This window comes from Vibrio sp. R15-SG3-ISO1B (genome assembly GCF_059833835.1).
In genome coordinates this window covers 288,002-345,672 of sequence record NZ_JCBDGG010000029.1, presented here as the reverse complement: position 1 = coordinate 345,672, position 57,671 = coordinate 288,002, and the positions used below count along the sequence as shown (strand labels likewise).

General features: G+C 50.0%; 50 protein-coding genes (2 of these 50 running past the window's edge). 19 read left to right on the top strand and 31 right to left on the bottom strand.

Translation table 11 applies throughout. From position 1 onward, the window contains the following. Positions 1–967, top strand: the 3' portion of a protein-coding gene (locus AC6R0S_RS08525) for an MBL fold metallo-hydrolase (RefSeq protein ID WP_500637706.1). 32 nt of this gene lie to the left of the window's left edge; the window shows 967 of its 999 coding nt (coding positions 33–999); its start codon lies off the left edge, out of view; it ends in the stop codon at positions 965–967. Positions 968–1,035: 68 nt separating this feature from the next. Here the strand turns inward: AC6R0S_RS08525 and AC6R0S_RS08520 are convergent, their stop codons facing one another. Together AC6R0S_RS08520 and AC6R0S_RS08515 are read right to left on the bottom strand one after the other, a co-directional pair. Next, entirely contained in the window at positions 1,036–3,510 is a 2,475-nt protein-coding gene (locus tag AC6R0S_RS08520) for a bifunctional diguanylate cyclase/phosphodiesterase (RefSeq protein WP_500637705.1), read from the bottom strand. A 297-nt stretch (positions 3,511–3,807) separates the two neighbouring features. Next, complete coding sequence (locus tag AC6R0S_RS08515) at positions 3,808–4,008, bottom strand: hypothetical protein (protein WP_334551694.1); 201 nt, start codon at positions 4,006–4,008, stop codon at positions 3,808–3,810. 357 nt (positions 4,009–4,365) lie between these two features. Here AC6R0S_RS08515 and AC6R0S_RS08510 point away from each other — a divergent pair, with 357 nt between their 5' ends. Together AC6R0S_RS08510 and AC6R0S_RS08505 are read left to right on the top strand one after the other, a co-directional pair. Next, complete coding sequence (locus tag AC6R0S_RS08510) at positions 4,366–5,364, top strand: ABC transporter substrate-binding protein (RefSeq protein ID WP_500637704.1); 999 nt, start codon at positions 4,366–4,368, stop codon at positions 5,362–5,364. A gap of 2 nt (positions 5,365–5,366) precedes the next feature. Next, positions 5,367–6,698: a diguanylate cyclase domain-containing protein gene (locus AC6R0S_RS08505; RefSeq protein ID WP_500637703.1), complete on the top strand. Its 1,332-nt coding sequence runs from the start codon at positions 5,367–5,369 to the stop codon at positions 6,696–6,698. Positions 6,699–6,748: 50 nt separating this feature from the next. On the opposite strand, the gene AC6R0S_RS08500 is transcribed toward AC6R0S_RS08505, so the two are convergent. After that, positions 6,749–7,456 carry an SDR family oxidoreductase gene (locus AC6R0S_RS08500; RefSeq protein WP_500637702.1) on the bottom strand — a complete coding sequence of 236 codons (708 nt, stop codon included), beginning with the start codon at positions 7,454–7,456 and terminating at the stop codon, positions 6,749–6,751. 288 nt (positions 7,457–7,744) lie between these two features. On the opposite strand from AC6R0S_RS08500, the gene AC6R0S_RS08495 reads away from it, so the two are divergent. After that, on the top strand, positions 7,745–8,353 hold the full coding sequence (locus AC6R0S_RS08495; protein WP_500637701.1) for a DUF6198 family protein: 609 nt from the start codon (positions 7,745–7,747) through the stop codon (positions 8,351–8,353). A 98-nt stretch (positions 8,354–8,451) separates the two neighbouring features. Here AC6R0S_RS08495 and AC6R0S_RS08490 read toward each other — a convergent pair whose 3' ends face one another. Continuing rightward, a complete protein-coding gene (locus AC6R0S_RS08490; protein WP_500637700.1) occupies positions 8,452–8,928 on the bottom strand; it encodes an HAD family hydrolase in 477 nt (158 codons plus the stop codon). 227 nt (positions 8,929–9,155) lie between these two features. Between AC6R0S_RS08490 and AC6R0S_RS08485 the strand changes: the two genes are divergently transcribed. Next, positions 9,156–9,326 (top strand): hypothetical protein, encoded by a 171-nt coding sequence (locus tag AC6R0S_RS08485; RefSeq protein ID WP_334551700.1) that lies wholly within the window; start codon positions 9,156–9,158, stop codon positions 9,324–9,326. A gap of 60 nt (positions 9,327–9,386) precedes the next feature. Here AC6R0S_RS08485 and AC6R0S_RS08480 read toward each other — a convergent pair whose 3' ends face one another. The 3 genes from AC6R0S_RS08480 to AC6R0S_RS08470 are packed head-to-tail and all read right to left on the bottom strand — an operon-like array spanning position 9,387 to position 14,444. Continuing rightward, the gene (locus AC6R0S_RS08480; protein ID WP_500637699.1) at positions 9,387–12,488 is read right to left on the bottom strand and encodes an efflux RND transporter permease subunit; all 3,102 of its coding nucleotides are present in this window, start codon (positions 12,486–12,488) and stop codon (positions 9,387–9,389) included. After that, the gene (locus tag AC6R0S_RS08475) at positions 12,485–13,798 is read right to left on the bottom strand and encodes an efflux RND transporter periplasmic adaptor subunit (protein ID WP_500637698.1); all 1,314 of its coding nucleotides are present in this window, start codon (positions 13,796–13,798) and stop codon (positions 12,485–12,487) included. Before AC6R0S_RS08475 ends, AC6R0S_RS08480 begins: the two co-directional genes overlap by 4 nt. Beyond that, positions 13,788–14,444: a TetR/AcrR family transcriptional regulator gene (locus tag AC6R0S_RS08470; protein ID WP_500631998.1), complete on the bottom strand. Its 657-nt coding sequence runs from the start codon at positions 14,442–14,444 to the stop codon at positions 13,788–13,790. Before AC6R0S_RS08470 ends, AC6R0S_RS08475 begins: the two co-directional genes overlap by 11 nt. Positions 14,445–15,110: 666 nt before the next feature. Here AC6R0S_RS08470 and fdhF point away from each other — a divergent pair. Beyond that, positions 15,111–19,286, top strand: coding sequence for a formate dehydrogenase subunit alpha (gene fdhF, locus AC6R0S_RS08465; RefSeq protein WP_500637697.1), 4,176 nt, complete (start codon positions 15,111–15,113; stop codon positions 19,284–19,286). Between the two features lie 159 nt (positions 19,287–19,445). Further along, a complete protein-coding gene (locus tag AC6R0S_RS08460; RefSeq protein ID WP_500637696.1) occupies positions 19,446–20,378 on the top strand; it encodes an endonuclease/exonuclease/phosphatase family protein in 933 nt (310 codons plus the stop codon). Positions 20,379–20,453: 75 nt separating this feature from the next. On the opposite strand, the gene yghU is transcribed toward AC6R0S_RS08460, so the two are convergent. Beyond that, complete coding sequence (gene yghU / locus AC6R0S_RS08455; RefSeq protein ID WP_500628378.1) at positions 20,454–21,311, bottom strand: glutathione-dependent disulfide-bond oxidoreductase; 858 nt, start codon at positions 21,309–21,311, stop codon at positions 20,454–20,456. Between the two features lie 392 nt (positions 21,312–21,703). Here yghU and AC6R0S_RS08450 point away from each other — a divergent pair, with 392 nt between their 5' ends. Further along, positions 21,704–21,871 carry a hypothetical protein gene (locus tag AC6R0S_RS08450; protein ID WP_500637695.1) on the top strand — a complete coding sequence of 56 codons (168 nt, stop codon included), beginning with the start codon at positions 21,704–21,706 and terminating at the stop codon, positions 21,869–21,871. 10 nt (positions 21,872–21,881) lie between these two features. On the opposite strand, the gene AC6R0S_RS08445 is transcribed toward AC6R0S_RS08450, so the two are convergent. Then, positions 21,882–22,541 carry an HAD family hydrolase gene (locus AC6R0S_RS08445; protein ID WP_487901560.1) on the bottom strand — a complete coding sequence of 220 codons (660 nt, stop codon included), beginning with the start codon at positions 22,539–22,541 and terminating at the stop codon, positions 21,882–21,884. 203 nt (positions 22,542–22,744) lie between these two features. On the opposite strand from AC6R0S_RS08445, the gene AC6R0S_RS08440 reads away from it, so the two are divergent. Next, the gene (locus tag AC6R0S_RS08440) at positions 22,745–22,879 is read left to right on the top strand and encodes an entericidin EcnAB (protein WP_500637694.1); all 135 of its coding nucleotides are present in this window, start codon (positions 22,745–22,747) and stop codon (positions 22,877–22,879) included. A 74-nt stretch (positions 22,880–22,953) separates the two neighbouring features. Here AC6R0S_RS08440 and AC6R0S_RS08435 read toward each other — a convergent pair whose 3' ends face one another. From AC6R0S_RS08435 to AC6R0S_RS08425, 3 genes are all read right to left on the bottom strand, one after another. Beyond that, the gene (locus AC6R0S_RS08435; RefSeq protein WP_500637693.1) at positions 22,954–23,568 is read right to left on the bottom strand and encodes a glutathione S-transferase family protein; all 615 of its coding nucleotides are present in this window, start codon (positions 23,566–23,568) and stop codon (positions 22,954–22,956) included. Positions 23,569–23,577: 9 nt separating this feature from the next. Then, positions 23,578–24,609 carry an NADPH-dependent curcumin/dihydrocurcumin reductase gene (gene curA, locus AC6R0S_RS08430; RefSeq protein WP_500637692.1) on the bottom strand — a complete coding sequence of 344 codons (1,032 nt, stop codon included), beginning with the start codon at positions 24,607–24,609 and terminating at the stop codon, positions 23,578–23,580. 133 nt (positions 24,610–24,742) lie between these two features. Further along, positions 24,743–25,339, bottom strand: a complete 597-nt coding sequence (locus AC6R0S_RS08425; RefSeq protein WP_500628375.1) for a TetR/AcrR family transcriptional regulator — start codon at positions 25,337–25,339, stop codon at positions 24,743–24,745. Between the two features lie 82 nt (positions 25,340–25,421). On the opposite strand from AC6R0S_RS08425, the gene AC6R0S_RS08420 reads away from it, so the two are divergent. Both AC6R0S_RS08420 and AC6R0S_RS08415 read left to right on the top strand, forming a co-directional pair. Beyond that, on the top strand, positions 25,422–26,126 hold the full coding sequence (locus tag AC6R0S_RS08420) for a helix-turn-helix domain-containing protein (RefSeq protein ID WP_500637691.1): 705 nt from the start codon (positions 25,422–25,424) through the stop codon (positions 26,124–26,126). 105 nt (positions 26,127–26,231) lie between these two features. Further along, complete coding sequence (locus AC6R0S_RS08415; RefSeq protein ID WP_500637690.1) at positions 26,232–27,170, top strand: DMT family transporter; 939 nt, start codon at positions 26,232–26,234, stop codon at positions 27,168–27,170. Here AC6R0S_RS08415 and yqfB read toward each other — a convergent pair. From yqfB to AC6R0S_RS08400, 3 genes are all read right to left on the bottom strand, one after another. After that, positions 27,142–27,474: a N(4)-acetylcytidine aminohydrolase gene (gene yqfB / locus AC6R0S_RS08410; RefSeq protein ID WP_487901553.1), complete on the bottom strand. Its 333-nt coding sequence runs from the start codon at positions 27,472–27,474 to the stop codon at positions 27,142–27,144. The genes AC6R0S_RS08415 and yqfB overlap by 29 nt on opposite strands. Then, positions 27,471–28,670, bottom strand: a complete 1,200-nt coding sequence (locus AC6R0S_RS08405) for a DEAD/DEAH box helicase (RefSeq protein ID WP_500637689.1) — start codon at positions 28,668–28,670, stop codon at positions 27,471–27,473. Before AC6R0S_RS08405 ends, yqfB begins: the two co-directional genes overlap by 4 nt. A gap of 89 nt (positions 28,671–28,759) precedes the next feature. Next, positions 28,760–29,233 (bottom strand): OsmC family protein, encoded by a 474-nt coding sequence (locus AC6R0S_RS08400; RefSeq protein WP_500637688.1) that lies wholly within the window; start codon positions 29,231–29,233, stop codon positions 28,760–28,762. A gap of 160 nt (positions 29,234–29,393) precedes the next feature. Between AC6R0S_RS08400 and AC6R0S_RS08395 the strand changes: the two genes are divergently transcribed. Then, positions 29,394–29,957 carry a sugar O-acetyltransferase gene (locus AC6R0S_RS08395; RefSeq protein WP_500628371.1) on the top strand — a complete coding sequence of 188 codons (564 nt, stop codon included), beginning with the start codon at positions 29,394–29,396 and terminating at the stop codon, positions 29,955–29,957. On the opposite strand, the gene AC6R0S_RS08390 is transcribed toward AC6R0S_RS08395, so the two are convergent. The 7 genes from AC6R0S_RS08390 to AC6R0S_RS08360 all read right to left on the bottom strand — a co-directional run bounded on the left by AC6R0S_RS08390 (position 29,958) and on the right by AC6R0S_RS08360 (position 39,741). Then, positions 29,958–32,174 (bottom strand): putative bifunctional diguanylate cyclase/phosphodiesterase, encoded by a 2,217-nt coding sequence (locus tag AC6R0S_RS08390; protein ID WP_500637687.1) that lies wholly within the window; start codon positions 32,172–32,174, stop codon positions 29,958–29,960. It abuts the gene before it with no gap. Positions 32,175–32,199: 25 nt separating this feature from the next. Further along, positions 32,200–33,159: a phosphate/phosphite/phosphonate ABC transporter substrate-binding protein gene (locus AC6R0S_RS08385; RefSeq protein WP_500637686.1), complete on the bottom strand. Its 960-nt coding sequence runs from the start codon at positions 33,157–33,159 to the stop codon at positions 32,200–32,202. Positions 33,160–33,404: 245 nt separating this feature from the next. Beyond that, positions 33,405–34,880 carry a sucrose phosphorylase gene (gene gtfA / locus AC6R0S_RS08380; protein ID WP_500637685.1) on the bottom strand — a complete coding sequence of 492 codons (1,476 nt, stop codon included), beginning with the start codon at positions 34,878–34,880 and terminating at the stop codon, positions 33,405–33,407. Between the two features lie 67 nt (positions 34,881–34,947). Beyond that, positions 34,948–36,039, bottom strand: a complete 1,092-nt coding sequence (locus tag AC6R0S_RS08375) for an ABC transporter ATP-binding protein (RefSeq protein WP_500637684.1) — start codon at positions 36,037–36,039, stop codon at positions 34,948–34,950. A gap of 27 nt (positions 36,040–36,066) precedes the next feature. After that, positions 36,067–37,257: a carbohydrate ABC transporter permease gene (locus AC6R0S_RS08370; RefSeq protein ID WP_500625372.1), complete on the bottom strand. Its 1,191-nt coding sequence runs from the start codon at positions 37,255–37,257 to the stop codon at positions 36,067–36,069. Then, complete coding sequence (locus AC6R0S_RS08365) at positions 37,257–38,267, bottom strand: carbohydrate ABC transporter permease (protein ID WP_487903479.1); 1,011 nt, start codon at positions 38,265–38,267, stop codon at positions 37,257–37,259. Before AC6R0S_RS08365 ends, AC6R0S_RS08370 begins: the two co-directional genes overlap by 1 nt. Before the next feature lie 121 nt (positions 38,268–38,388). Then, entirely contained in the window at positions 38,389–39,741 is a 1,353-nt protein-coding gene (locus AC6R0S_RS08360) for an ABC transporter substrate-binding protein (protein WP_500637683.1), read from the bottom strand. Between the two features lie 402 nt (positions 39,742–40,143). Between AC6R0S_RS08360 and AC6R0S_RS08355 the strand changes: the two genes are divergently transcribed. Together AC6R0S_RS08355 and AC6R0S_RS08350 are read left to right on the top strand one after the other, a co-directional pair. Beyond that, on the top strand, positions 40,144–41,181 hold the full coding sequence (locus tag AC6R0S_RS08355) for a LacI family DNA-binding transcriptional regulator (RefSeq protein ID WP_500637682.1): 1,038 nt from the start codon (positions 40,144–40,146) through the stop codon (positions 41,179–41,181). 18 nt (positions 41,182–41,199) lie between these two features. Continuing rightward, positions 41,200–42,900 carry a glycoside hydrolase family 13 protein gene (locus AC6R0S_RS08350; RefSeq protein WP_500637681.1) on the top strand — a complete coding sequence of 567 codons (1,701 nt, stop codon included), beginning with the start codon at positions 41,200–41,202 and terminating at the stop codon, positions 42,898–42,900. Positions 42,901–42,981: 81 nt separating this feature from the next. Here AC6R0S_RS08350 and AC6R0S_RS08345 read toward each other — a convergent pair whose 3' ends face one another. From AC6R0S_RS08345 to AC6R0S_RS08335, 3 genes are all read right to left on the bottom strand, one after another. After that, positions 42,982–44,691 (bottom strand): RluA family pseudouridine synthase, encoded by a 1,710-nt coding sequence (locus AC6R0S_RS08345; RefSeq protein ID WP_500637680.1) that lies wholly within the window; start codon positions 44,689–44,691, stop codon positions 42,982–42,984. A gap of 73 nt (positions 44,692–44,764) precedes the next feature. Further along, positions 44,765–45,613, bottom strand: coding sequence for an S-formylglutathione hydrolase (gene fghA, locus AC6R0S_RS08340; protein ID WP_334551735.1), 849 nt, complete (start codon positions 45,611–45,613; stop codon positions 44,765–44,767). A gap of 66 nt (positions 45,614–45,679) precedes the next feature. Further along, positions 45,680–46,828: an S-(hydroxymethyl)glutathione dehydrogenase/class III alcohol dehydrogenase gene (locus AC6R0S_RS08335; protein WP_500625378.1), complete on the bottom strand. Its 1,149-nt coding sequence runs from the start codon at positions 46,826–46,828 to the stop codon at positions 45,680–45,682. Between the two features lie 179 nt (positions 46,829–47,007). Here AC6R0S_RS08335 and AC6R0S_RS08330 point away from each other — a divergent pair, with 179 nt between their 5' ends. Next, entirely contained in the window at positions 47,008–47,898 is an 891-nt protein-coding gene (locus tag AC6R0S_RS08330) for a LysR family transcriptional regulator (protein WP_500628360.1), read from the top strand. On the opposite strand, the gene AC6R0S_RS08325 is transcribed toward AC6R0S_RS08330, so the two are convergent. After that, entirely contained in the window at positions 47,899–48,669 is a 771-nt protein-coding gene (locus tag AC6R0S_RS08325; protein ID WP_500637679.1) for a siderophore-interacting protein, read from the bottom strand. A gap of 172 nt (positions 48,670–48,841) precedes the next feature. After that, the gene (locus tag AC6R0S_RS08320; RefSeq protein ID WP_500633557.1) at positions 48,842–49,426 is read right to left on the bottom strand and encodes a LysE family translocator; all 585 of its coding nucleotides are present in this window, start codon (positions 49,424–49,426) and stop codon (positions 48,842–48,844) included. 106 nt (positions 49,427–49,532) lie between these two features. On the opposite strand from AC6R0S_RS08320, the gene AC6R0S_RS08315 reads away from it, so the two are divergent. The 4 genes from AC6R0S_RS08315 (at position 49,533) to AC6R0S_RS08300 (ending at position 54,173) form a co-directional block, all read left to right on the top strand. Further along, positions 49,533–49,973 carry an Lrp/AsnC family transcriptional regulator gene (locus AC6R0S_RS08315; RefSeq protein ID WP_487903489.1) on the top strand — a complete coding sequence of 147 codons (441 nt, stop codon included), beginning with the start codon at positions 49,533–49,535 and terminating at the stop codon, positions 49,971–49,973. A gap of 206 nt (positions 49,974–50,179) precedes the next feature. Then, the gene (locus tag AC6R0S_RS08310; RefSeq protein WP_500637678.1) at positions 50,180–51,115 is read left to right on the top strand and encodes a porin; all 936 of its coding nucleotides are present in this window, start codon (positions 50,180–50,182) and stop codon (positions 51,113–51,115) included. Positions 51,116–51,570: 455 nt separating this feature from the next. After that, positions 51,571–52,614, top strand: a complete 1,044-nt coding sequence (locus AC6R0S_RS08305; protein ID WP_334551741.1) for a GMP reductase — start codon at positions 51,571–51,573, stop codon at positions 52,612–52,614. 371 nt (positions 52,615–52,985) lie between these two features. Next, the gene (locus AC6R0S_RS08300) at positions 52,986–54,173 is read left to right on the top strand and encodes an MFS transporter (RefSeq protein WP_500637677.1); all 1,188 of its coding nucleotides are present in this window, start codon (positions 52,986–52,988) and stop codon (positions 54,171–54,173) included. Here the strand turns inward: AC6R0S_RS08300 and AC6R0S_RS08295 are convergent. From AC6R0S_RS08295 to ylqF, 4 genes are all read right to left on the bottom strand, one after another. Further along, positions 54,170–55,234 carry an SO_0444 family Cu/Zn efflux transporter gene (locus tag AC6R0S_RS08295; RefSeq protein ID WP_500637676.1) on the bottom strand — a complete coding sequence of 355 codons (1,065 nt, stop codon included), beginning with the start codon at positions 55,232–55,234 and terminating at the stop codon, positions 54,170–54,172. The genes AC6R0S_RS08300 and AC6R0S_RS08295 overlap by 4 nt on opposite strands. Before the next feature lies 1 nt (position 55,235). Continuing rightward, positions 55,236–55,655: a Zn(2+)-responsive transcriptional regulator gene (zntR, locus tag AC6R0S_RS08290; RefSeq protein ID WP_500637675.1), complete on the bottom strand. Its 420-nt coding sequence runs from the start codon at positions 55,653–55,655 to the stop codon at positions 55,236–55,238. 131 nt (positions 55,656–55,786) lie between these two features. Continuing rightward, positions 55,787–56,770 carry a CobW family GTP-binding protein gene (locus AC6R0S_RS08285; protein WP_500637674.1) on the bottom strand — a complete coding sequence of 328 codons (984 nt, stop codon included), beginning with the start codon at positions 56,768–56,770 and terminating at the stop codon, positions 55,787–55,789. A gap of 19 nt (positions 56,771–56,789) precedes the next feature. Continuing rightward, on the bottom strand, positions 56,790–57,671 hold the 3' portion of the coding sequence (gene ylqF, locus AC6R0S_RS08280; protein ID WP_500637673.1) for a ribosome biogenesis GTPase YlqF. Its footprint extends 63 nt past the window's final position; the window shows 882 of its 945 coding nt (coding positions 64–945); its start codon lies off the right edge, out of view — the gene reads right to left on this strand; it ends in the stop codon at positions 56,790–56,792.

The following is a 57,671-nucleotide window of genomic DNA, read 5'->3' as shown; positions in this document are numbered from 1 at the left end:
ATTGGCATGTTGCGCCCATGCCAGTGAACCCACCGCGCAAGAGTATGCGCAAAAAGGCATGCAATACGCCGACTTGTTTCCAGGTTTGACCAATATTTGCGATCTTGAGTCGCCGATTCGAAATATGGCGATTCGCACAGTGAACAGCGAACAGAAGCGCAAAGAAAAGAAAAGCGGCAAGGGGCGCTCTGAACCCATCCCACCGACACAGGTGTTTGATAACCTCTACTACATCGGCACGGGTGGCGTATCCAGTTGGGCCATCACAACCAGTGACGGCATTATCTTAGTCGATGCGTTAAATAACAACGCGCAAGCTAAGCAATATATTGAAGCGGGGTTGATTGAGTTGGGTTTGGATCCCAATTCAATCAAGTATTTGCTCATTACGCATGGTCATGGCGATCACTATGGTGGTCAAGAATACCTCGTCGAGCACTACCAGCCACGCTTGGTGATGACCGATGTCGAGTGGACGCGTCTGGAGCAGCCAGTGCAAGACTTTGCCAGTCCTCGTTGGGGTAAGAAACCATCACGTGACATCACAGTAGCCGACGGTGAATCCATCTCCTTAGGTGATACGACAGTGAGCATTTATCTGACTCCGGGTCACACGCCGGGTACGATGTCGCTAATTTTCCCGGTATATGACAAAGGTGTACAACACATCGTCAGTTTGTGGGGCGGAACAGGGCTAAATTATGGTCCGGATGAAGAGAGAATCCTTGCCTATAGTCAGGCCGCTCAGCGTTTTAAAGAGATTGCAAAAGAGGCTGGCGTGGATATCTACCTGTCCAATCACCCTACACGTGATGGCTCGTCGGAAAAAATGTTGCGAGATTTACCGAATCGTCAGGCTAACGAGCCTCATCCCTTCGTCATGGGGCAGGCGGCGCTCCATGCCTACGATATGCTCGGAGATTGTACCTACGCACAAGTGCTGAGAATTCGCGCTGAGCAGCAATAAAAGACCCTTGAACAGACGCGCACCAAGTTAATCACTTGGTGCGCGTTGGTTTGTTTATTGAGCGTCTTTTAATCCAGCGCTCTTGGCTCACCTAAATGAAACCCTTGCAGATAATCGATGCCAATGTCCGTGGCGATTTGGCATACCTGTTCATTGTGCACAAACTCTGCGACGGTTTTGGCATCAAACACTTCACACAATCGGACCAGCTGCGAGGCAATTTTTCGCTGTTTGGCGTCTTGGTCTATGGTGCGAATCAAACTGCCGTCGAGTTTGATGACTGACGGCTCGAGCTTAATGATCTCATCCAAATTGGAATAACCAGAGCCAAAATCGTCCACAATGATCGCGACACCCATGGCGCGAAAATGGTCACACACTTCACGCATGCGCGCAAAGTTGCGGATCTGCTCAGACTCGACGATCTCAATTCCGGCGCGGCTGGGGTCAGTAAGGCTATGCACCTCTTGTTCTAAAAGGGCCAGCGTTCGGTCGTCGAGGAGATCTTGCGGAGAGAGGTTCAATGAGAAGATATCGTTATTCTCGCGCATTTTAGCAAAGGTGTACTTGATCATTTGGCGACTCATCTTGGTGTAGAGGCGCGTACCTTGAATATGCGGTAAGAACAAGCCAGGAGAGACAATCTCACCTTGATGCTGCAAGCGTACTAAGCACTCATAGAACGCTGGCTCGCGGGTTTTTGCCTCAAAGATCGGTTGAACAAACGGCACCACTTGATGTTGATTGATGGCGCTGTGCGCCACAGATAATTGCTTCAACCGGACCTGACGCTCTTGGTCTTGAGAAACCAAGTTGCTGGCGTTATACAAATAGCGGTGATGTTTAATTGCGTAGCGACGCGCATCGACCGATTTAAACAACAGCTCATCCGGGCTGCAATGTGGGAAGTCACGGCGATACACCACGCCTGCGCAGATGGACACGGCGATGTGGTCGGTCTCCACAATGCCCAGGTGATCCAGATCGAAATGTTCTATTTGTTTGATGGCACGGTAATAGCGCTCGCGTACGCTGTCTAGCTGTTTATCAAGGGTAAAAATCGTCGCCCATTCACCCACGCCAAGGCTATACAAGGTGGCCTTGTCCGCAAAGACATCATCCAGATTGTCGATGAAAAAAGAGGTCAGCAGCATCAGCAGACGGTCACCAATGGCGTAGCCATATTTCTCATTGATTTCGGGGAGATTGGCTAATTTGAGTGTAAACAGGGCTTTATCGTCGCTGATTTTTGCCAGTTGTTGACGAAGAACAGAGCGGTTCGGCAATCCTGTGGTGTGGTCAATGCGATAACTTGATGCCAACTCGTCGGCTTGGGATTGAATTTTGTGCTGCATTTGCAGATTGCGCGTGTCCAAATCAGCAAACGCGTTGCGGATCATCGAAAACAGCGGCGACACACTGGAGGTGTTATCGAGTGTGAGCGACGGTACCGGGCCGCTGGCGTCGCCTTCTCGCATGGCAAGGTAGGTCATGCTGTGGTGCAAAATCTCTTGAGTGGACTGCTCTTTGTAGAGCTCGCCCATACAATAAAATCCATACGTCGGCGCGACTTGTTGCAGTGGCGCTAACTCTTGATTGCCCTCGATAAAGTCCAGTCGAGACGTACAGTTAAAGACAAAGATCGCATCGGGCTGCTGCTGAGCCAGGTGGTAAGCGCTGTCTTGAACTTGGTGAATGGTGAGTTCGGGGTGCACATAGCAAAACTGAACCTCATCGCCAACGTTAAGGGCTTTATCAAACACCAAACCCGAATTCTCATCCACATACTGCGGTAGATAGACATCTTGATGGGTCGGGTCGCCCTTAATGAGCGGGAAATCAATCAGTTTTTGTTGCGGCAGTTGCTGCCCATCGGCTAAGTAGCGCTGGTACAACTCGGTAATGTTTTGATGGTTGAGCGTATAGACGGTGTTGTCGGATGTTTGGGTGACTTTAAATCTCTGACCTATGGCGTTCCACTCACTGAACGCTGAGCGCCAAACGTGAAGCTTAGGGCTGTGAATCGCGACCGCGACGCTGTACTCTTGGTAACATTCGCCGTTGAGCAGCACCCAGCGGCCTTGCTCCGTGATGGTTGAGGCGCCGCCCGCGACGGGGATGGCGCTGTTGTCAAAGCAGCGGAAGAAGGTGTTGCCTTTTGCCGTCAGTCTATCAACGAAGCAGAGTATGGCCTTGGTCTCTGAACTCAGTGACAGAGAGTGAGACAGGGACTCTCCGCCTTGTGCACCGCTGGCGTTTGGCGCTGATGCATAGGTCAAGGTGGTGTGATCAAATCGCGTGATCACAACCTGTGTCGCTCCGCGCTCTATGACCCCATCGTGGATCACGTGCTGGGCACTGGCGCCGATAATCACCGCATCCGGCCATTTGCTGTGCAAGGTACGAGAAAGCCCTTGAACCGTCTTAGGGGACTGGCTGGAAAATAACTGGATGAGAATCGCAGAAGAAAAGCCAAGTTCCTGCTTTTCGAGATGTTTCTCTAGCTGAGTGTTGGAGCGAACACAAAGCGAAATACTATACATAGACAACCACTTTATTCTTATTACACCGCGCATCAAGTCACTGATTGTGTCAGAGATGCGATGGGTACACTTCTGTCTAGGGCGATGCCTCGCTGCTCATGTGCAATATCGCGTCACCGATAGAGTCACTCATAAGTTGAGTCGCCGCTTTGATAACAACCTATACGAAATGATACTTAATGAGTAGTCCGAGGAGTCACCTTTTGACAAGAAAACTGTGCAACAAGGGAAACAAAAATAGGCCTCGCGATGAGGCCTATTGAGATATGAATGTCGATGTTTAACTGAGCGCGCCGTTTATGCGGCGTATTTTGCCACTTCATGCGGATACACGCGCATGCCGCTGGTGGTGTTTTCGTAAACGGACAGGTCTTGTAAGTAAGACCACGCGTGACGGTCGGTTTTCGTTTGCGCCGCCAAGCGTTCGATGACGAGGTCGATGTCGCGACCTGCGTAGTCTCTATCGTGAACGAATAGATTTTTAATCACTGATAACATACCCAACTCCCTCGTTGTAGTTAAATTACATGTTTGTATTTGGGTAACATAGTTCATTGTTTAAATGTGATCAACAACTAATTTTTAATGTCACGGAAGATTCATTTTGTGTAATTTAATTTCACTTTGTTGGTGCGTGCATGGTTGCACGCGCACCAGTTTGGGGAGCTAAAGCATGAGGTATTAAGCCTAATAAGGCTAACTATCATGAATCGCACAACAACCGAAGGCGCACTTTGCTTGATGGGCGCGTTAATTGTGAGAAATCCTCGGCTTTATTCACTCTTTTTCTGTTCAGATAGTCAACTATTGACTAGATTTATACGAGCGTGATTGCGTACATAAAGCGAAGAATGAATGCAGAAAACAACAAAAAGTCAGTGGCTATGGGTAGGGATCAGTGTGGTTTTCGTCGCACTGTTTATGTGGTTGGGCGCCAAAGGTAAGAATGGTCAGCAAGGTGAATCGAATACGATGAGGATTGCCGTCTCGACGACGCCACTCTCCACCCCCTTTATTGTGGCAAACGCGTTGGGGCTGTATGACAAACAGGGCTTATCCGTTGAAATGATCCCATGCACCGGTGGGGTCGAGTGCGCGAAGTTACTGATGCAAGGCGAGGTCGATTTGGCGACCGCATCGGAATCGGTCGCCATGTTTAACGCTTTTGATCACCCTGAACTGGCACTACTGGCCACCTTCGTCGAGTCAGACAATGACGTAAAACTGGTCTCACTCAGTTCGTCGGACATTCGTCAAGTGAGTCAGCTGCAAGGTAAACGCATTGGCGTGATTCAAGGCAGTGCGAGCGAGTTCTATTTGGATGCGGTCTTGCTGTCCCATGAGGCGAGCCATCTCGATATCAACAAGGTGTTTGTAGCATCTTCAGAGATAGTCAGAGCGCTACTTGAAGGGCAGGTGGATGCCATTTCGGCTTGGGAGCCCATGATCTACCAGATTCACCAAGCAACCGGCGGTGAAATTAATCATCTCGGTTTAACCGGACTGTATCAATTGAGCTTTAATCTACTTTCTACTCAACCCTATTTGGCTCAAGCTAATGATGCACCTATGCAACTGATTCAATCGCTCGATCAAGCGATAGAGTGGATTCACCTCAACCCAGAGAACGCGCAGAAGCTGGCGGCGGAGTTTCTTGCGCTGCCGGCGGAACAAATCACGTGGTCGTGGGATGACTATGTGTTCAGATTGTCCCTAGGCAACGCTCTGCTGTCCAACCTGCAGATCCAAGCGCGTTGGGCGAAGCAAAATGGTTTGGTTGACAATGATATGCCAGATTTTCGTCAACTGCTCTACACCGAGCCGTTTGAGCAATGGTCGGAGCTGCGAGATTAATTATGCTGAAGTCGTTAACCAAGAAACTCTCGTTATTGTTTGGGACCACACTCGTACTGACCGTGTTGATTGTGGTGCTATTGCTAAACATTAACGCCCAGCAGCGTCAAACAAAAATCGAATTGGATCAGGTGGTCGAACTGCAACTGTCGGTGGATATGTTGAGAAGTCAGTTGTGGTTGTTCATGCAGTTTTATGATGAGCAGAGCTTGCATCACGTCATCAGCGCTCATTCAGACCTCGCGGCGCAGCTCAGCACTTTTGAAAACCGTGATCACCGGTTGGACAATATGCAAAGAATGAGTGACGGCCTTTCCGTTGTGATTGCGCAAGAGAGTCGGATCTATTCGGCGCAAGATTCGGCCTTACCGTTGGCGAGTGATTTGAGCAGTCGTGAGCTGTTTCAATCTCGCTACAGCATGATTGTACAAACCATGACTGAGGAGCTTGCGTATGTGCATCGCCAAGTATTGGATAAGAGCGCCCGCGAACTCAAAGCCTTGATGTGGTTTGCCGCCGGGTGGATGATCATCGGCTCGGTTGTGGTGTGTTTGATCAGTTTGCACATTTTCCTTCGCTATCGTATTGGGGCGACGGAAATCAAAAGGGCGATTGTGGCGGTATCCAAAGGGGATTTAGACTCCAAGGTATCGCTGAAAAAAATGGATTCAGAATTTGAAACCATAGCGACCTTTTTCAATCGCATGACCAGCAACCTCAAAGAGACCACGGTGACCAAGCAAGAGTTACAACGTGAAGTGGAACGTCAAACGTTGCAGTTAAAAGAGAAACAGAAGCAGCTGACGTTCTTATCTGAGCATGACACGTTAACCAACCTAAAAAATCGCCGTGCCTTTAATGCCAAACTGGACGATGCCTTGCAACGAGCGCGTTTGCAGCACCACAAGCTCGCGTTGCTGTTTATTGATTTGGACAAATTCAAGCAGATCAATGACACCTTTGGCCATGACGCAGGGGACTGTATTTTGGTGACGGTGGCGCATCGATTGAGCCACTCGTTCCGTGACAGTGATTTTGTCGGCAGGCTGGGTGGCGATGAATTTGTCGTTTGTCTCGATTTACTCGATGATTTCTCCTGTCTCGACACTCTTATTGATGAGCTGATGCATCACCTCAATCAACCTATCGTGTTCGAGGGCGAAGCGGTGAGATTAGACGTGAGTATCGGGGTGAGTTGTTTCCCAGACCATGCGCAAGACAGAACCAGTTTGATGCGTTTGGCGGACTTGGCGATGTACCAAGCGAAAGGCCACAGAGGCCCAACATGGCAACTGGCCTCCCACCACTTATCGATTCAGCCTATCGCCAAATAGTCTTTATCGATAAGTGGTGGCCAATGGCGTGATCGTCTGTTAAAGGTCATTCACCATTCAATGCGCGCCCCGTCATAAGCGAGAAACTCACCGCTGAGCTGCTCATCGGCCTGTGACACCATCGTCAGTAATTGACGCGCGACACGCTCAGGGGAAAACAGTTTTCCTTCGGGGACATTGGATTGAAAAGGTTTCGACAGCGCCGTGTCGGTTGTCCCAGGATGCAGCGCGAATACGCAACTGCTCGGCTTAAACCGTGACCAATCAATACTCAGGGTTTTGATGATCATATTGAGTGCCGCCTTTGAGGCGCGGTAGCTATACCAGCCACCCAAACGGTTGTCACTGATACTGCCAACCCGAGCCGATAAGCTCACAAATTTCGGCTGTTTGCTCTTCATCAGCAGCGGTTGCAAGTGTTTAGCGAGCAACACTGTCGCCAGTGCGTTGGTTTGCATTGAGCGAAGGAAAAACGCGCTGTCGAGCTGCGCAAGTCGCTTTTCTGGTTGATGCGTGTCGTCATGCAACAGGCCCACCGTATTGATGACCCAATCGAGTTGGCTCATGGTTTGGCTTAAGTGCTCAATCTGCGCCTCATCACACACATCCACCAAAAACCAGTTGAGCTTGGGATGCGAAAGCAACGGTTGACGTTGGCGAAACGTCGCATAAACGGTGTCGACAGTGTCATCTTCAATAAGCTGCTTGACCATAGCAAGGCCAATACCGCCAGAGCCACCCACGATTAAAACCTTCATTCTCTGCTTTACTCCTCTCAATGACGCTTGTGCCTGTTTAATCACAAGGCGTTGTACGGATCAAAGCGGCACAGCGCTCACCGAGTTGCGCTCAACCTCTTTCAACACACAGTGGTATGGGCTGGTACGCCCTAAATGCACTGAATTGGTGAACACTGTGTAAACTTCCTTTAACACTTATGATGTGATCATTATCACGGACGATCTCGACATTTTTGCCAAACAACTTCATCTTATGCCCGTTTGATTCTGAGAATTTTTTGAATCTAAAGGATAGGAAGCCGGATTATGGACAATGAACATAGCTTGCGAGAAAACTTACTCGCCCTCATTTTAGGTAGTGCCCTGGTCTCACTTGGGGTGATCTTCTTTAACAAGGTAGGTCTGCTCACGGGTGGCACCGCGGGGTTGGCGATTTTCCTCACTAAAGTGAGTGATTTTAGTTTTGGTCAGGTGTTTTTCGCTCTCAACTTACCCTTCTATATTTTGTCGGTCACTCGTATGGGCTGGCGTTTTACCATCAACACGTTTATTGCGGTGACCATAGTGTCGTTTGCGGTCGACCATCTTCATCACTTGATTGAGATTGCCCGTATTGAACCCGTGTATGCGGCGTTACTGGGTGGTGGATTAATCGGCGTTGGTATGCTGGTGATATTCCGTCACAAAATGAGCTTAGGTGGCTTTAACATCTTGGCGCTGTTTCTTCAGGAGCGTTTTGGTGTTCGTGCCGGTAAAGTGCAAATGGGTCTTGACTGTACCATCGTGATTTTGTCGCTGTTTATCGTCGATATCCATCTGATTCTATTGTCGGTACTGGGCGCGATTGCGACTAACCTTATCTTGGCCATGAACCATAAACCGGGTCGCTATCAGCCCAAACCCACGGCGGCTTAATCTGACGTTAATGTCTCGAGTTTGTCACAGATGAAAAGGGCAGAGCCAAGGTGGTATTGACCACTGAGCTCTGCCTTTTTTGTTCTCTGGCTTGTACTTTAGTCGCGTTCGAGCAACTGAGTCAGTGACTGGATGTGTGTGATGCCTTCAGGTACCGCATCGTTGTTTGGGTTGTACAAAACCGTATTGAGCCCGGCTTGTTGGGCAGGGTAGATGTCTTTTTCCAGTGAATCTCCAACCATGATCAGATGGCTTGGTTCAACCTCCAGCGATTCTGCGATGGCGTCGTAAAACGCCACACTGGTTTTCTCTAACCCTAGGTTCGCCTTGCAGTAGTAGCCGTTCAGGTAGTTGTCTAACCCGACTCGCTGGAAGGCTTGTTCAATGTCTCTTTCTGAGGAGTGCTGAGCGCTGGTGGCCACGTAAACCGCATGCTCTTTTGCGAGTGCTTGTAACGTCTGCTCGGCGCCTTCTACCGTTTCGACTTTTTCCCATGTACTCATTTTCCCGCTTTGGTCTGGAAAATCGACCATTAAGGTATCTCCCCAATCAAAGAGATAGATCGGTTGCGTCATTGCCCGCTCTCCCATATTTGTTCGTTGGCACCCTCGGTGAATGGGAAGGTGTTGATTGGTCATTATTTTCAATCTATTACGAGAAATCCAGCGCTAATTGAAAATGGTTAACTATTGCTAATCGAAACGATAAAAAACTGGATTAGGCACCGGATAAAAATGCCCTTACAGTCGCCGCATAACCTAAGGTAGGTTAGTGAAAAATCCAGTTAATTGAGGTGGTTTAAATGTACGCAATCGGTGATGTGGTAGTAGCGACAAAAGGTAAGGACTTCGGCCCAATGACCGTTTACGGTTTAAGCAGTGGCGGTTTTTACGTGCACGTTAAAGCGGACGGATTGATGTTGACTTACCCAGCTAAAGATCTACAAATCGCTCAATCATCTAAAGCAGCGTAATTGCTCGGATGAGAGAATTCTAAGATAAGGCCAGAGCATGTTCTCTGGCCTTATTTTTTGTTAGATTTCCTCGTGTTTATGCACCAAGCCAAAATCCGCTAGGATGGCGTAGGCAGCCGGGATCATAAACAGCACCAGGAGTGTCGAGGCGAAGATACCAAACACAATCGAGATGACCAGCGGCTGGATAACCTGCGCTTGCAAACTGGTTTCCGTCAGGAGCGGCAGTAAGCCGGCGGCGGTGGTCATCGAGGTGAGAAAGACGGCGCGAAAACGCTCGCGACTCGCTTTGACCACGGAGTCGTGCACGCTGTCCCCTTCATCGACATGGTGGCGGATATACTGCACCAGTAAGATGGAATCGTTCACCACGATCCCCGCCAGCGATACAAAGCCCATCATACTCGGCATACTCAATGGGTGGCCAAGCAGCACGTGGCCCCACACCACACCGATAAACGCCAGTGGAATCGCCAGCATGACCACAAACGGCTCAAGATAGCTGCGGAACTGATAGCTTAAGATGGCGAACACGCCAAACAGCCCGAGCAAAAACCCTTTACCCATTGAGGCGCCGGTTTCCGCGGCGTCTTTCGCTTCGCCTTCAAAATCAAATCTCAGCCCCGGGTATTTAGCGACCAGTCTTGGCGCTTCTTGCTGCTGAAACTGACGAATGATGGCGGTGGAGTTGGCTTTGGTGTTGTCAGTATCACCAAACACACTCACGGTTCTTAGCCCATCAATACGTTGAATGCGCACGTAATTGCGTTGGAAATCCAAGGTTGCAATACTGGCCAGTGGGATCTGGCTTCCGTCTGCAAGAATGATAGGGAAGTTGGCCAACTGGCCAAGATCGCCAGCCTGCGTTTTGTCCAGCCTCACCTCGATAGAAATGTTCTCCACGCCGACTTGAATTTCATCCGCCGTTTGTCCAAAGAACGCCGCGCGAAGTTGCGATGCGATCAGTTGCCCGTTGACCCCATAGCTCTCAGCGCCTGGGCGCAGCTTCACCAACACCTCTTCTTTGCCCATGCGCATGTCATCTAAGACGCCATGTACGCCATCAAATTCGTTGAGGTATTGCTGAATCTCAATGGAGGCGGCTTTAAGCTCTTCCAATGAATCGTGTTTGGCGCGAATTTCAATCGCGCGGCCACCCGGTCCCATTGTCGGCTGCTTAAATACCAAAGAGATGGGGTCGGCGAGCTCACCGACATCATCGCGCCACGCGGCAATGAAATCATCAATAAGGGTGTTGCGACTTTCCGCGCCAAGCAGATCGAGTCTCACCGTCGCAATGTGTGGGCCAGACTCATTGGCATCCGCGTTGGTATTAAACTGGCTAGTGATGTGTTCAACGAGCGGTCTGCCTTGCTCAAACTCCTGACTCCAGGTTTTATCGAGTTTGCGTGCTGAAGCAACAATGTGATCCACCACCTGTTCAGTTTGGCGCAGCGAAGATCCCGGCGGCAAAATCACTCGAGCCTCGGCGATATCACCATCCAGTTCAGGAAAGGGTTGGAACTTCAAAATGCCACTCACCAGTGTAGAGGCAGAGATCAACAGCATCGCCACCACCGCGCCTAAAAATGCGTAACGGTAGGCCACCACTTTGTCGACAGCATTGACCAGCGTGGTGTTGCGAAAATGCTCAAATGAATCGAGCAGTCGCTTCTTCCAACGATTGGGCGCTTTTTCGACTTTCTGCTTGTGCAGTGAGTGCGACAGGTGATTCGGCAAAATCAAAAACGCTTCCACCAAGCTGAGCGTTAAGACCAAAATCAGGACTTGCGGCACCGCTTTGAGCACTGCGCCCATCTCTCCTTGCAGGAACAGCAAGCTACCAAAGATGCACACCGTGGTTAAGAATGAGGAGATCACCCCAGGGAGCACTTTTTTGACGCCTTTGATCACCGCGTCATCGATCTCTTCACCTCGATCTAAATGGGCGGCAATGGATTCAGCGATGACGATGGCATCATCCATCATGATACCGATCGCCATCAATAAGCCGACCAAGGACATGATATTAATGGATAGCCCAAGCTGCGCCATCAAGAACAGCCCACCTAAAAAAGCCACCGGTAAGCCTGCGGCCACCCAAAACGAGTAGCGTAGGCTAAAGAAGAGCCACATGGTGGCAAACACCAACACGATCCCTTGCCAGCCGTTGCGTACCATCATGGTCAGGCGGTCCCATAACACCGATGAGAGGTCATTGGTCATTTCAAGGGTGACGCCATCGGGCGCGTGCGCTTGTTGGTCGGCCACGAAGGCAGCCACGCGCTCTTTAATGCGCAGTGCGTCGTCTTCTTTGTTTTTGCTCACTTTAAGTAGGGCGGATGGGTGACCATCAAACAGCACTTTTTGCTCATCGAGCTCAAAGCGATCGGTGATTTTAGCCACGTCTCGCAAGCGAATCAGAGAACCATTTGGCCCAGAGCCAACCACAATCGTTTCGAGCGCCTCTGGTGTGACGCGTCGCTCATCAAAGCGAATGAGAAAGTTTTTGTCAGGTGTTTCCACGTTGCCACTGGGCAGTTTGACGTTCTGCTTGCCGATTTGCGTCGCGATATCGCCAACACTCAGACCCAGTTGGCGAATGGCACTGGTATCGAGTTCCACTCGGTATTGGTGATCAGAAAACCCGGCCACATCGACCAGCGACACACCATAGTCAAGCTTTAACGTTCGCTTAAGCTGTTCGGCGTAGGCTTTTAACTCTGGCCATGTGGTATCTGCGGTGATAGCCACATCAACCACAGGCTCGTTCCAATCCAACTCTTGAACGATAGGAGATTCGATCTCCTGCGGAAAATCGTTGATGGCGTTGATTTGAGTTTGCACATCCACCAACATGCGGCCAATATCGGCTTTCTCGTCCAGTTTTAGCACTAAACGCGCTGAGCCTTCGACCGCCTCACAGCGTGTTTCAACGATATTGGCCAGACCATCCACCGCGTCTTCCATGCGCACACAAATGCTCTCTTCGACCTCTTGTGGCGACGCGCCGGGGTAGACGACGCCCGCCATGATATATGGCGGATCAAACTCAGGGAATGTCTCACGTTTGATGGTGGTGAGAGATGTCACGCCGAGCAGTAGCAAGGTGAGCATCAATAAGTTGGCCGCCGTTGGGTGCTTGGCGAAAAAACGAATCATGATTTCGGCTCCTGTGGCGAACGCGCATTTTTGAGCAGCATCCCTTCAATCGCAGGGAGGAGATCATTGAGAATCAACGCTTGGCCTTGCTCCAAATCCCCCTCGATCACCACTTGGTTATCACGGCGATAAAGTACCTCAACCGGCACCATGCGCAATTTACTCTCTTCATCGAGCAGATAAATGGTATTGCCATGGAGGGCCCGCTCAGGGATAACCCAACTCGGGTTGGCTTGGCCTTCGACTTCCGCGCGCACAAACATGCCATTAACCAGTGGCGGCGTAGCGCCCGGCGCAAGTGCGCGATAGTCTTGCTCGATTTCGAGGATGACGCCCGCCGTCGCTTGGTTAGGATCGACCGTTTCACTGATGCGCGCCACACGCGCAGGCCACGAGGCTTTGAGGTTTCCGCTACTTAACTGCACGTTGGCTTTAATATCCGTCATATTGGGTTGCGGAATGCCGGAGTCGTCGCGGCCAAATTCACCTAGGCTTGCTGCGATGGTGAGCATGTCATGAATCGAGAGCTGCGCTTCCACTTCCATCACTTGTATGCCATGAGCGACCACCATGGTTTGCTGTAGATTGACCACTTGGTCTTGCTCGATGTCAACGCTGGCGATGCGTAAGTCGTAAGGCAAGCGAATGATGGTTTTCTCGAGAGAGCGCTTGGCCTCGTCCACTTTGGAGGTTGCCACTTTTACTTGTGCCTCTGCAACGCGTTTTTCGTCAGGCATCAAGCCGATTTGGTTCTCGATGTCGAGCACCAGTTTACGTTGCGATAAGGTGCTTTGCTGCTGCTGGTCAACGTCGGATTGAGAGTTCAGCCCTTTTTGACGCAGGTTTTGTTGGCGCGCGAGTTCTTTGTTGGCAATGTCGAGTCGATTTGACTCAATCACTAACGTCTGTTTGAGGTTGGCTTCTTCTTGGTTGAGCTTAGCTAAAGAGGTGTGAGCAGAATTGAGATCAGCTTGGGCTTGAACCAATTTGAGTTCGTAGTCGAGCGGGTCAATACGCAGAATTTCCGTCCCCGCACGTAGGACTTGTCCTTTTTCAAGACCCGGGTGTCGATAGACAATTTTCCCCGTGACTTCCGCGATGGCTTTCCACTCGACTTTTGGTGTAACTTTGCCAAAACCAATTGCCAGTGGCGCTATCGCTTTGAGTTCCAGTGTTTGGGTATCGACCAGTCTGGCACGCTCGCCCGCTGGCTTTACAGGCAGTTGCGGCTTGGTCATGATCGCGAGGGCGAGAATGAGGATCCCGACCCCAAGCGCAGGGAAAAACAGCAGTTTCTTATTAATTTTCATCGTGTTCGCCTTGGGCTTGTAAAAAGCCATATTTAAGAACGTCAATATTGTGTTCAAGTAATCGGTTTAAAAAAGATTCGCTCAGTTCAATGCCATGAATCGAGAGAAGAGAAGCGGGTGCGATAAACGGAAACACCATCAAGCTGATAAAGGAGACTCGACACAGCAGGGGATCCATACCCGGGCGAATAATGCCGTTGGCGGCCAGCTTCTCAAAAATCATTGACTGCATAGGCCGGCCCACGTCATCAAAGACTTTCTGCATGAGTTTTCGCTGCGTTTGCGACTCAGGCATATTCATCACTTGCCAAATGAGCTTGGGAAAGTGCGGCGTTTTGTGCATTTCTTGATAGTAAGTGCGCATAATGTCGATAAAACTTTGCTGAGAACCGACACTAAACATCTGTTGCAACTGATGTTTCATCGGCTCGAGTGTGTCTCTCAGCATGGTCTCAAACAGCCCCTCTTTGCTGCCGAAGTAGTAGCGAATCATCGCGGCGTTGACCCCCGCTTTTTGCGCAACTAAACGTGTCGAGACCTTGTCATACGGCATCGCCATAAACAGTTCGCGCGCATGGAGGATGAGCGCGTCTCGGGCATCAATGTTTTGCGTCGGTCGACCTGCGCGGCGTGGTCTCTCTTGCACGGGCTTCTCCAATCAACAATTAAACAATTGGATAATTATAGGGGGCAAACTGGCGCTTCGACATGAGAAAAATTATTCACCTGTTAATCAAGTGGATAATTATTGCGATGCTTCACAAAATGCGATGTCTCGAGAAAAAGACGAAAAAAAACCGTGCAGTGGGCAAACCGCACGGATCAAAGTATGAAATGAGATAGTTTGGAATGTTTGCCACACGTAGAGAGTGTTATTAAACGCCATTTAAAGCGATATTTTCAAAGTCATTACCCCAATAGTAATCACTATAAAAATACCGAAAGAATGGTGTCTCATTAACACCGTTTTTCGTCAATTAAACTCTTGATTCATCGGTGTGACCAACGGTGTCTAAAGTAACATTATTGTTATCTATAATTAAATGTTAAAAACGAAATTATACATTACAAATATGAAAATGACGTGCCACATAATTACGCTTTCTGTTAACAATATGATGCCTAATTTATTTGTATGATTATCGATGGATGCTGAACAATATCAGAAACTTAGGTGAGCATAGGCTTGACATGAAATCCACTGCGGAAATTCACGTGCTAAAGAGTACGAATGTGTGATCAATCACAGGTTATTAACCATTAATATTGTATGGTTAATAAAGGTGTAATGTCGCAAAGAATGGAGTGCGGTGTGATTGAGATAATCATTGATGGAGCTTATCGAATTGTCGAGACGGACAAAACGTTACTTGAGGTCGCGAACGTCTGCGGCGTTGAGATCCCATCTTTGTGTGGTTTGAACCGTTCAAACGACAAAATCCCATGCGATTTGTGTGTGGTCGAAGTGGAAAGTGGCGGCATGAAACGTGCCTGTGAATTGAAGGTCTACTCTGGGCTCAATGTGGTGACGCAGTCTCCTGCGCTTACAGAGCATCGCCGCCGGGCCTTAAATCGCATCATGGAAGATCACTACGCCGATTGTGAAGCGCCGTGTCAGACGGCGTGTCCCGCTGGGGTCGATATTCAGAGCTATCTCTACCATATTGCGCATAATGATCATCAAAAAGCGGTCGAAGTGATTAAAAAAACGCTGCCGATGCCATTGTCGATTGGCCGCGTTTGTCCTGCGTTTTGTGAAAGTGAGTGTCGCCGTTCGCTCGTCGATGAGCCGATCGCGATTCGCCAGCTTAAACGCCACGCAGCCGACGCTGATCTGCGTGCCTATCAGGCCTATGTACCGGAGAAAAAAGCCGACAAGCCACAACGTATCGCGATTGTTGGCAGTGGGCCGGGCGGATTGACAGCGGGCTACTACCTATCGAATGAAGGCTATCAAGTGGACGTGTTTGAGGCGATGCCACAAGCCGGGGGCTGGCTGCGTTATGGCATTCCTGAGTATCGCTTGCCTAAATCGATTCTTGATCAAGAAATAGATCTGCTGTGTCGCAACGGCATGACGATTCATACCAACAGCAAGTTAGGTGAGGCGAACACGCTCAGTGCGCTGAGTGAAGAGTATGACGCCGTTTGTCTTGCGGTTGGCGCGTCCAAAGCGGTCGAAATGCACTACCCTGGGAGCACGCTTGAGGGTTGCTATCTTGGAGTAGATTACCTCAAGGATTATGTCACCGAGCAGCGCTTTACCACCGGGAAAAAAGTGGCGGTGATCGGTGGGGGCAACACCGCGATAGATTGCGCGCGCACTGCGGTGCGAGCTGGCGCCGATACTACACTGATTTATCGTCGTACCCGCGATGAAATGCCTGCCGAAGATTATGAAATCGTGGAAGCGGAACACGAAGGGGTCAAGTTCCACTTTTTAACCAACCCAGTGGAAAACCATGCGGACGAGCAAGGGCGCGTGCATGAAGTCACCTTTGAGCGCATGGCGCTAGGGACACCGGATGCCTCAGGTCGCCGTCGTCCAGAGCCGACCGGCGAGTATTTCACACAAGCGTTTGATACCGTGGTTGCGGCCGTGTCACAAACCCCAGATCTGGATTTCATGCGGCATGAAACACTGGATATTCCTATCACCCGTTGGAATACCGCTGATGTGGATGAGACTACCATGCATCACGGCAGTGGCAACTTGTTCAGTATCGGTGATTTTCGCCGAGGCCCTGCCACTGCCATTGAAGCGGTAGCGGATGGGCGAATTGCCGCGCAAGCCATCGATCGCTTTTTCAATGGCACTATGGCATCACTGCCTGTCAAACCATTTAACGCGCGCAAAGAGCCGTCGCTAAACAAAGTCGACCCTGCTCAGTTTAAGCAGATAGAGCAGGTGAAGCGGATGATCATGCCTGAGCTCAGCGCCGAACAGCGTGAATGCTCGTTTGACGAAGTCGAGCTAGGCTTTGATAACGAGCAAGCCATGGCGGAAGCCGCGCGCTGTCTAGAATGTGGCTGCCAAGCCAACACCGATTGTGCGCTGCGTGACTACGCCACCACTTATCAGGCCGAGCAACACCACCCGCAATCGGTGAAGGTTCAATCCGCAGCCGATTGGCAAGCGGTGCGCGATGAGCGGCATAAATTCTGCGTCGATAGCAGCTCAGAGTTTATTGTTTTTGATGCCAATCGTTGCATCAGTTGCGGTCAATGCATACAAGCGTGTCGTGAGCAAAGCGTTCATGGCGTGCTGAGCTTTATGACCGACGAAAAAGGCCACCCGAAACTTCGCCCCGATTTACGACCTAACTTTGGCCCCAATGGCACCTTAATGGGCGATTCCGCCTGCGTACAGTGCGGTGCGTGCACGCAAGCGTGTCCGACTGGGGCGATGGTGGATAAGCGCAATAAAGCGCAAGGCCGGGATATTGAATTGAAACAGGTGGATACCATATGCACCTACTGCGGCGTTGGCTGTAAGCTGACGCTGCATGTGGATGAAGCGCGCAATCGTATCATGGCGGTGACAGGCGGAGTCTCTCCAGTTAACGAGGGCATGTTGTGCGTCAAAGGGCGCTTTGGTTTTGATTTTATTGGCAGTGACGAGCGCCTCACCACGCCGTTGATTCGTAAAGATGGTTGGTTGCAACCGGCGTCTTGGTCTGAAGCGATTACGCTGATTGCGAACAAGTTCTCTGCCATCAAGCGCGACTTTGGTTCGGATGCACTGGCCGGTTTCTCCTCTGCGAAAACCACCAACGAAGACAACTACGCGTTTCAGAAATTCATCCGTCGCGAGCTGGGTACCAACAACGTCGATCATTGTGCGCGTTTGTGCCATGCCTCTACGGTCACTGGGCTTGAAGCGGCGCTTGGCAGTGGCGCGATGACCAATGATATTCCGAGCATTCAGCATTCCGACATCATCTTTATCATTGGATCAGATACCTCATCTGCGCACCCGATCATCGCTTCGCACATTAAACAAGCGGTGCGTCACCATGGCGCGCGCTTGATTGTCGCCGACCCAAAACGCATCGCCATGGCCGATCACGCTGAGCTCTATCTTGCGCATCGTCCGGGGACCGATGTGATGCTGATTAATGGCGTGATGCAGCAAATCATCAAACACGGTTGGTATGACCGAGACTACATCGAAGAGCGCGTAGACGGTTTTGATACCATGATGCAAGAGGTGATGTCGCCCTCATACGCGTTAGAAAACGTGGAGCTGGTCACTGGTGTGAAAGCGGACGATATTTTCGCGATGGCGCGCATGATAGGCACGGCGAAACGCACCGCTGTGTATTACTCAATGGGCATCACTCAGCACACCACCGGTCATGATAACGTTCGTTCCATCGCCAATTTGCAACTCTTGTGCGGCAACATCGGTATTGAAGGCGGCGGTATTAACCCTCTGCGCGGCCAATCCAACGTGCAAGGTGCGTGTGATATGGGCGCGCTGCCCAATAACTACCCGGGTTACCAAAAGGTCTATAACCCCTTGGTGCGAGATAAATTTGCTCTTGCTTGGGATGCACCCAATCTATCGCTTACGCCTGGATTGACCTTAACAGAAATCATCGACGGCGCGTGCGAACGCAGTGTACGCGGTTTGTATGTGATGGGTGAAAACCCGGTACTGAGCGATCCGGATCAAGCTCACGTGATTGAAGGGCTTGAGAGTCTCGATTTCTTGGTGGTGCAAGACATCTTCCTTACCGAAACCGCGCAGTACGCTGATGTGGTCTTGCCGTCGTGCAGTTTTGCTGAGAAAGCTGGCCACTTTACCAACACAGAGCGCCGAGTGCAGCGCATTACTCCTGCGGTAGCGCCGCCGGGCGAGGCGAAAGAAGATTGGTGGATCATTCAGGAAATCGCCAATGCGATGGGTGGGGAGTGGCGTTATCGTCAGGTCTCGGATATCACCAATGAAATAGCTCGAGTCACACCACAATATGGCGGTCTAAAGTGGGCCAACATCCCGCCCAATGGCGTGCAGTGGCCGAGCAATAAGAATAATCCTGAAGGGACGCGCATCATGCACCAGACGCAGTTTTCGCGTGGTAAAGGGCAAATGGAGGCGATTCCTTTTCGTTATGCCGCAGAGCTACCGGATGAGGAATTCCCATTGGTGCTGACTACCGGCCGCGTGCTGGAGCAATTTCACACCGGTACCATGACGAGAAAAACCCAAGGGTTGGATAATCTTGCCGGGCCAAGAGCAATGATCAGCGTGCAGGATGCCGAGCGCTTAGGCATTGGCAATGGGCAACGGCTGAAAGTCTCCACCAGGCGAGGTGAGATTGAGATCGACGCTTTTGTCACCAAGCGTATGCAGCCTGGGGTAGTGTTTATTCCGTTCCATTTTGTGGAGTCACCGGTCAACCGTTTGACCACCACGGCCAAAGATCCGCACGCTAAGATCCCGGAATTTAAGGTCGCAGCCGTACGCGTGGAGCCGCTTTAGGCAATCACGTGGTGTACTTTAGCCGATCTTAACGGCTTAGCCTTGGGCTAAGCCGTTAAAAACTCGGTGAAAACGTCAATCATCGACCATACTTACTCTAATTTGTTACGCGCGATTGGGCTTTGTCTCAAGTGGCGCTAACGTTGAGGGAGAGGTGGAGTGAAGCGTTGGATTCTTTGGGCAATTGTCTATTTCCCAGCCTTGTGCTGGGCAGGGTTATCACTGAAAGAGTCCCTCTGGTGGGTAGAAAACATCGTCGCATTTCCAGCGCTGTTTATGTTTGGCTATGTACTGCTTGCGCTCGTGTTGGGGCTGGCCCGCTGTTACGGTCAAACGCTTGTCTGCCTTGTCCTTGCCGGCGCGTTTGCCTTGATGACACCCAAAGGCAGCCAAGCACTCGTCGCTGATTGCGATACTCCCGTCACCGTCTTGCAATACAATCTCTACTACGAAAACCCAGACATCCATCAGTTCATCAACTACTTATTAACGCAGCCAGCGGATTTGATTGTAATGCAGGAAGTGGCGCCTGAGATTGGTGAGCAGCTTAAATTGCTCGATGACCGCTATCCGTTTTTCTATGGCGGCCAAGAGGGCATCGGTTATCCGTCGAGCCAAATGATTCTCAGCACTACTCCGTTAACGGACGCCTCTGTGTTTCACACGCCGGATCAGCAGAGCGTGATTCGTGCGGTATGGCATCCACCAAAACAAGATCCCATCACTTTAATGGTGGCGCATCCACCTTCTCCGCGCAGCAAAGAACTCTGGCATCGTCGCAACGCGTTAATTCGAACCATTGAGTCGTTGAATGAGCAATACCCTGATGATGAAGTGCTGATCGTCGGAGACTTTAACCTATCCTCCATCAGCCGACGTTTTGCGCAGCTGTTCCCCACCTTTCAGACCGCGCCGGTGGCCAGTTGGCCTAATTGGGGCGCACAAGTAGCAACGCCTGCATCAACCATGATTGCCATTGATCACCTTTGGCTACAATCGGCGAATGCTGGGCGGCGTTTGTGCCACAGAGAAAGTCTCTCGACACCCAACGGTTCCGATCACAAGTTGGTTCTCACCAAAATTGGCTATTGAGTACAAAAAAACCAAGGCAGTTTTTGCCTTGGTTATGAGCTGAATGGGTTATTCAGTAGCGCAGGTCGGGGATAATTAAGGTTTCAGTGCGAGCACTTTATCAATGTCTGCCGCGCTGTGGCGTTCAGGCACTTGCTCCCACTCTTCACCCCATGCACGGTTGACGATACGGCCACGCTGCACCGCTTCTCGCGCTTCAATCTCTTTCGCCCAGCGTTTGACGTGCTGATAACTGTCGACGTCTAAGAACTCTGCGGCATTATAGGCGTGACCTAACACCAAATTGCCATACCACGGCCAGGTGGCGATGTCGGCGATGCTGTACTCTTCACCACCGAGGTAGGTGTGCTTCGCCAGTTCTTTGTCGAGTACATCGAGCTGACGCTTGGCTTCCATCGCAAATCGGTTGATCGGGTACTCGAATTTCTCTGGTGCATACGCATAGAAGTGACCGAAGCCGCCGCCCAGATAAGGCGCAGAGCCTTGCAGCCAAAATAGCCAGTTCATCACTTGGGTTCGCGCCGCATGATCTTTAGGTAGGAAATGACCAAATTTCTCTGCGAGGTAAAGCAGGATGTGGCCCGATTCAAAGACGTTGATGGGCGTTTCACCAGAACGGTCCACTAAGGCCGGGATTTTTGAGTTTGGGTTGATTTCGACAAAGCCAGAACCAAACTGATCACCGTCACCAATTTTGATCAAGTAAGCGTCGTACTCCGCCTCTTTCACACCGAGTGCAAGCAGTTCTTCGAGTAAGATGGTGACCTTTTGTCCGTTTGGCGTCGCCAGAGAATGCAGTTGTAGCGGATGCTCGCCAACGGGTAGGGCTTTTTCGTGGCGCGCGCCTGAGTCTGGTCGGTTGATGCTGGCCCATTGTCCGCCGTTGCCTTCTTCCATTGTCCAAACTTTAGGTGGTACGTATTGGTTAGTCATTCTAATTCCTTATCCAACGTTGCTTTTTGCCCTAACATCATAGGGCATACTTCACACGTTGGGGTGGCAAGAGAGAATTAAAAGGCTCTTGGAGCAGTTTGATAGAACCTTGAGTTATGACACAGAGTGCTTTGGCATATCAGCGGATGCGTTAGGCGAGATAATCAGCAATAGGGACGACAAAACTCGTCCGAGATAGGGCACTATCTTGAGCACATTTCACCCTTCTTATTTGCAAGCGATCGGTGCTGCGCTTTCAAACAGGATCACAAAATCCGATCATTTTACACAGCAGATAGGAAATTCAATGGAGCAAAAAGAGGGAACTGCTACATTGAAACTGCGGTCAAATTGAACAACTGTTTGACCACAGTTAGCTAGGGAGTCATACCATGGATGAGATGATTAGAAAGGCGCGCCAAAAGCGTCGCAAACACCAGCAGCAAGCTAAGCCATTGAACTTGCAGCAGAAAAAGTACAGTGAACTGATTTTGGTCGATTTCGATGAACCCTCGGCGCCGCATATTAACCGCCGCGCCGAGAGCAAAATCTATTCATAGTGCCGAGGTGTTAGGCCACCATTGTTTCCGTTTTCAAGCGCGCCAGCGCATCCGATAACGAAGACTCGACGTAGTGGCCTAATGCCAATACTTCCTCACAAGGCGCGACCAAATCAGGGATCTGAAACGTCGTCATATTGGCAGCCATGGAGCTGCGCACACCATTGTTCGAATCCTCAAACGCCACACATTGCGCGGCCTCAACGCCGAGCCTTTGAGCGGCGAGTAAATAAATCTCTGGGTCAGGTTTGCCTTGGGTCACTTCACAGCCGCACGTCAGAGAATCAAAGTATTGATCCAATCCCGCCAGTTTTAATTTTACCGTGGCAACCTCTCGTTGTGATGAGGTGGCAACAGCGGTTGGGATCTTGTTCGCCTTTAACCATTTCAGTAGATCAAGCACGCCTTCTTTGACCGGAATGGCTTGATGATTAACGATGGCTTTGTAGTTTTTACGCCATTCTGCATCGAGCTTATCGAGATCGTCGTGGTACACCTTACGAAATGTCTTATCAATGCTGACCGCGTTTTGGCCAATGATGGAGAGGTAGACATCAGGGTAGAAAGGGAGGTTAACGTTGGCGCAGGCTTGTTCAAACACCTGCATACAGAGGCGCTCGGTATCGAGCAATAGGCCATCCATATCAAAAATTGCGGCTTGGAAATTCATAGTAGGGCGTTCATTGTGTGACGTTGAAAGCGGTCATTCTGACATAGATGAATGGCTCAGTCCAAGTGGCATAAATTGAATATTTGCTTGCGATAAGCTTCGGTCAGAAGTGTGACAAAAAGGGCGATTTAGCCCTTTTTTACTATCCATAACTTGGTTAATCTACTTTGTCGAAACGAACGCGGAATTGTAAAGGATTGACGATGAAACTCTCTGCCATGATCGCAACGCTTGTCTTACTTCTCGCCGGTTGTTCCAACACCTGGGAAGGAGTGAAAGAAGACTCCTCCAAAGTATGGAATGACACCAAAGAAGCGATTCACGAGGCGACAGAATAACCAAAGAAAACGCCGCCCTTTTAGTGACTAAAAAGGGCGGCGTTTTGATATTTAACGGTGCCAATGCCTACGGTTTAACCATATTGCGTTTCTAACTGCTCCGCTTTATTGAACTTGTCGTGAGTCGCAAGCTGTTTAGCATAGGTAGCGATATGAGGGTAGCGCTCCAATAGTCCGAACTTGGTTAAGATTTCCACGATGAAAGACATCATGATATCCGCACCGGTGAGGGTGTCGGCGACCAAGTAGCGTTTACCGTCTAAACGTTGATTGACGTAACTCATCACCTTATCTAACTCAAGATCGGCGTAGCCGGCAAGGAAGTTGGTCTGCGCGCCATCTTTGGCGACAAACATCTTCAGTAGCAAGGGCAGCGCCGCTGAGCTTTCCGCAAAATGCAGCCATTGCAGGTAATCGAAATATTCATCGCTGTCTGCTTTAGGTGCGAGATGTGGCCCGTAACGTTGTATCAGGTACTCTGTAATGGCCCCAGATTCAGCGATCACCACTCCTTTGTCTTCAATGACGGGCGATTTACCCAAAGGGTGAACACTTTTGAGTTCAGGTGGCGCGAGAAACGTGACGTTATCACGTTGATAAGGCGCGATTTTATACTCAAGATTCAGCTCTTCTAGTAGCCAAATGATGCGCTTAGAGCGCGATTGGTTTAGGTGGTGCAGCGTAATCATGACGACTCCTTATACCGGCTCGTTGGTTTTAACGACCAGCTTACCGAAGTTTTTCCCTTCGAGCAGGCCAATAAAGGCATCAGGCGCGTTGTCTAGCCCTTCCACTAAGTGCTCTTTGTAGTGAATCTTACCTTCTGCCAGCCAACGATTCATATCTTCAGCGAACTCACCATAACGGTGACCGTAGTCATCAAAAATGATGAAGCCTTGCATCTTGATGCGTTTAACGAGCAATTGCCCCATCAACATTGACAGGCGATCTGGCCCTTGTGGCAAAGAGGTCGCGTTGTACTGTGAGATAAGGCCACACAATGGTACGCGCGCGCCAGTGTTGAGCAATGGCATAACAGCGTCAAACACTTTACCGCCAACGTTTTCAAAGTAGATATCAATGCCTTTTGAACAATGCGTGGCGAGTTGATCAGCGAAGTCGTCCGCTTTATGGTCGATGCACGCATCAAAGCCAAGCTGCTCTACCGCATAACGGCATTTTTCTTCTCCGCCGGCTACACCGACAACGTAACAACCTTTCAATTTACCGATTTGGCCAACCATAGAACCGACCGCGCCAGTGGCGGCAGCCACGACCAGCGTGTCGCCTTCTTTGGGGGCTCCAATATCAAGTAGGCCCATGTAAGCGGTAAAGCCAGGCATGCCCATTACGCCGAGCGCATAGGAAGGGTGCGCCGGGTTTTGGCCCATGTTGATTAGGCCTTCGCCATTTGACAGTGCGTAATCTTGCCATCCGCTGTAGGCCAGCACCCAATCACCGTTTTTAAACTGATCGTGGCGAGATTCGATGACCTGACACACGGTACCTGCGACCATGGTGTCACCGATAGCAACCGGGTCTGCGTAGGATTTTGCATCACTCATCCGCCCGCGCATGTACGGGTCAAGGGAGAGATAAACACTGCGCAACAGGACTTCGCCCTCTGCTGGGCTTGGAATGTCCGTTGTCTCTAGACGAAAATTATCCGTAGTGGGTGCGCCATTGGGGCGAGATGCAAGCACTACGCGTCGGTTAATGGAATCTGACATGATGTTCTCCTGTGTAGACATGACATAAAGTACGTCTTAGTTATGTTATTAGACCAGTCGTCTAGTTGTGTGGCCAAAAAATCCCGCTACCAGCATAGTCGATAACGGGGGAGCAAAGTGTGATGAGCCAGCGCTACTTGACGGCTGGAACACCTAGCAAGGCTTTGGAGCTAAGTAAACACAGCTCAAGATGGGTTTCATCTTGAACAAGTTTGTTGAGCAAACTCGCACCTAACCATTGTTGATATAACTGTGTGGCCGTGGCATGTGCGTTGACTACCTGAACCGAGCCATCGTCAATGCCCACTTCAATACAGCGAGCAAGGCTTTCTATCACCATTTCTGCGCCTTTGGCGAGCGATTGACGCATCGGCTCGGATAAATCGGCGACTTCAGCACTCAACTTGACCACAAGACAGCGGTTCGCATTGCAGGTGCCTGAATCTTTCTCCAGCCAGCGAGAGAAATAGTGAACGAGTCTTTCAAAACCGTTCAGATCGGTCTGAGTTAATATCGCGTTGCTGCGCGCCATGTACTCACGAATGTATTCGCTAATTAGCGCCTCGCCAAACTGCTCTTTCGATTTGAAATAGTGATAAAAAGAGCCTTTCGGCACTTGGGCGGTGCTCAGCAGTTCAGACAACCCCACGGCGGTAAAGCCCTTATTGACCACCAACTGATAGCCAATATTGAGAATGTGCTGACGAGTATCTTGTGTTTTTGCGTTCATGGCCGCTACTATAGTGTAAAACTAGACCAGTCGTCTAGTGCGTCAATCAATGAGCTGCTCATGCAGTGGGACAAGGAACAGTATGGACATCAGTGTTCGCTCATACACCAAACAAAAACGCGGCCATTGGCACACTTATCATCAATTGGTTCTGCCGCTAAGCGGAGCGATTGATATTGAGCTTGAAGACTATCGCGGAAAGGTTTCGCCGGGAGAGTGTGTGGTGGTGAAGAAAACACTTGAGCACATCTTCCGAGCCGATGAAGCCGCCCGTTTTTTAGTCGTGGATAGCGACACGTTGCCAGAGCCCTTACTGACTGCCAAGATGCCGGTGTTCTCAATCTCGACACCACTTCAGCACTACATTGAGTTTCTCGCAGCGCAACTGGAGCAGTCTGTTGATACGCCTTTGGAAAGTCAAGCATTTGAACTGTTTACATCGCTGCTAACACGACAAGAAATGCAGCGCAGTGGTGATGCCCGAATTCAGAGGGTAAAAGCGCACATCAGTGCTCATATCGATGCGCCGATGGGCATTGAATCTCTCAGTCGAATCGCCTGTTTGAGTGCGACACAATTTAAATCGCAGTTCAAAAAGCACACCGGACAAACCGTTCACGCGTATATTACGGCAGAGCGTATGTCACGAGCTCATGCACTATTGACTCACACCGACTTAAGTATTGCTCGAATTGCAGAGCAGTGTGGTTATCAAGACGCGTCGGCATTCTCGCGGCGATTTCAGGTGCACTTTTCACTGTCACCGAAGCAAGTACGTCATCTCTAACAGCGCCATAATCATCAGAATAACCGAATAAACCGTCCTTTCTGCACATTGGATATATTAGGCTTGCCGTAAGCTAAATGGAGTATTTCTGGCTTGGATTAGGCAATGTCTGCTCACGTTTCTTCTTCACAATGGCAATCTATTGGTGCCATCCTATTCGCTTCCTTACTTTGGGGAACTACTGGCAGCGCTGCGGCGCTCGCTCCGACCATTCACCCGTTAGCGATCGGTGCCTTTGCGATGGGATTGGGGGGATTACTTTTGGCGCTTATCGCTGTTCCCGCACTCATAAAAGACCTGGCAATTTTGCGCCAACATGTTCGTACGCTGATTTTGGGCGCGTTGGCTTTAACCTTGTACCCGCTGGCGTTTTATACCTCGATGCGGTGGTCAGGTGTTGCGATAGGGACGGTGGTTTCTATTGCCACTGCGCCACTGTTTACCGTCTGTTTTGAGCGTCTTTTTGGCACGGTTAAAGCGTTATCGACACAATGGCTAATCAGTTTCGCTTTTGGGGCGATTGGGGTCATGCTGTTAACCCTAACCAAAGGTGATGGCGTGAACACCTTGGACAATGGGCGTTTTACATTCGGTGTTGTGTTGGGGTTAGTGGCAGCGGCGAGTTATGCCGGTTATTCACTGGCAGCAAAGCAGCTTATTACTTTAGGTGTACGATCCCAAAGTGCGATGGGGGCGATTTTCGGCCTTGGTGCATGTTTGTTGCTGCCTACGCTATTTTGGACGGGAAGTGCCCTATTTGCATCAGCAATCAACAGCGCTGTCTCTCTATATATGGCTGTGATCCCGATGTTTGTCGGCTACCTGCTGTTTGGTTTTGGATTGCGCAGGGTCGAAGTGCGCACGGCGACACTACTAACTCTGTTTGAGCCTTTGGTGGCAGCACTGCTGGCAGTGATATTTCTAGGTGAGAGGCTCAGCATTCAAGGCTGGGTCGGACTGGGATTGATCAGTGCGTGCCTACTGATTCAGACACGCACTGGGCGAGTGAAAAAGGCTATGCCACTCGCTCAAAACGAATCATAAACAGTTGATCCAGATCGGGGTAGATGTCACGAATCAAGGTTTTCAGCTCAGGCAACGGGAGGTGCTCTTGCTCTGCGTGAAATTCGTTGATGTCGTCGTAGCGCAGTGGCTCCACAGAAAGAATGCGGATGGTGCAAACGCTCTGCTGCGTCTCGAGTGTCAACACCTCGACTTCAGTGCCAGGCACATAATGGGACTCAGCTTCATCTCGAATCGTGATGGTCTTTTTCCCTTGTGCCACCAGTGGTGTCAAGAATTCGAAAAACGTCATCTTAGTCGGATGACTGATGTCAGGGTGACTCATGACTCTTCCTTAGGTTGACGTTTATGTTTCGGCACATAGTTGAGGATCGAAATCGGCACCGGCTTGCGCGGCTCAAAGCCTTCCACTTCACGGCGTTCAATCAAGTGGCCTAAGCGGCTCTCAATCATGCACAGGTTCTTAAAGTTGTCTTTAGAGACAAACGAGATCGCCTCACCTTGGGCATCGGCGCGACCGGTTCGTCCTATGCGATGGACGTACTCATCGGCAGGGAAAGGCAGGTCGTAGTTAATCACCCGTGTCAGCCCTTCAATATCGATCCCGCGTGCGCCCACGCCAGTGGCGATCATGTAACGGATTTTACCGGCTTTGAAATCCGCTAATAGCTGTTTTCTTATCGCTTGACTACGACCACTATGAAACGCTTCAGCGTCAATGCCGCGTTTGGCCAACTGATCGGCGAGTTTAGCCGCGCCATGTTTGGTCTCAATAAAAATCAGCGCTTGGTCCCAGTCGTTCTCTTTGATGAGATGGCTCAACAGGGCCGATTTTTTATCTTTATCAACGGTAATCAGCCACTGCTCAATGTTCTTTTTCGATGCCTGATTGGCGGCAATACTGATTTCAAACGGATCGTGAACCGCCGTCTTGGCAAGCTCTCGGACCTTGTTGGATAGGGTCGCTGAAAACAAGAGATGCTGAATATCGGTTGGCAGTCGGTCGAGAATTTTGTTCAGATCGTCAATAAACCCCATGTCTAACATGCGATCCGCTTCATCCAGCACCAACACTTCGACCTCTTCAAAATAGGCGGCGCGCTGGCCGTATAAATCGAGTAGGCGCCCCGGTGTGGCCACCACAATGTCAACGCCTTCGATCAACGCCTGCTTTTGTGCTTTATCATCCACACCACCAAACAGGGCGACAGAGGTGAGCGGCATGTGGCGACTGTAATGGCGGATTTTTTCATCAATCTGCTCGGCCAACTCGCGGGTTGGCGCCAGAATTAACGCACGAAAACGTTTTTTACGCTGAGTCTCTCCTTGGGCGAGTCGCTCCAAAATTGGCCAGACAAAACTGGCGGTTTTACCTGTACCGGTCTGAGCCGCGGCGATTAAATCGTCGCCACGTAAAATGACAGGGACAGCTTTGGTTTGAATTTGGGTCGGTTTACTGTAGCCCAGTTCGTCGATTGCACGAACCAACGGCTCGCTGAGGCCAAGGTGAGAAAACGCCATGATGATACTCTGTAGTTGTTGAGGGTTACCGGACAAGGGCAACCTAAATGCTAAGGCGGATTGTAACATGAATCCGCCACGGAGACGACCTATTCGGCCGTGTCGATGTGAGTGATAATCTCGGTGGTGACGGAGTTGGCGATAAAGCAGTGTTGGTGCGCTAAGTGGTGCAATTTTTCCAGCTGTTGACGTGTGGGCCGTTTCTCACCGGAGAAGATCACACGAGGAGAGAGAATTACTTGCGTCACTGAGCTATAGCCTTGGCTGTTTTCCTCCAATTTTCCCACCGCTTCATCGCGGTAATGGTCAACGACGAAACGTTGTTTGGCCGCAATGCCAAGAAACGTCAGCATATGACAACTGGAGATAGCGGCAATAAAGGCCTCTTCAGGATCGACGTTGGCTTCTGTCGAATAAGGTAAAGGGACAACGTGAGGTGAGGAGGACGCGTCAATCACAGCGCCGCCATCAAAATGCCATTGATGACTGCGATGGTACTGATTGTCACTAAATGGTTCATCGGGTGCTCTTTGCCATTCCACCGTAGCGATATGCTTAGCCATTGGGTCTCTCATCCATGTGGGTGAATCTTGCTGTTAGGTTAACAGAGTTTCTTTGTTGAATCAGAGCGATATATATCACACCTCGTTGGTTGTGTTATGCAGCGAAACAGTAACCCGCGTAAAGTGACAGCAAATCACCGACTTTTGGCTAGGAGTCATCATGAACAAAACCGAAAAACAAAAAATGCTCGCTGGTGAGCCGTACAATGCGTGGGACGAGACACTCTACCAAGAGCGCATCCGTTGTAGAGAGCACTTACTCAAGCTCAACAACACGATTCCCAACAGCCCAGAATGGCGCGAGGCGATCGACAGCTTGCTGCCTGATGCGGGAGAGGCCTATTTAGAGCCGCCGTTTCGTTGTGATTACGGCAGTAATATTCATGTGGGTAAAAACTTCTACGCTAACTTTAACTGCGTGATTTTGGATGTGGCGCCTGTGTACATTGGCGATAACGTGTTGCTCGCTCCCAATGTTCAGCTTTACACCGCAGGCCACCCGTTAGATGTCAAAGGGCGTGTCGAAGAGGGCGTTGAGTTTGGTACCACGATTACCATTGGTGATAACGTCTGGCTAGGCGGTGGTGTGATTGTTTGCCCAGGAGTGACCATTGGTCATAACACGGTTATCGGGGCGGGCAGTGTTGTGACGAAAGATGTTCCGGCGAATGTGGTTGCCGCAGGTAACCCGTGCCGCGTGATTCGCGAGATTGAGCAGCGCTAGTTAGCCATGATCTCGAAGCGTCGGGGGAACCACGGAGAGCGTGGCGCTCTTGCCGGCGCTCATTTCTTCCGCTTGTTGGTAGAGAATGCGGCTGATGGCCACGGCGTAAACAGGTTTCGAATAAAGATACCCTTGGCCGAGTTCACATTGCTCGCTCAGTAAGTAGCGTGCTTGCTGCGCGGTTTCGATGCCTTCAGCCACCACTTTGATATTCATCTGCTGAGCCATTGAAATCACGGCCGAGCACAATGCGCGATCATTCTCATCCTCTTCAATATCAGACACAAAGCTACGGTCGATTTTCAAACCATCGACGTTGAACTCTCTCAGATAGGCAAGCGACGCGTAACCTGTCCCAAAGTCATCCAACCATACTTCAATACCCAATTGACGGATTTTATCCAGCGTTGTTTTGGCTTTATCCATATCGAGCATCAAGGCGGTTTCCGTTACCTCGACGTGCAGATGCGAGGCGTGAAGCTGATGTTTGTCGACCAGTTCCGCTAGACGTGCGGCAATGTCTTGGTTATAAACCTGTTTGGCAGAGAGGTTGATTGCAACATGAAAATCATCCGTGTGCGGTAACTGATGCCACTTGTTCAGTGCCAGACACACTTCTTCCATAATCCACCGGCCGAGGGGTAGAATCAGCCCAGTGGATTCTGCGACGGGGATAAACTCGCTTGGCGCGATTAACCCTCTGGCTGGGTGATTCCAGCGAATCAGCGCTTCAACGCCGATGACTCGACCTGTTTGCATATTCACTTTCGGTTGGTAGTGGATTTCAAATTGAGAAAAGTCGATGATTGCCGCCCGCAACTCTCGTTCAATCACGCCGCGATTGAGTACTTGATATTCCATCTCTGCGGTGAAATGGCAGTAACGCCCTTTGCCTTGCGTTTTGGCGGCGTACATCGCGATGTCGGCGTTTTTGACCAGCTCCTCGGCACTTTGGCCGTTGGCAGGGAAGAGGGCAATACCAACACTTGCGCCAACGACCACGGATTCGTTGACCCCTTGGAGTAATATCGGTTCTTCAAACAGGTGTACCAGGCGCTGCGCGATGTCACCGGCTGCGTGTTGATCAATGTGAGGAATACAGAGTAAAAACTCGTCCCCGCCGACGCGGGCAATTAGGCTATTTTCTTTGGCGTGACGACTGAGTAGATTCGCGACAAAATCACTGTGACGTAAGTTATCGCTGATTTTACTTGCGACGCTGCATAATAACTCATCGCCGGTTTGATGACCTAAGTTGTCATTGATGCGTTTGAATTCATCCAAGTCGAGGAAAAGAATCGCGAACGTCAGGGGCTTCACGCGGTGCTGCTCCAATAATCCCTCTAAAAAGCCCAAAAACTGGGTGCGATTGGGTAGTTTTGTCAGTGGATCGTTGTAAGCTAAAAATTGAATGGCATCACTGCGTTCTTTGAGGTTATTGTCCATTTCATTAAAGGCTTTGGCTAGCTCACCAAGCTCATCACCACGCTCAATGTTATTCAGATTTTGATAGTGACCCCGGCTGATACGCTGAGAGTGACGCACCAGTTTTGTGATGGGTTTGATTAAGGTGTTGGCCATGACAATTGAAATCACAAAACTGACGAGACACATCACCGCTGTGACCACCACAATTAAAAAGGTGCTGTGCTCTGTGCTGGCTTGGTTAATTTGTTGAATGATCGCTTGGTTTTCAGCGATGTCACGCTGTATCGCGATCAATGAGTACACCATCATCACACCGCCAAGCAGCTCCTGATTGAGAATCAGTGGGCGGGCGATAATAAGTCTATTCCCTTCATGGTGCAGATACTCCATCTGTTTGCCGAGTGTCGTTTGTTCGACATTGGTATCATTCAGGGGCATGCCATAGGCATCCCCTTCACGGCTGCCTCTGTGAATGACGGTACCATTGAAATCATACACTTTGACTTCGAGCGTAGAGACGTTTTGCAGCGTCGGTTCCAAAATCCGCTCAATCCCATCCAAATCGTAAAAGTACATAGGGTTAAGCAGCGCTTCAGTGAGATAGCTCATCGTTTGTTCGGCTTGGCTTTTCGCATAGCCGATAAAACGCTGCGCCATGTGCTGTCCGTTTTCTTCTAGTACCTTGGCATTGTAATGGCTGTTGATAAGCCATTGAGAGAGTGCAAAGCTCCCTAGCGTGAGTATCACGGCGAGCATATTACCAACGACCAGTTTACTTTTGAGTTTCATCCTATTGCCCCTTGATGCTGCTTATTTAGCGGCCTAGATATTGGTTAACGAGGGCTTTCTGTTGCAGAGACCAGACGATGCTCTGTTCTATATCGTCGGTAATAGGATCAAACTTTGCTGTCTCCTTGTATTTTTTGAGTGGCAGCGCGGCGTTCGGGTCTTGGTCTGCCAAGAATAGGACTTGGCTTATCGCGTGTTTGAGAACAGGATCCATGTCAGGTCGAACGAGCATAAACGCACGCGGCACAGAGGGGCTCGTGTAGATAACGCGCAGCTGTTCTTTGATTGGTGCCGGAATTTCTTTCTCCCAGTCGATATCACTGAACGCCGCAGCGGATACGATTTTACGATGTACCCAACTCATCATATTGGACTCACCGCCCGCAGATGAGAACTCATCGGAAAAGAAGTAGCCAATTTTATCTGCAGGTGGCAGATCGCGGAGTGAAGTCACTTCATGCAGCGGATAGCCTTGTTCTATGAGCGCAGAGACAGGAAGTAGAAACGCGCTGGTGGAGTTACGATCCTCAAAGACGATTACTTTGCCCACCAAATCATCCAATGTATGGATGTCAGAGTCTTGATGAACGAAGAAAAGTGAGGCGTAGTTGGCTACGCCGTTTTTCCAGCGCCGCGCAATCATCTCAGCATGGCTGTACTTGATAAGATCGTCCGAGGCATACACCGTCTCTGACACGATATCTACTTGGCCACTTTTGACCCAATTGGCCAGCTGAAGGTTAGTTTTGGCCACCACAACTTTGGCTTGTACAATACCATGTTGATGGAGGTTCGCCGCTAAGTAATCGGCAAAGGGCTGCGCACGTTTAAAAGCTTTCTTCGGGTTGGAGCTAAGCGTGCCAAGAATAAGGGTTTGCTCGCGCGTAATCTCAGGTGATTCTCTCGCGAATACGCGAGGTAAACTCAACAGCAACGCGATGGACAAGGCGGTAACAGCAATGTGAACCCAGTGGCGTGGTGTCATAACTCTCCCCTTATTTGAAGAAGATACACGTCACTGTCTGCGCAGTGTTTTAAACAAATGAACAACTGACTTAATAAATTAAGTCTAGTGTGACTCGTAATATTGAGCAATATGAATGATAAACTGCTCATCAAGCTTGAGCGAAAGTTCACGGTTTACAATGTAAATGCTAGGCAGAAAAAGGCTTCTCATGCTGAGAAGCCGGTTCAATGAGTTTATAGAGTGGGGTGAAGGCCGCAGAATGCTTAACGCTCGTCTAGCCACGTTTGCAAATCGAACGTGCGTATATTGCCTGCATCCTCAAGGTGAATCTGCGCTCTGCGAGTTGCCAAATCAAGTTGCAGCGTTGCGCGACTGTCTAAATGAACCCATTCCATCGTAAGGCTTGAACCCTCGCCAGCCACGCTAAAACTACCATCAAACGCGGCGCTGCGATTACGCAATCGAATCAGTTCACACAAGGCGTTGACGACAGGCTTACCTCGTTCAGCGGCTAGCTGCGCTGGTGTGAGGTAAGGGCGATTGATGTCTCGACCCACTTGAGTACGATGGAGCAGGGCCATGTCGTTGTGCATCGCCAACAAACCGCCGTAGTAGACTTGAGGAACGCCGGGGCTGAAGAACTGAATGGCTCTCGCCACCAAATAATCAAAATCGCATCGCCCTAGTGCGTCATAGTAGCTGCAATTGACTTGGTAGAGATCGAGATTATTCGCCGCGCTACCTGTTGCCTGCTGACTCTCTCCTTGGCTCTTTTGATGAATCGTCTCGACGAGCCGATCAATTTGTTCGGCGTTGAGTAACCCCGGTTTGTCACCTTCAGGGCCAGCGTCGATGATACCGATGCCATCGTGCGTATCGAGCACGGTTAAACAGTTTCGTGGCGCGATCGTCAGCCACTTGACCAACGCCTCGACATTATTGCTATAGAGGGTGTGTAGGACCAGTGGCGGCAGGGCAAAGTCGTAGACACGATTGACTTTGCTTGCCACGTCAATTTGGGTTTTATAGTGGCTATGAATTTCAGCCACGGTCTCCATGCCAAGTGCGTTGGCGCGCTTGGATAAGGCATCGATAAACGCAAAGGTATCCTCAATCATAAAGCAGGAGGTGCCCGCGCGTTTAATCGCATAGCCTGCAGCGTCAAGACGAATAATTTTTACGCCGTTATCAGCGAATAGGGTCAGTACGCGCTCAAGGTAGGCTTGACCCGCTTGCGTTTCCACATTAATGTCGATTTGATTGTCAGTGAAAGTGGTCCAAAAGTTGACGGATTCACCGCTGGCGAGGGTTTTTGCGCTAAAACAACTGCCCGGACGAGGGCGATAGATCCGCTTAGCTTGCTCTTCACTGATGCCATCTGGAAACAGATCGCGCTCTTTAAGAAACATCGACCAATACTCAGAGGCTTCGCCTTTCTCCAGCACATCCAAAAACTCGGGTGATTGGCCAGAGGCATGGTTGACGATAAGGTCGGCCATGATTTCAACGTCTTTGCCAAGTTCGTTGAGATCGGGCCAATCGCCAAGCCTTGGGTCGATTTGAGCATGATCAATGGGATCAAATCCCGCGTCGCTACCATCAATTGGGTAATAGAACGGCAAAATATGCACGCCGCCAAAGAGGTCGCTCAACGTGTTGCTGAGTGTGTTGCGCAGCGCATGAAGACCGCCACCCGTTAGGCGGTCTGTGTAAGTGATTAACTGAACTTGGTTTTTCATCGGATTCTCTTTTTTTACACTCTCTTGTCCAAACTCTCTTGTTCAAACAGGGTGAGCGATAGACACACTACAGATGTTTCAGTGAGATACCTTGTTGGTTGAACAAGTGAATCTTATCGGGCTCGGCCGTCAGTTTAATTTGCTCGCCTTTGTGATAGTCGAGAATACCCGGCAGTTTGGCCACGATGGACTCTTCATGATTGGGCACCTGAATGTGCAGCAGCGTGACTTCACCGAGCGATTCGACAAACAGCACCGTGCCCGTCATCAGTTCTTGCCCCTCGGCGGCGACGCGAAAATCTTCTGGGCGAATGCCCATTTGCAAGGTGTCGCCAACTAATGAGCTCTGCGCTGCGATCGGGACAGTAATGGTGAGGCCGCTTTCGGCTTTGATCTGAGACTCGCTGCCTGCCGCTTCAAGAGTGACTGGGCTAATGTTCATCGCAGGTGAGCCAATAAAGCGCGCAACAAACACGTTCGCTGGATTGGTGTAGAGTTCCAGTGGGGTGCCGACCTGTTCAATCTTGCCTGCTGACAGTACCACAATGCGATCGGCGAGCGTCATGGCCTCGACCTGATCGTGCGTCACGTAGATCATCGTGGTTTGCTTGAGCTCCTCTTTTAAGTTGGCAATCTCTATACGCGTTTGTACCCGCAGCGCCGCGTCGAGGTTAGAGAGTGGCTCATCAAAAAGGAAGACTTTTGGTTGGCGTACAATCGCGCGGCCAATCGCCACTCGCTGTCTTTGCCCACCGGACAGCGCTTTCGGTAAACGGTCGAGGTAAGGTTCTAGTTGCAGCATGCGCGCGGCTTCCATTACTCGCTCATGGATCGCTTCTTTTGACTCTTTCGCGATGCGCATCGCAAACGCCATGTTGTCGTAAACCGTCATATGCGGGTAGAGGGCGTAGGTTTGAAACACCATCGCGATACCGCGCATCGCCGCAGGCAAATCGTTGACTTTCGCCCCTTCAATAAACAAATCACCAGAGGTGATCTCTTCCAACCCCGCAATCATGCGCAGCAAGGTGGATTTACCACAGCCTGATGGCCCGACAAAGACGATAAATTCGCCTTGATCAATCTCCAAATCGACACCGTGAATGACTTGGGTGTCACCGTAGGCTTTTTTTACGTTGGTCAGTGTTAATCCTGTCATTATCAATTCTCTTCAATCCTTGGCTGGTTATTTCACAGAGCCAGAAAGTAATCCGCGCACTAAGTAGCGCTGCAAGGCAAAAAATACGGTCAGTGGTACAGCAATTGAGACAAAGGCTGAGGCCGTGAGGATCTCCCAGTTACCGCCACGAGAGCCGAGCAGTTCGCGTAAGCGGGCGGTGAGCACCATGTGCTCTTCTCCTGTGCCTAAGAAAACCGTCGCGACCAGTAAGTCATTCCATACCCAAAGGAATTGGAAAATGCCAAAAGAGGCAAGGGCAGGGAAGGAGAGTGGCAGTACGATGCGCATAAAGATCTCAAAGTCTGTCGCACCGTCTACCTTGGCGGACTCAATGATCTCCCTTGGTAGGCTAGAGATGTAGTTGCGCAGCAGATAAATCGCCAGTGGCAGACCAAAGCCGGTGTGCGCAAGCCAGATACCGAGATAGGTTTTCGCGCCCACGCCAAAGAAGGCGCCAATGTCGTTGTAGAGACGCAGCAACGGGATCAGTGACATCTGCAATGGCACAACAAGCAAGCCAACGACCATAGCAATCAGCAAGTTACGACCAGGCATCTTCATCCAAGAGAGCGCATACGCAGCGTACGCAGCGATCAAAATCGGGATGATGGTAGCGGGAATCGTCACGGTGAGTGAGTTAATGAATGAGCGTCCAATCCCCTCTGCGGTCAGTACCTCGCGGTAGTTATCTAAGCCAAACTTGGGCGGCACGACGGCGGTATAGAAAATACGTTTGCCACGTGAGCCTTTGAACGGCTCGTTTGAGACCATTTCATAGTGACCATCTTCAGTGACGGTCAATGTCCCGTCGTTCATCTCGGCCACGTCGCCGGGTTGGTAAGCGGTCGGCTCTCTTGAGGAGAAACCAAATGCTTTAATATCAACAGGCTCACCATCAAGCAGCAGTTGCCCGGCAAGCACATACTGATCGCCCCGTTGAATTTGCGTGTCTGGATCGCCGGTGCGATCAACGAGATTTTGTTCGGATGCGGTAAGGGATGTCCACCAACCACTCAGGGCAAGCTGATCTTTATCTCGGAATGAGGAGATAAACAGGCCTGCGGTCGGCAGTGTCCAAAGAATCACGATGACGAGCACCGAAAAGTGGACAAGAAAGGTCAGCGGTGAGCGCCTAAGTTTACTCAGGCTAAACTTGGCTTGGCTCACATTGGGTGCTGTGGTTTGAGGCTGAGACATTAACGATCCTCCATTTGAGCACTGGCTTGGCGCATGTTCCACACCATAACAGGAACAACCGCGACCATGATCACCACGGCAATCGCCGCGCCGCGGCCAAAGTCACCGCCGCCTCTAAACATCCAGTCGAACATCATGTTCGCCAGCACCTGTGTACTCCATTGACCGTTGGTCATAGCAAGGACGATATCGAACACTTTCAGCACTAAGATGGTGATGGTGGTCCAGACCACAGCAATGGTGCCCCAAATCTGTGGAATGAGTATTTTGAAGAAGATTTGCACGCCATTGGCCCCATCAAGGACCGCCGCTTCCACCGTCTCTTCGGGAATACCGCGCAGCGCGGCTGAGAGAATCACCATCGCAAAGCCGGTTTGAATCCAAATTAAGATCACCATCAAAAAGAAATTATTCCAAAAAGGGAGGGTAATCCATGCTTGCGCCGTACCGCCGAACAGTTCGACGATGGCGTTTAAAATACCGATTTGTTCTGAGCCTGACGCACGATAGTCATAAACGAACTTCCAGATGATCGACGCACCGATAAAGGAGATGGCCATCGGCATAAAAATCAAGCTTTTGGCAATATTGCCCCAGCTGACTTTATCGGTCAGCGCCGCGATCACCAAGCCAAAGAAGGTCGAGGCAGCCGGTACGACCAATAGCCACAATAGGTTGTTGAACAGGGATTCACGAAACTCCGGATCGTTAAACAGCCAGGTGTAGTTACTCAAGCCTACAAACTCAAAGCCGTTTCGATCGTGCAGTGATAACACCACAGATTCAAAAACGGGATAAATAAGGTAGAGGCCCAAAAACGCCAACGCTGGGCCAAGAAAGAGCCAAGGGCGAATCGCTGCGGCGCGACGCAGGTTTTGCGCCATAGTCTGATTGGAAACCCGACGAGTCGGGAAGATCACGCTAAGTAACCAGTTGGTGCCGACAAAGTAGACCACGCAACTGGCGACGCCTAGCGCCATGATAAATAAAGAGGAATAGAGTTGCTCCATCACGACCTCAACTTGGAACCCTTGCCGACAGAAAACGCTTAGCTGACTGTCGAGGGTTGAACATCAATACGGCAGTCTCATCAGCGGGCTACCATATATAGCCCGCATGGGATGAGATGAACTATTTGAGCGCATCCCAGGTTTTTTGGATGTCGTTGGCGACATCTTGCGCCGATTTACCGCCGCTGTAGTCGACCATGCCTGTCCAGAATGCGCCTGCGCCGATTTTACCTGGCATCAAGTCAGAGCCGTCAAAGCGGAAGGTTGTGGCTTGAAGTAAGATCTCACCTTGTTTTTTCAAGGTGTCGTTGCCGTACGCATCCACGTTAGCGCCTTTGTGCGGTGTTAAGAAACCAGACTGAGCCATCCAAATTTCATGCGCAATCGGCGATTGGAGGAACTCCATGAACGCACGAGCCGCTTTGGAATCTTTGGTGATGCTCCACATGGTGCCGGCACCCAGTACCGGTTTACCTAAGTCTTTCGACTCATAAGCAGGGAAGTAGAAGAAGTCCGCATCCGCGCCCAGTTCCGTTCCTTCAGGGAAGAAGCTTGGAATGAATGACGCTTGACGGTGCATGTAACATTTGGCCGGAGAGGTAAAGAGACCTTTTGGCGAATCCCTAAAGTCAGTTGCAGCGACCGCACGCGCACCGCCATCCACGTAGGCGTCGTTGCGAACAAACCAGCCGAATTCTTCAATTGCGCCGACCACTTTCGCGTCGTTGAATTTCAGCTCGTTGCTGACCCATTTGTCGTAATCTGCGGGTGATTGGGTGCGCAGCATCATGTCTTCTACCCAGTCAGTGGCTGGCCAGCCGGTTGCGCCGCCAGAACCTAGACCGACACACCAAGGTGTTTCACCGTCTTTGACGATTTGATCGGTAAGCGCTTTAAGCTCTTCCATGGTTTCTGGTACTTCGTAGCCCGCGTCTTCAAAGTTTTCAGGCACATACCAAACCAGTGATTTCAAATCGACTTTATAGAAGAAGCCGTAGAGCGCTTCTTTGCCATCTTTGCCGGCAAATGTGCCCAGGTCGACCCAGGATGAGCCTGCCGCATAGTTATCATTAATCCAGTCGGCCATGGAGGGCTCAAGTGGCGTGAGGAAGCCTTTTGAGGCCAAATCAGCCGCAAGACCTGGCTGCGGGAAGATCGCAATGTTCGGTGCACTACCTGCTTGTACATCGATGGCGATTTGCTGCTCAAACGAGTCTGAGCCAGAGTATTTCACCACGGCGCCTGTTGCCGCTTCGAAGTAGGCGATAACGCTTTCCACCAGCTCCTTATCTTCGGTCAACCAAGGGCCGAATACGGTGACGGTTTCACCTTTTAAATCCATATTTTTGAGTGCTTCGAAGCTCTGCCAATTAAAGCGAGCGTCTTCACCCGGTGCGTACTTCAGTTCGGCGGCAAACGCGGAGGTAGCAGAAATCGCGACCGCGATTGCACCAGCAAGTAGAGAGGTTTTCATCAGTAAGACTCCATGTATTCGATACCCTTTACCTTCAATGGGTTAGGGTGGGTTCAGATACTTTGTTTCATTGTTATAATTGATGTTATTCCCTAGACTTAACCCATCAAGATTCTATAACTTCTATAAAGACCAGTAATTTCTTAATCGATTAAGCTATCAATAAACAACATAAGACGTTATTTCAAATTCGCCTGTTTTTCTGCTCAATCTTGTGCTTTTGATCAAGTTTTTCTCTGGTTTGCTGCTCACTCTATGACCGCTGTCAAACTAATCAATTTTTAGTGATTAAGTGAGTTCCTTATTTCTTCTTAATCGATTTAGAATTGTGACATATAACCCTGATCTATCGACGCCGTTGGTGTGGTTCACTCAGGGAGTCAGTGAAGGAGTGGTAGTGCGATGAGCAGTGAAAGGCGAAAACCGACGTTGAAAACCGTGGCGGCCCATCTTGGGGTCTCGACCGCGACGGTGTCGAACGCTTTTAATCGTCCCAACCAACTCTCCCAGTCTCTGCGTGAGAAAATTTTGGCGGAGTGTGAAACGCTTGGTTACACGGGGCCAAGCATTACGGCGCGCAGTTTAAGAACGGGAAAAACAGGCGTGATTGGTGTATTGCTGGCAGACAGCCTGGCGTACAATTTTACCGATCCGGTGGCGACCGAATTTCTCGCGGGAATATCAAAAACCTTGGACGCAGCACACGTCAATATGCTGCTGCTGCCCTCCAATCACGAGAACTACCAAAATACGCAGGTGGAAACCATTCCGGATAGCTTTATCGTCTATGGTAAGCCGATGGACCCGAGCGTGATCAATCTAATTTTGCGTCAACACAAGCCGGTGGTGTCGGTGGATTTCTCTCTTCCTGATATTCCTTCCGTGAACGTAGATAACTTCACCGCGTGCTATGAGATCGCTAAACACGCCATTCGTAGCCCGGATGACAATGTGTTGATTCTCGGCCTGCGTCTAGAGCCGTCGACCTCCATGTCGCTGGCGAACCTGAGCTCACTGTATACCAGTGAAGAGTCCGTCTCGCGTTGCCGATTTGAAGGTTATAAAAAAGCTTTGGCAGAAATCGGGATTGATTTGGCCTACGAGAACGTCTGGCAGATTCACGACCTTGACGAAACCAGCCTGAAAACCATGCTGCGCGGCGCGTTGGCCAACCCGAAAAAAGTCGATGTGCTGCTCTGTATGAGTGACAAAATCGCCCTCGCCGCGCTGGATGTGGCCAATGAACTTAGTCTTTCTATGCCCGATACACTGCGCGTTGTCGGCTTTGATGGCATTCCGAAAGCGGCGCAAGCGGGCCTGACAACGATTGCTCAACCGATTATGAAAAAGGGCCAAGTGGCCGCGCAAATGGCGCTTGGACACATCCCTTACGAAACCGTCCAACTGGACACAGAGCTGGTGGTTCGCACCAGCAGTTAACTTGCTAAGGAGTCTCCCATGACGACGGGACAACTGGAAAAACGCTGGTGGCACGATGCCGTGGTGTACCAAATCTACCCAAGAAGCTTTAATGATTCTAATGGGGACGGGATTGGTGATATTCCGGGCATCATCGACAAACTGGATTACATTCAAGAGCTCGGAGCCAATGTGATTTGGCTCAGTCCTGTCTACAAGTCACCGATGGATGACAACGGTTACGACATTTCAGACTATCAGCAGATCGCGCCGGAATTTGGCACCATGGCGGACATGGACAGGCTGTTGGCAGAAGCCGACAAACGCGGCATCAAGATTGTGATGGATCTGGTGGTGAACCATACCTCTGATGAACATCCTTGGTTTATTGAATCGAAAAGCAGCAAGGATAACCCTAAGCGCGATTGGTACATCTGGAAAGATCCCAAACCCGATGGTAGTGAACCCAACAACTGGGAGTCTTTCTTTAAGCCCAAAGCGTGGACACTGGATGAGAATACTGGCCAGTATTATTTGCACCTGTTTAGCAATCGCCAGCCGGATCTCAACTGGGCCAATCCAGAAGTGCGTGAAGCCGTGTATGAGATGATGCATTTTTGGCTCAAAAAGGGGCTTGGCGGGTTTCGCATGGATGTGATCAACATGATTGGTAAGCCATCTGATTTTCCCGATGCGACCATTTTTGATGCCGGTGTCGCAGGCTGGGAACATTGGTCCAATAACCTGTTGGTGCACCAGTACTTACGTGAAATGCATGAGAAGGTACTTCAGCATTACGATGTGTTGACGGTAGGCGAAACGCCCTTCACGACGACCTTAGATGGCCGCTACTATTCGCACCCTGATCGCAAAGAGATCAGCATGATTTTCCAATTTGAGCACGTCAGCATTGATCGCGAAGAGCATAACGCAGTGAAAAAGCCGTTCGATCTGGTGCAGTACAAGGAGATCATGGCACGTTGGCAAGACGATTTGTACCAAAAAGGCTGGAACAGCGTCTATTGGAGCAATCATGATCAGCCGCGTACCGTCTCTCGCTACGGTTGTGATTCGCCGCAATATCGAGTCATCAGTGCGAAAATGCTCGGTACGGTGCTGCACATGATGAGCGGCACGCCCTACATCTATCAAGGCGAAGAAATTGGCATGACCAACAAGCACTTTGCCAGTATCGAGGAGTTTAACGATTTGATGGCCAAGTTCCATTATCAAAAAATGATGGAGCGTGGCATGGCAGAGCAAGACGCATTGGCGTTTCTCAACGACTTCTCACGCGATCATGCCCGAGTGCCGGTGCAGTGGGAAGATGCGGCCAATGCGGGATTCACCACCGGGACACCGTGGTTGCCGGTCAATGACAACTATCCAGAGATCAATGCGGCGCAAGCGGTGCTTGATCCTAACTCGATTTACCATCACTACCGCGCCCTGATTGCGCTGCGTAAAAGTGAAGAGTTTGGTGATGTGGTGGTGTATGGCCGTCACACATTGCTCGACCCGCAAGACAGTGAAGTGTACGCCTATGTGAGGCAAGATGAGCAAAGCGGCCGCGCTCTGTTGGTTGTGGCGAACTTTACTGCTCAAACCTTAGAGCGCCGCTATCCGTATCAAGCCAAACAAGTGCTGATCAACAACTATCCGCAAGCGGAATTTAACCTTGATGGATTAACCTTAGCGCCGTATCAAGCAGTGGTGATGGAGATTACGGCAAGCGTTTAAGTGGGCGTTTGGCACCTTCATTCTCACCGCTATAGCGTGAGTTCATAAGCCGCATAGCATCAACACTATGCGGCTTTTTACTTAAAACTCACACGGCGCTTGGAAGATGAGCGGCTCTTTAGTGTAAGGGTGCTCAAACTCCAATCGCTCGGCATGCAAATGTAGGCGATCAGCTTTATGGCCGTAGAGCGCATCACCGACAATCGGGATGGCGAGGCCAAGGTGATGGGCACAGTGAACGCGCAATTGATGGGTGCGTCCTGTTCTTGGGTAAAGCCGTAACTTGCTGCGCCCATCGCGTTGTTCAATTAATTGCCAATGGGTTAACGCCGGTTTGCCGTGTTCAAAGCAAACCAGTTGGCGTGGTCTATCTTCTGGGTCGCCTCGTAGCGGCAGCGAAATCTCCCCTTCATTGCCAGGCACTTGGCCATCGATTAGCGCGATGTAGCGTTTTTGTACTTGGCGAGAGATAAACTGTTTTTGCAGACTTTTGTTCGCACGGCGCGTGAGAGCGAACACCAAAAGTCCAGAGGTCGCCATATCTAATCGATGAATAACAAACGGCCCTTCACACTCAGGGTAGCGCTCAGTCAAACGGGTGTAGGCGGAATCTGTGATGGTTTTGCCCGGGACTGAAAGTAGGCCTGAAGGCTTATTGACCACCACCATGGCGTCATCTTCATAGATAATGTCGAGGGGCAGGTTTTCGGCCCAGTTTTGCTCAAGTGGATTGTCATTCACCTCTAGCCCTTGCAGCATGTGGCCGAGAATCGGTTGACACTTACTATTGCACGATGGATAAAAATGACGATGCTGGCGAATTTCCGATTTGGGTGACACTCCCCACCAAAACTCCGCCATAGCCAGTGGCGTATAACCATGCTGATAGGCGTAGTGGAGCAGTTTCGGCGCAGCGCATTCACCTGCGCCAGCAGGGGGCGTCGGGGTGGTGGTTGGGGCGAAAATCGCATTGAGTGAGCGCGATTCACCGCGTGCATTGAGAAACTGATAGTGGTCAAACAACTTGTGTTGCAGTTGGTTTGAGAGCGTTTTGCGCTTTTGTTTTAACGCGTCTAACTGCGCTTGTTGTTCGTCAATGCGTCGCTGTAATGCTGTCGCTTTCTCTTCCCACTCCAGTTTTAGATACTTGAGGCGGTTTTTATCCGCGACACTCTGTTTTGCTAATTCATCGAGGCGCGCTTGCTGCTCGGCGCTGTGTGGCTCGCTTTGTAGGGTTTGGCGCTCTGCTTTGCGCTCAGCGCGGCGCGTGATCATGGTTTGTCTCAGAGAGTGCTCCTCTTTGGAGAACGTCTGATTGAGCGTGGTGAGCGCCTCGATGAGCGGTGTCAGATCGTGGTTTTGCTGCCAAGCGGTGACTTGCGCATTAATGTCGGTGATTTGCGCTAATTCTCGGCGGAAAAAGCTCTCTTCCGCGAGCATATCAAAGACGGGCGGGACAAAACCGGGCAGAAGGTTTTGGTCAGCAATTTTGCCTGAAAAAGCAGAAAAGAAACCAATCTCACCTTGCGGTGAGCGTACTAACAGCACTCCAAACATTTTTCCACTTGAGTGTTGCACGGCTGCAGAATCACTCTTCAGAGCGCCGTTTGGCGAAACACCAAAGTCATGCTGCCACTGGGTTTGGCTCATCAAGTGTTGCTGCAACTGCGCAGCTGCTGCCACGCACAGCGGATGCGGCTGGTAGTAGAAGGGGAAGGTGAACTTCTCAGGTAGTGTGCGGGTATCTATCGCTGGTTCAAAGCGAGTAAACAGCGAGTCCGGTTGGTGCATGGCTGGCATTCATTCTTGATTCAATCTGGCGCCGATTGTACCGAATTAGCGTTTGAATGCCAGCGAGAGCGTGTTACGCGTCAATCAAAGCGAGGTGCTTAGCGTGAAACTCGAGATGATCATCAATAAAGCTCGAGATGAAGAAGTAGCTGTGGTCATAGCCACTTTGCATGCGCAGTTCCAAATGGCTGTCATGGGCTTTTGCCGCGGCAAACAGCATCTCTGGTTTGAGTTGATCGTTTAAAAAGTTGTCCGCATCACCTTGGTCGACAAGGATAGGCAAAGGTGATGGCCCAGATTTCAATAGCTCACACGCATCGTATGGCTTCCATGTTTCGACATCTGAACCGAGATACGCCTGAAACGCTTTTTGTCCCCAAGGGACATGAATCGGATGACAAATCGGACTAAAAGCGGAAATCGACTGGTACAGGTGCGGATTTTTCAGGCCAATCGTCAACGCTCCGTGTCCGCCCATGCTGTGGCCAGAGATGGAGCGCAGCGAGGAGATGGGAAAGTGCGATTCAATCAGGGTCGGTAACTCTTCGGTGATGTAGCTGTACATCTGATAGTGCTTTTTCCACGGTGGCTGTGTGGCGTTGAGGTAGAATCCGGCGCCTTTCCCTAGGTCGTACTCTGGGTCATCGGCGACCTCGTCACCTCTTGGGCTGGTATCGGGTGCGATGATTGCTAGGCCAAGTTCGGCCGCTTTTTTGAACGCACCAGCTTTTTGCATGAAGTTTTCGTCAGTACAGGTGAGGCCAGAGAGCCAATACAAAGCGGGGACAGGCGAGGTGGCACTGGCATTGGGCGGCAAAAACAGCGCAAAACGCATGGTGCAGTTTAGCACCTCAGAGTCATGGCTATATTGCTTGTGCCAGCCTTGTGCCACTTTGGCTTGCGATAGGTTAGTTAAGGTCATCGTATGCTCCTAACGTTGGCTGCCGCCACAGTGTGACGGCAGACGAATGATGAGTGTGCGGGCGGGTTATTTATCCATGTGGATGACAGAGCGAATGCTCTTACCTTCATGCATCAGATCAAACGCGTGGTTGACCTCATCAAGGCCCATGGTGTGCGTGATGAACTCTTGCAAGCCAAATTCACCCGCTAGGTAGCGCTCAACAATGTCGGGAAGCTCAGAGCGGCCTTTAACGCCACCAAAGGCACTGCCGCGCCATACACGACCTGTCACCAATTGGAATGGACGGGTTGAGATCTCTTGGCCTGCACCGGCCACACCAATGATCACTGACTCCCCCCAACCTTTGTGGCAACACTCGAGTGCAGAGCGCATCACATTGACGTTACCAATGCACTCAAAAGAGAAGTCGACACCGCCATCCGTCATTTCGACGATCACTTCCTGAATGGGGCGATCAAAGGATTGTGGATTGATGACATCCGTCGCACCCAGTTGCTTGGCCAAATCAAATTTGCTCTCGTTGATGTCGATACCAATGATACGACCCGCGCCCGCCATGCGTGCACCGATGATTGCCGAAAGACCAATACCACCGAGGCCAAAAATCGCGACGGTATCGCCTTTTTGTACTTTCGCCGTATTTAAAACCGCGCCCATACCTGTGGTGACGCCACAGCCGAGCAAGCACACCTCTTCAAGCGGCGCTTCTTTGTTGACTTTCGCCAGTGAAATCTCTGGAAGCACAGTGTATTCAGAGAAGGTTGAGCAGCCCATGTAGTGGAAAATAGGCTGGCCATCTTTGTAAAAGCGCGTGGTGCCATCAGGCATCAAACCTTTGCCTTGTGTTTCACGTACAGCTTGGCACAAGTTGGTTTTACCCGAGGTACAGAACTTACACTCACCACATTCTGCGGTGTAGAGTGGAATGACGTGATCGCCGACGGAAACACTCGTTACGCCTTCGCCAACCATTTCGACAATGCCGCCGCCTTCATGACCGAGAATCGCGGGGAATACCCCCTCTGGATCGTCACCTGAGAGCGTGTAAGCATCGGTGTGGCATACGCCCGTCGCCACGATACGCACCAACACTTCGCCTTTTTTCGGCAGTTGGACATCTACTTCTTCCATTTTCAGTGGCTCGCCAGCCGCCCAAGCCACAGCGGCTTTAGACTTAATGAATTCCTGACCGGGTTTAATATCAAGTGCCATCGGGTATTCCTCTTTTTTAGCAGTGGGCAGACGCTCTAAGCCTAGCAACAATAGCGAAAGCTGCAGCGTCCTATTTCATTACTACCTTATACTGTTTCGCTTTTGTTGATAATGAGGTGGATTTGCAAATGATTTTTACGTATATGTAATAATTGGCGAGTTTAAATGAGGAGAGAGTCATGGCGAATTGGGAAGGGGTGAACGAGTTTGTCGCAGTGGGTCATCATCAATCGTTTACTGTCGCGGCCAAAAAATTGAATACCTCTGTGGCGCAAGTCAGCCGTAAGGTCGCTGCGCTTGAAGAGCGGCTAGCGGTTAAACTGCTTAACCGCACTACGCGTAAAGTCTCGCTCACCGAAGCGGGGCAATTGTACTTTCAACGCTGCAAACATCTGGTCGAAGGGCTTGAATTGGCAGAGCTCTCTGTAACACAAATGCAATCGAGCCCCAAAGGTATGGTGAAAATCACTGCGCCAGTGGCTTATGGTGAGTCGCATGTCGCGCCGATCCTCAATGAATTTTTGGAGCACTATCCGCAAGTGGATCTGGACTTAAATCTCACCAATCAAACGTTGGATTTGATTGAATCAGGTGTTGATATCGCCGTGCGCCTTGGCCGCTTACAAGACTCCAGTTTGATTGCCAAGCGGCTGTCATCTCGGCAAATTCACGTCTGTGCTTCACCGGCTTATTTGGCGCGCTATGGCGAGCCGCATACCTTGTCTGAACTGGTGAATCACAGTTGCTTGGTTGGGTCACTGGATCATTGGCGGTTTGTCGAAGGGGCGCGAGAGCGAGCGATTAAAGTCTCGGGTCGCGTACGCTGTAACTCTGGTTTTGCGCTGCGCAGCGCGGCAAAGCGCGGCCTTGGTTTGATTCAACTGCCCGACTACTACGTCAAACAGGATTTAGAATCGGGCCAATTGGTCGAAGTGCTCACCGATTACCGCGTTGACCGAGAAGGCATTTGGGCGCTGTATCCCCACAATCGAAATTTGTCGCCCAAGGTTCGCCTTGTGATTGATTTTCTGGCAGAGAGGCTCGCACAGCGCGAGCCGGTTAGTGAGTAACTAGGCGAGGCTATCGGCGTCTTGCTTTTTAATTTGCTTGTGGCCATCTTCTGAGACACCTTGCTTCCAATAACTGCTGATGTAGATGAAGTCGCGGTCCACCTCTTTCTCATTTCTAAAATACTGTCGCAGTTGGCGCATCGAATCAAACTCGCAGGCACACCAAATGGACGCTTGACCTGCTAACCAAGGTTGCGCTTTGACATGCTCTGCCAAAGGCTTGCCTTCGGTGACCCAAAGTACATTAAAGTGACTGGGTATCGTTAAGGCTTGTTTATCTTGCTCGGATTGAACCTGAATCACCGCATAACCGCGTGCGTCTTCAGGCAGTTGTTTGATTTTGGCGGACAGAGCAGGGAGCGCAGTCATATCGGCGACCATAAAAAACCAGTCGGCATCTGTGTTAATGGGCGCAATGGTGCCAGGGCCGGCAATTGAGATGGTATCGCCCACCTGAGCGGACATCGCCCAACGCGCCGCAAAGCCGCAACTTAAGTCGCGAGTTTCGTGACGAACAAAATCCACTTCAAGAGTGCGTGCGGCCGCATCAAAGTGACGAATGGTGTAGGTACGCATGATGGGGCGCTGACCTTCTTGTTGTGAAGTGAGATCGGTGCCACCTTCTGCGTTAAACAGTAGTTTAATGTAACCGCCATCGCAGTCATGGGGAAAGTCACTTAAGGCGTCGCCGTGCAATACGATGCGCTGCATATTGGGCGTGATGGTCTCTGTTGATACAACAGTAAGCAGTTTTGGTGAAGGCTTCTTCATAATGAGGACTCTTACAATCAGGTTGAGCGCGACAGTAGTTGTCGATAATTATTCTTTTTCGCATTTAAGATTAACAGCTCAACCTCGTTAATGTCAGTCTCTTTAACTAAATTTACATTCGAAAGATGTAAATTAGCCAAAAGCACATCCGCACCAACAGCGTTGAGATGAATCACAGCATCGGTAGGGTAGATGCGATCAACAGCAGTGCCATCGTGATGTTAAACACGCGCACGCGCGTGGTGCTGGTTAACCAGCGTTGCATCTCTTTGCCTGCCAATACCCAGAAGGAGCAAGAGGGGAAATTCACGAGCATAAATGCGCTGGAGATCACCAACAGTTCCCACACACCTCCTCCATTACTATAGAGGGTGACCGCCGTCAGTGCCATTGACCAACCTTTGGGATTGACCCACTGAAACCCGGCGGCATTGAGAAAAGTCAGCGGTTTATACGCCTCTTGACTGGAGACTTGTCCGCTCAATGCAATTTTTACCGCGAGGTAACCAAGGTAGAGTAAGCTGAGCCACTTTAATCCTTGATGAAGCGCTGGATAGGTGATGAAAACTTGCGTCAACCCGAGCCCAACTAGTAGCACCATAAACGCAAAGCCGAACACCACGCCTGCGATATGCGGCAGCGTTCTTAGATAGCCGACGTTGGCGCCACTGGTCATTAACATGACGTTGTTGGGCCCCGGGGTAAAGGTAGAAACGAACGCGAACAGAGTCAGCGCAATCACTTGATCCAGTAACATGATGCAATCCTTAATCGAGAAATGAATCCTTATCGTATGTTGTCGTGCGAGCAATTGTGTGTTTTTATTTGTGTAAATTCGCCACCAAAAGACATGAATCATTAAGATGGATAAATACGACGACAGAATATTGCGCGAGTTAAAAAATGACGGAAGAATATCCAATGTAGAGCTATCTGAGCGGATTGGGCTTTCGGCCTCAGCAACCTTGCGACGTGTGCAAGAGTTGGAAAAAAGAGGGGTGATCAAAGGGTATCGCGCGGTGCTCGATAATGGGCAGTTGGGTGTTGGCTTTGTCGCCTACGTGTCGATTGGGCTAGCCAGTCATCGCAAGCAAGCCCAGTTGGAATTTGAAGATCATGTCAGGTTTGTTGATGAAGTGGTGGAGTGCCACAACATCACAGGATCGAACGAATATCTGCTTAGAGTCGAGACGAAAGATCTGCCCAGTTACAAAAAATTTCACGCGGATGTACTGGGTGAGTGCCGACAAGTCAACTCCATATCCACCATGGTGGTGATGGACTCTCCTAAAGATGAACGATAGCGGATATTTTTTAATCTAAGCCTGCGTTTTTCTATTCAATATAAATTAATTGGCTGATTTTAAATAAGGTTTTGTCATCATTATTACATAGAACTGCCACCAAAGTGTCATCGACGAGCCATGAAACCTTCATAGAGTCTGACTAACTTAGTCGCCATTGAATTGGTTTGAGCAATGAAGCTCTTTGATTAAAAAAGGTAAGTAAGATGAATAAAGCAGTTCTAGCATCAGCAGTGTTGGCGGTTCTCACTTCAGGTTCCGCATTGGCGGCGACTGTTTATAAGTCAGAAGGAACAGAGTTGAAGGTTGGTGGCCGTGCGGAAGCCCGTTTCAACATCTCCGATGAGAATGAATCGGCATCAGACAGTTCTTTCAAAGATAAATCGCGTGCACGTTTCAACTTTCAAGGAAAAACTGAATTATCCGAAGAGCTTTACGGTTTCGGTAAATATGAAGCACAAGTAGAACCAGGCGATAGTGAAACTATCGACAATCGTTATATCTTTGCAGGTATTGGTACAAAGTTCGGTGAGTTTTCTTACGGAAAGCAGGACTCTGCTCAGGTTCAAATCACAGATTTTACCGATCTAATGAATACTTTCGATGAAGCTGCCGCAGATCTAATCGGTGCTAACAAAGATAAACGAGAAAACAACTTTGTTTACGCAGGGAACTTCGACGCTTTGACTATCAAAGCGAACTACATCGCATCTGATCAAAAAGATAACGATAGTTTCGGCATTTCTGCGGTATACAGCTTAGATTTTGGTCTTGATTTGGGCCTTGGTTACACTTCTCAAGATCAAGGTAGTCTTTCTGAAGATCAATATAACATTGGTGCGAGTTACTCAGTGGATTCTCTGACGTTAGCTGCTATTTACGGTGATGGAACCAAAGTTGTAAGTAACGTAGAAGTTGACGCTTCAATGTACGAACTCGGCGCTAAGTATAAATTGGGTAAAACGTCTTTAATTGCAGTTTACAACTACCAAGAAGTGGCTAATGAAGATTCTGTGGATCACTTTGCGCTAGAAGTTGAGCACAAGTTCAACGGCAATTTACGTACTTACGCTGGTTACCGTTTCGAACAAATCGATAACAAAGACGACCAACTACAAGCCGGTATTCGTTACGATTTCTAATCACAAAACAACGTCAGTTTTGTCTACCCATTTGGTCAAGCTCCGTGCTTGGCCATTTTTTTGCCTGAAATTTGAGCAAGAAATGCCGTCTGTTTTGAATATCCGTGGCTCAGGGTGTGAGTGGAAAAGGTGAAATAACCCAGATGAGTGCGCTGGAAATGAGCGAGCGATAAAAGCAAACGTTTGGCTAGGTGTTGTTAACCAACTGACTAATAATGAAAAATTAAGAATAGATCTGAAGGGTAGGGAATTTAGGTATGCAACTTAACCGAACTGTATCACAAAAAATCTAACAATATCAGTCTTGCAGGAAACAAATCACAACCTATAATGCTGAAAACCGGAGCGTCTGCCAACGCTCCGGTTTTTTTGTGTCCGAAACTCAGTCACGCTTCTGCCAAAGCGTACCGAAAACGCACCGACACTCCGATTTGAAGAGAAAGGAATGGTAATCCATGCGTATCGAACAAGAACTTAAGTTAGGCTTTAAAGATGTCCTGTTTCGCCCGAAACGTTCTACCCTAAAAAGTCGTTCTCAAGTAAATTTAACCCGCGATTTTACATTCAAGCATAGTGGCCGTCAATGGTCTGGCGTGCCTGTGATCGCTGCCAATATGGACTCTGTCGGCAGCTTTGAAATGGCAACCGCACTTGCTGAGCACGGCGTGATGACGGCAATGCACAAGCACTACTCTGTTGAGCAGTGGGCTGAGTTTGTCGCCAATGCCACACCAGAAACGCTCAATAAAGTGTTTGTTTCAACGGGTACTTCACAGCGTGATTTCGAAAAGACGCAGCAAATTCTCGCCCTCAGCGATGACTTGGAATTTATCTGTATTGACATCGCAAATGGCTACTCTGAGCATTTGGTGGAGTTTGTCCAGCAAGTGCGCCAAGCATTCCCAACGAAGACCATCTCTGCGGGTAACGTCGTTACAGGCGACATGTGTGAAGAGTTGATTCTAGCCGGTGCCGACATCGTCAAAGTGGGTATTGGCCCGGGTTCGGTGTGTACTACTCGCGTGAAAACGGGGGTGGGTTACCCGCAGCTTTCCGCCATCATCGAATGTGCGGATGCAGCGCACGGCCTTGGCGGCATGATCATCGGTGACGGTGGCTGTTCTTGCGCCGGTGACGTAGCCAAAGCGTTCGGTGGTGGTGCCGATTTTGTCATGCTCGGCGGCATGCTCGCGGGTCATGAAGAATCAGGCGGTGAGCTGGTAGAAAAAGACGGCAAAACCTTCATGAAGTTCTACGGCATGTCTTCTCAGTCAGCCATGGACAAGCACTCAGGCGGCGTTGCACAGTACCGCGCAGCGGAAGGAAAAACCGTACTTCTACCATTCCGCGGCAGTGTTCACGGCACCATTTCTGACATCCTTGGTGGTGTGCGCTCAACGTGTACCTATGTAGGCGCAGCAAAGCTTAAAGAGTTAACGAAACGCACGACGTTTATTCGTGTACAAGAACAAGAAAACAACGTATTCGGGAAAGAGTGATTTAAGCACTTTGAAATAGATTGTAAAAACAACCCTATATTGATTTTACGAAAGCATACGTTGAGATAGAAACAACCATACCTTCAAACGTTTTATAAAGTGTACAACACTTAACGATGTTTGCCACAGGTATGGTTTTTTATTCTGAGCAATGCATTATTAGACATTTCTCAGAATATCCATTTCCCAGTTTATCGGCCGCACATTACCACAAGTATCATTTTCGAAGACCCATCTTTCCGGCTTGAGTTTTTATCTAGGGTACGCTGCCATTCTCGACGCGCATTTTGTTCGCCTTCTGGCTATTGCCAGTTAAAAGCGTAAGATAAGACATTTCAACGTTATCTCTCCTGCTAAAAAGTTTGAAACCGATGTTCAAATCAAAAAACACGACTTTGTTGATGATTAGCGTGCTGCTGCTTTCTATCAATTTACGCGCACCGTTCACCAGCTTAGCTCCGCTCATTTCGCAAATTATGGACTCGTTACAGATTTCAGCGGTCAGTATGGGTGTGATTACGTCAACGCCGTTGATCATGTTTGCGTTGGCGTCTCCTTGGTGTCCCAAGCTTGGCAGCAAACTGGGTTTAGAGAAGTCGATTTGTTTTGCGTTAGTTTTGATCGCGGTTGGTGTAGTATCTCGCTCTTTTGGGCACTTTTACTGGTTGTTCATTGGAACAACGCTTATCGGCCTTGGCATTGCAATCGGCAATGTGTTGGCTCCGGCAATCATCAAGGCGTCATTTCCCGGCCGAATTGCGACAGTGACTGCACTGTATGGTATATCGATGGGTATTGGCTCGACACTGAGCGCTTCGGTCATGGTGCCTGTCACCAACGTTATTGATGACATCTCTATCGGTTGGCGAGTCGCATTGGCGGGAAATTTGATTTTTCCTGTGCTCGCTTTGGCTTTTTGGTTGCCAAGGTTAGCGGAAAGCAAAACTCGCAGCACTGCGAGTAGCAAAGATTACTACCCATTAAACAAGCTTATGCGCCAGCCTATTGCTTGGTACTTCACGTTTGCGCTTGGTTTGAACTCTTTTATTTTTTACACGTTTGCAGGCTGGCTGCCAAAAATTCTCGCGGCTTTGGGTTACAGCGAGTTAGAAGCGGGGTATGTGTATGGCTTTTTGCAGTTTTCGACTATGTTTCCGGGGTTGCTGCTCATTCCTATCATGGCTAGAAGCAAAAGTATTGCGCCTTTATTTGTCGGTGCTGCGCTTTTAAACGGGGTAGGTGTGACTGGCCTAATGCTGTTTCCTCAGTGGGCTATCTTCTGGGTTGGCGTGTTTGGTTTGGGCAACTGTTCTACCTTTATTCTCGCTTTGTCGATTTTGGGGCAGATATCCGGGACCTCAGCACAAGCGGCGACGTTGTCAGGTATGGCCCAATCAATAGGTTATGCGCTTGCGGCTGTTGGCCCCGCTATTGTTGGCATGATTTACTCTCAGACTCAAACCTGGTCATTGCCACTCACCATTATCGCTTTTGCGGCCTTTTTATGTGCGCTATTTGCTCTTCTAACGACCCGCAAAGGATGTTTGGTTGTGGATTAGGCCAAGCGTTTATTTAACGGCTGAAACCGCTTGTAGATGTCTCTGAAGATCGCAATCAATAATACGATGGCGCTTAACCAAACGAGTCTCTCTGGGATAAGCTGACTGCTGCTGTCGAGTTGCGTTTGGATGTCGATGGCGAGCGTATCCACTAACGCGTTCGTCATATATCCAAACACCATTGCCACGCCCACAACACCGATCAGGTAGCTCACAAGAACGCGCTTGCCTAGCTGGTGATAAACCACACCCAATGTCGCCATGTTGGTGGCAGGGCCTGCAAGTAAAAAGACAAGCACGGCGCCAGGGGAGACACCCGCAAGCATAAAGCCTGCTGCGAGAGGCGTTGAGGCTGACGCGCAGATATACATAGGGACGCCAATCAGAGCCATAACCAGCATCGCCCAAGGGCCGCGGCTAAGTTCACCTAGAGATTCAGGAGGAATAAAAGTCACGACTAACGCGGACATTGTTAGCCCTATAATTAACCAGATAGAGAGATCGGAAATCAAGTCGGTAAAGGCAAATCGCTGACCTTGCCAAAACCGTGTTGTCCATGAGGTAGGGCTGCTCTCCACTGGCTTACTGCTACAGCAGCTTGATGAGCAATGGTTGTTACTTGGCTGAGAGGGTGTCGCGGGTTGCGTTTCTTTGTCTGTTACTAGCACGAGTATCGCTGCGACTAATGCAGAACTCATTGCGGCAATAGGGCGGATAATGGCCATAAATGGCCCAAGTAACGCGTATGAGATGGAGATGGAGTCAACGCCCGTTTCTGGTGTCGAGATCAAAAAAGCGACCGTCGAGCTTTTGGAGGCGCCAGCGCGTCGAAGGCCCAAAGCCGCAGGGATCACGCCGCATGAGCACAGAGGCAATGGCGCGCCTAATACTGTCGCTTTTACCGCAGGCCACAAGCCAGAACCTCTGAATAGCAGCCCCAATTTGTCTGTGTTCATCAAGCTTTTTAGGATGCCCGCGACGATGAGGCCGACAATAATCCAAAAGGCGGAGTCGAGCCATAAATCAAGCAACGTCATGAAAAAGGTATCAATTCGGCTCATGCTATCTCTCCTCGGGCTTTGTATGCGCAAGTGCTGTGAGTATGGTGCAGTGTGTTGCCGCATGGGCGCCGCCACAACAACGCTGATTGATCACTTGCAGCGCATCGTGCATGTGTTGCAGGCGCTGTATTTTTTGTTCAATATCGTCCAGCTTAGCTTCCGTAATACCCTTTACCTCTTGGCAGGTATGTTGCTCAGGCTTGATATGGATGGAGAGCAGCTCTTGGATGTCTTCTAGTGTGAACCCCAACTCTTTTGCGTGCAGAATAAACGAGAGCTTGGCGACGCAGTCACTATCGTATTGACGATAGCCGTTGGCGGCACGTTGTGGCTTTAGTAGCCCTTGCTGCTCATAAAATCGTATTGCTTCAATGGTGATGTTCAGTTGTTTGGCCAACTGACCGCGGGTTAACCGTTCCATGTTGATAAGCCATGTTGAAGAAATCATGGCGTGATTATAAACCCTGTAGTTGGCTACAGGGTCAAGAGGTTTATTCTAGGATGAGAAAAAGGCGAGAAGAGGCCACCAGCGCTACCACTGGCAGCGACTCGTTATGCTTTGAGGCTAGAGATACTAACCAAGACGTCTTCAAGTTGTTGCCAAGGTAATAACTGGCTGTCGATGACTTCTAGGCGGCTTTCAAATCCCTCCAAACTGACTTGATTGACGGAAACCACGCCATTGCTGACGTTAAACGCGAAGCTGCCATTGTTGGTATTCAACACGCCTTTGACGCGCTCAGCGGTAAGATCAGACAGCACTGAAAAGAGGTCATCAAAATTAAAGGTGACTTCAGCACCGAAAATCCAGCCGCAGCTGTAGTAACCTTGGCCTTGGTTTTCTTTGCGAGTCATCACTTGATCGGGGGCAAGGGCGAATTGAGGCTCTTGCTCGGCATGTTCATGGTGATGAGCGTCCATTGGCGCGCTCGACGGCGCTTTATTGCGGCGCTGGCTATCGAGTAACTCAATAGGGAAGCGACCTTGTTTCACCAACTGACTGTAGATTTTTGGTGGTGTCTGAACCGTGACCCAATCGTTGAAGGCATCCACATCACTGACCTGACATTGATCAACCTTGTTGCCAATAATGATGTCGGAAATGGCCAGTTGATCAATAAAGTTCTGGTTACTGGTGTATTTATCCTTAGAGAGATTGCGCGGATCGACCAGCCCGATGGTCGCTTTCAAATCGATGTAATCAGCAAACTGCGCAGAGGTGAGGGTAGCCAGTACTTTGTGCGCGTGCCCCAGGCCCGTAGGCTCAACGATTAGCCTATCTGGTTGGGTACGCAACAGTGCCGTGACCGCCACCGACATTGGCACGCCAGCGGCACAGCACATGCAGCCGCCGGGGACTTCTTTGATGAGTGCGCCTTGGTCTGTGAGTAGTGCGCCATCAATCCCTATCTCGCCAAATTCATTGACCAATACCGCCCAATGCTCGTTTGCCGGTTTCTCTTTGAGCAGATTCAAAATGGCGGTGGTTTTTCCTGTACCCAAAAACCCGGTAATAATATTCGTGGGGACTCTCATCGATACTCTCCTAAACGCCTTAGCGTTTGTTTTTCAGGTAACGCTTACGACGCTCTTCTTTCTTCTTCGCTTTTTCTTCCGCTTTGCGGGCCGCTTCGATTTCGACTTCGATCAACTCTTGAGTGATCATCTCTGGGCGCTCCAGAGTCAATTGACCCAGTGTTCCGCCGCGCAGCTCATGCAAAAGGATTTCTGAGCATTTGTGCAGATCCACGCGCCCACCTGTGCGCAATGCGCCGCGGCGTCGACCGATCTCTTCCATCAGCTCAATATCGGTTTCTGGTAACTCTTCAATTTGGTAACGCTCTTTTAAGCGCTCTGGGTACGCTTTGGCTAAGTACTCAACGGTGTAGAATGCGACTTCATCGTATTCCATTGCCGTGTCTTTCACAGCGCCCGTTGCGGCGAGTCGGAACCCACTGTGCGGGTTTTCAACTTTTGGCCACAAAATTCCCGGCGTGTCAGACAGTACGATGCCATTTTGCAAGTTGATGCGTTGTTGGCGTCGAGTGACGGCAGGCTGGTTGCCGGTTTGCGCAATAACACGACCAGCCAGTGTGTTAATGATGGTCGATTTACCGACGTTGGGAATGCCCATGATCATGGTACGAACGTTTTTGCCGATCTCTTCACGATGCGGCGCCAGCTTACGACAAAGCTCGAGGATTCTATGTACTTCTTGGGGATTTTGTGTGGTGATGGCCATCGCCTTCACGTTGTGCTCTTTCTCAAAGTGCTCGATCCACAATTGAGTGAGCTCAGGATCGGCAAGATCGCGCTTGTTGAGCACTTTAACCACAGGTTTCTCTCCGCGTAGTTGAGAGATCATCGGGTTCTCGCTGCTAAACGGGATACGAGCATCGAGCACCTCAATAATGACATCCACTTGCGGAATGGCTTC

What these genes read in the sequence shown, in the direction of transcription:
- AC6R0S_RS08520 (WP_500637705.1), bottom strand. Translation starts at nt 3,510, where the DNA reads ATGTATAGTATTTCGCTTTGTGTTCGCTCCAACACTCAGCTAGAGAAA.
- AC6R0S_RS08515 (WP_334551694.1), bottom strand. Translation starts at nt 4,008, where the DNA reads ATGTTATCAGTGATTAAAAATCTATTCGTTCACGATAGAGACTACGCA.
- AC6R0S_RS08510 (WP_500637704.1), top strand. Translation starts at nt 4,366, where the DNA reads ATGCAGAAAACAACAAAAAGTCAGTGGCTATGGGTAGGGATCAGTGTG.
- AC6R0S_RS08505 (WP_500637703.1), top strand. Translation starts at nt 5,367, where the DNA reads ATGCTGAAGTCGTTAACCAAGAAACTCTCGTTATTGTTTGGGACCACA.
- AC6R0S_RS08500 (WP_500637702.1), bottom strand. Translation starts at nt 7,456, where the DNA reads ATGAAGGTTTTAATCGTGGGTGGCTCTGGCGGTATTGGCCTTGCTATG.
- AC6R0S_RS08495 (WP_500637701.1), top strand. Translation starts at nt 7,745, where the DNA reads ATGGACAATGAACATAGCTTGCGAGAAAACTTACTCGCCCTCATTTTA.
- AC6R0S_RS08490 (WP_500637700.1), bottom strand. Translation starts at nt 8,928, where the DNA reads ATGACGCAACCGATCTATCTCTTTGATTGGGGAGATACCTTAATGGTC.
- AC6R0S_RS08485 (WP_334551700.1), top strand. Translation starts at nt 9,156, where the DNA reads ATGTACGCAATCGGTGATGTGGTAGTAGCGACAAAAGGTAAGGACTTC.
- AC6R0S_RS08480 (WP_500637699.1), bottom strand. Translation starts at nt 12,488, where the DNA reads ATGATTCGTTTTTTCGCCAAGCACCCAACGGCGGCCAACTTATTGATG.
- AC6R0S_RS08475 (WP_500637698.1), bottom strand. Translation starts at nt 13,798, where the DNA reads ATGAAAATTAATAAGAAACTGCTGTTTTTCCCTGCGCTTGGGGTCGGG.
- yghU (WP_500628378.1), bottom strand. Translation starts at nt 21,311, where the DNA reads ATGACTAACCAATACGTACCACCTAAAGTTTGGACAATGGAAGAAGGC.
- AC6R0S_RS08450 (WP_500637695.1), top strand. Translation starts at nt 21,704, where the DNA reads ATGGATGAGATGATTAGAAAGGCGCGCCAAAAGCGTCGCAAACACCAG.
- AC6R0S_RS08445 (WP_487901560.1), bottom strand. Translation starts at nt 22,541, where the DNA reads ATGAATTTCCAAGCCGCAATTTTTGATATGGATGGCCTATTGCTCGAT.
- AC6R0S_RS08440 (WP_500637694.1), top strand. Translation starts at nt 22,745, where the DNA reads ATGAAACTCTCTGCCATGATCGCAACGCTTGTCTTACTTCTCGCCGGT.
- AC6R0S_RS08435 (WP_500637693.1), bottom strand. Translation starts at nt 23,568, where the DNA reads ATGATTACGCTGCACCACCTAAACCAATCGCGCTCTAAGCGCATCATT.
- curA (WP_500637692.1), bottom strand. Translation starts at nt 24,609, where the DNA reads ATGTCAGATTCCATTAACCGACGCGTAGTGCTTGCATCTCGCCCCAAT.
- AC6R0S_RS08425 (WP_500628375.1), bottom strand. Translation starts at nt 25,339, where the DNA reads ATGAACGCAAAAACACAAGATACTCGTCAGCACATTCTCAATATTGGC.
- AC6R0S_RS08420 (WP_500637691.1), top strand. Translation starts at nt 25,422, where the DNA reads ATGGACATCAGTGTTCGCTCATACACCAAACAAAAACGCGGCCATTGG.
- AC6R0S_RS08415 (WP_500637690.1), top strand. Translation starts at nt 26,232, where the DNA reads ATGTCTGCTCACGTTTCTTCTTCACAATGGCAATCTATTGGTGCCATC.
- yqfB (WP_487901553.1), bottom strand. Translation starts at nt 27,474, where the DNA reads ATGAGTCACCCTGACATCAGTCATCCGACTAAGATGACGTTTTTCGAA.
- AC6R0S_RS08405 (WP_500637689.1), bottom strand. Translation starts at nt 28,670, where the DNA reads ATGGCGTTTTCTCACCTTGGCCTCAGCGAGCCGTTGGTTCGTGCAATC.
- AC6R0S_RS08400 (WP_500637688.1), bottom strand. Translation starts at nt 29,233, where the DNA reads ATGGCTAAGCATATCGCTACGGTGGAATGGCAAAGAGCACCCGATGAA.
- AC6R0S_RS08395 (WP_500628371.1), top strand. Translation starts at nt 29,394, where the DNA reads ATGAACAAAACCGAAAAACAAAAAATGCTCGCTGGTGAGCCGTACAAT.
- AC6R0S_RS08390 (WP_500637687.1), bottom strand. Translation starts at nt 32,174, where the DNA reads ATGAAACTCAAAAGTAAACTGGTCGTTGGTAATATGCTCGCCGTGATA.
- AC6R0S_RS08385 (WP_500637686.1), bottom strand. Translation starts at nt 33,159, where the DNA reads ATGACACCACGCCACTGGGTTCACATTGCTGTTACCGCCTTGTCCATC.
- gtfA (WP_500637685.1), bottom strand. Translation starts at nt 34,880, where the DNA reads ATGAAAAACCAAGTTCAGTTAATCACTTACACAGACCGCCTAACGGGT.
- AC6R0S_RS08375 (WP_500637684.1), bottom strand. Translation starts at nt 36,039, where the DNA reads ATGACAGGATTAACACTGACCAACGTAAAAAAAGCCTACGGTGACACC.
- AC6R0S_RS08370 (WP_500625372.1), bottom strand. Translation starts at nt 37,257, where the DNA reads ATGTCTCAGCCTCAAACCACAGCACCCAATGTGAGCCAAGCCAAGTTT.
- AC6R0S_RS08365 (WP_487903479.1), bottom strand. Translation starts at nt 38,267, where the DNA reads ATGGAGCAACTCTATTCCTCTTTATTTATCATGGCGCTAGGCGTCGCC.
- AC6R0S_RS08360 (WP_500637683.1), bottom strand. Translation starts at nt 39,741, where the DNA reads ATGAAAACCTCTCTACTTGCTGGTGCAATCGCGGTCGCGATTTCTGCT.
- AC6R0S_RS08355 (WP_500637682.1), top strand. Translation starts at nt 40,144, where the DNA reads ATGAGCAGTGAAAGGCGAAAACCGACGTTGAAAACCGTGGCGGCCCAT.
- AC6R0S_RS08350 (WP_500637681.1), top strand. Translation starts at nt 41,200, where the DNA reads ATGACGACGGGACAACTGGAAAAACGCTGGTGGCACGATGCCGTGGTG.
- AC6R0S_RS08345 (WP_500637680.1), bottom strand. Translation starts at nt 44,691, where the DNA reads ATGCACCAACCGGACTCGCTGTTTACTCGCTTTGAACCAGCGATAGAT.
- fghA (WP_334551735.1), bottom strand. Translation starts at nt 45,613, where the DNA reads ATGACCTTAACTAACCTATCGCAAGCCAAAGTGGCACAAGGCTGGCAC.
- AC6R0S_RS08335 (WP_500625378.1), bottom strand. Translation starts at nt 46,828, where the DNA reads ATGGCACTTGATATTAAACCCGGTCAGGAATTCATTAAGTCTAAAGCC.
- AC6R0S_RS08330 (WP_500628360.1), top strand. Translation starts at nt 47,008, where the DNA reads ATGGCGAATTGGGAAGGGGTGAACGAGTTTGTCGCAGTGGGTCATCAT.
- AC6R0S_RS08325 (WP_500637679.1), bottom strand. Translation starts at nt 48,669, where the DNA reads ATGAAGAAGCCTTCACCAAAACTGCTTACTGTTGTATCAACAGAGACC.
- AC6R0S_RS08320 (WP_500633557.1), bottom strand. Translation starts at nt 49,426, where the DNA reads ATGTTACTGGATCAAGTGATTGCGCTGACTCTGTTCGCGTTCGTTTCT.
- AC6R0S_RS08315 (WP_487903489.1), top strand. Translation starts at nt 49,533, where the DNA reads ATGGATAAATACGACGACAGAATATTGCGCGAGTTAAAAAATGACGGA.
- AC6R0S_RS08310 (WP_500637678.1), top strand. Translation starts at nt 50,180, where the DNA reads ATGAATAAAGCAGTTCTAGCATCAGCAGTGTTGGCGGTTCTCACTTCA.
- AC6R0S_RS08305 (WP_334551741.1), top strand. Translation starts at nt 51,571, where the DNA reads ATGCGTATCGAACAAGAACTTAAGTTAGGCTTTAAAGATGTCCTGTTT.
- AC6R0S_RS08300 (WP_500637677.1), top strand. Translation starts at nt 52,986, where the DNA reads ATGTTCAAATCAAAAAACACGACTTTGTTGATGATTAGCGTGCTGCTG.
- AC6R0S_RS08295 (WP_500637676.1), bottom strand. Translation starts at nt 55,234, where the DNA reads ATGAGCCGAATTGATACCTTTTTCATGACGTTGCTTGATTTATGGCTC.
- zntR (WP_500637675.1), bottom strand. Translation starts at nt 55,655, where the DNA reads ATGGAACGGTTAACCCGCGGTCAGTTGGCCAAACAACTGAACATCACC.
- AC6R0S_RS08285 (WP_500637674.1), bottom strand. Translation starts at nt 56,770, where the DNA reads ATGAGAGTCCCCACGAATATTATTACCGGGTTTTTGGGTACAGGAAAA.